This window comes from Edaphobacter sp. FHG110511_03 (genome assembly GCF_059115365.1).
Genome location: NZ_JBZYWL010000001.1, coordinates 519,043 through 576,468, shown reverse-complemented (window position 1 = coordinate 576,468; position 57,426 = coordinate 519,043). Strand labels below are relative to the sequence as shown.

At 59.3% G+C, this 57,426-nt stretch carries 50 protein-coding genes (2 of these 50 cut by a window edge); 22 read left to right on the top strand and 28 right to left on the bottom strand.

Translation table 11 applies throughout. The features are described 5' to 3' along the window. The 5 genes from AC5S26_RS02240 to AC5S26_RS02220 form a co-directional block, all read left to right on the top strand. On the top strand, positions 1-620 hold the 3' portion of the coding sequence (locus AC5S26_RS02240) for an RNA polymerase sigma factor (RefSeq protein ID WP_494183221.1). Its footprint begins 172 nt before the window's first position; the window shows 620 of its 792 coding nt (coding positions 173-792); its start codon lies beyond the left edge, outside the window; the stop codon is at positions 618-620. A gap of 107 nt (positions 621-727) precedes the next feature. Then, entirely contained in the window at positions 728-1,675 is a 948-nt protein-coding gene (locus tag AC5S26_RS02235) for a HEAT repeat domain-containing protein (protein ID WP_494183220.1), read from the top strand. Between the two features lie 55 nt (positions 1,676-1,730). Further along, entirely contained in the window at positions 1,731-2,957 is a 1,227-nt protein-coding gene (locus AC5S26_RS02230; RefSeq protein WP_494183219.1) for a PDZ domain-containing protein, read from the top strand. A gap of 129 nt (positions 2,958-3,086) precedes the next feature. Further along, positions 3,087-4,142 (top strand): radical SAM protein, encoded by a 1,056-nt coding sequence (locus AC5S26_RS02225; RefSeq protein ID WP_494183218.1) that lies wholly within the window; start codon positions 3,087-3,089, stop codon positions 4,140-4,142. A gap of 31 nt (positions 4,143-4,173) precedes the next feature. Continuing rightward, positions 4,174-4,848, top strand: a complete 675-nt coding sequence (locus AC5S26_RS02220; RefSeq protein WP_494183217.1) for a class I SAM-dependent methyltransferase — start codon at positions 4,174-4,176, stop codon at positions 4,846-4,848. 90 nt (positions 4,849-4,938) lie between these two features. On the opposite strand, the gene AC5S26_RS02215 is transcribed toward AC5S26_RS02220, so the two are convergent. Beyond that, a complete protein-coding gene (locus tag AC5S26_RS02215) occupies positions 4,939-5,829 on the bottom strand; it encodes an SDR family oxidoreductase (RefSeq protein ID WP_494183216.1) in 891 nt (296 codons plus the stop codon). A gap of 98 nt (positions 5,830-5,927) precedes the next feature. Between AC5S26_RS02215 and AC5S26_RS02210 the strand changes: the two genes are divergently transcribed. Continuing rightward, a complete protein-coding gene (locus AC5S26_RS02210) occupies positions 5,928-6,989 on the top strand; it encodes an AraC family transcriptional regulator (RefSeq protein WP_494183215.1) in 1,062 nt (353 codons plus the stop codon). A gap of 120 nt (positions 6,990-7,109) precedes the next feature. On the opposite strand, the gene AC5S26_RS02205 is transcribed toward AC5S26_RS02210, so the two are convergent. Then, entirely contained in the window at positions 7,110-7,799 is a 690-nt protein-coding gene (locus AC5S26_RS02205; protein ID WP_494183214.1) for a DsbA family protein, read from the bottom strand. Positions 7,800-7,979: 180 nt separating this feature from the next. Between AC5S26_RS02205 and AC5S26_RS02200 the strand changes: the two genes are divergently transcribed. The 5 genes from AC5S26_RS02200 to AC5S26_RS02180 all read left to right on the top strand — a co-directional run bounded on the left by AC5S26_RS02200 (position 7,980) and on the right by AC5S26_RS02180 (position 12,154). Continuing rightward, complete coding sequence (locus AC5S26_RS02200) at positions 7,980-9,434, top strand: TolC family protein (RefSeq protein ID WP_494183213.1); 1,455 nt, start codon at positions 7,980-7,982, stop codon at positions 9,432-9,434. A gap of 53 nt (positions 9,435-9,487) precedes the next feature. Then, positions 9,488-10,402 carry a formate/nitrite transporter family protein gene (locus AC5S26_RS02195; protein WP_494183212.1) on the top strand — a complete coding sequence of 305 codons (915 nt, stop codon included), beginning with the start codon at positions 9,488-9,490 and terminating at the stop codon, positions 10,400-10,402. 294 nt (positions 10,403-10,696) lie between these two features. Then, positions 10,697-11,017, top strand: a complete 321-nt coding sequence (gene rplU, locus AC5S26_RS02190; RefSeq protein ID WP_494183211.1) for a 50S ribosomal protein L21 — start codon at positions 10,697-10,699, stop codon at positions 11,015-11,017. Positions 11,018-11,120: 103 nt separating this feature from the next. Beyond that, on the top strand, positions 11,121-11,384 hold the full coding sequence (gene rpmA, locus AC5S26_RS02185) for a 50S ribosomal protein L27 (RefSeq protein WP_494183210.1): 264 nt from the start codon (positions 11,121-11,123) through the stop codon (positions 11,382-11,384). A gap of 440 nt (positions 11,385-11,824) precedes the next feature. Next, positions 11,825-12,154, top strand: coding sequence for a DUF1330 domain-containing protein (locus AC5S26_RS02180; protein ID WP_494183209.1), 330 nt, complete (start codon positions 11,825-11,827; stop codon positions 12,152-12,154). 136 nt (positions 12,155-12,290) lie between these two features. Here AC5S26_RS02180 and AC5S26_RS02175 read toward each other — a convergent pair whose 3' ends face one another. The 5 genes from AC5S26_RS02175 to rpsU form a co-directional block, all read right to left on the bottom strand. Beyond that, the gene (locus AC5S26_RS02175) at positions 12,291-12,836 is read right to left on the bottom strand and encodes a glutathione peroxidase (protein WP_494183208.1); all 546 of its coding nucleotides are present in this window, start codon (positions 12,834-12,836) and stop codon (positions 12,291-12,293) included. Between the two features lie 114 nt (positions 12,837-12,950). Further along, positions 12,951-13,550, bottom strand: coding sequence for a transcription elongation factor GreB (gene greB, locus AC5S26_RS02170; RefSeq protein ID WP_494183207.1), 600 nt, complete (start codon positions 13,548-13,550; stop codon positions 12,951-12,953). 170 nt (positions 13,551-13,720) lie between these two features. Continuing rightward, the gene (locus tag AC5S26_RS02165; RefSeq protein WP_494183206.1) at positions 13,721-14,629 is read right to left on the bottom strand and encodes an MBL fold metallo-hydrolase; all 909 of its coding nucleotides are present in this window, start codon (positions 14,627-14,629) and stop codon (positions 13,721-13,723) included. 49 nt (positions 14,630-14,678) lie between these two features. Next, on the bottom strand, positions 14,679-15,068 hold the full coding sequence (locus tag AC5S26_RS02160; protein WP_494183205.1) for a zinc-ribbon domain containing protein: 390 nt from the start codon (positions 15,066-15,068) through the stop codon (positions 14,679-14,681). A gap of 258 nt (positions 15,069-15,326) precedes the next feature. Beyond that, positions 15,327-15,524 (bottom strand): 30S ribosomal protein S21, encoded by a 198-nt coding sequence (gene rpsU / locus AC5S26_RS02155; RefSeq protein ID WP_014267628.1) that lies wholly within the window; start codon positions 15,522-15,524, stop codon positions 15,327-15,329. A gap of 382 nt (positions 15,525-15,906) precedes the next feature. On the opposite strand from rpsU, the gene AC5S26_RS02150 reads away from it, so the two are divergent. Both AC5S26_RS02150 and AC5S26_RS02145 read left to right on the top strand, forming a co-directional pair. Further along, positions 15,907-16,425, top strand: a complete 519-nt coding sequence (locus AC5S26_RS02150) for a gamma carbonic anhydrase family protein (RefSeq protein ID WP_494183204.1) — start codon at positions 15,907-15,909, stop codon at positions 16,423-16,425. 84 nt (positions 16,426-16,509) lie between these two features. Beyond that, complete coding sequence (locus AC5S26_RS02145) at positions 16,510-17,706, top strand: pyridoxal phosphate-dependent aminotransferase (RefSeq protein WP_494183203.1); 1,197 nt, start codon at positions 16,510-16,512, stop codon at positions 17,704-17,706. Between the two features lie 55 nt (positions 17,707-17,761). On the opposite strand, the gene AC5S26_RS02140 is transcribed toward AC5S26_RS02145, so the two are convergent. Continuing rightward, a complete protein-coding gene (locus AC5S26_RS02140; protein WP_494183202.1) occupies positions 17,762-18,955 on the bottom strand; it encodes a glycosyltransferase in 1,194 nt (397 codons plus the stop codon). A 176-nt stretch (positions 18,956-19,131) separates the two neighbouring features. Between AC5S26_RS02140 and AC5S26_RS02135 the strand changes: the two genes are divergently transcribed. Then, the gene (locus tag AC5S26_RS02135) at positions 19,132-21,594 is read left to right on the top strand and encodes an ABC transporter permease (protein ID WP_494183201.1); all 2,463 of its coding nucleotides are present in this window, start codon (positions 19,132-19,134) and stop codon (positions 21,592-21,594) included. A gap of 350 nt (positions 21,595-21,944) precedes the next feature. Beyond that, complete coding sequence (locus tag AC5S26_RS02130) at positions 21,945-25,142, top strand: TonB-dependent receptor (protein WP_494183200.1); 3,198 nt, start codon at positions 21,945-21,947, stop codon at positions 25,140-25,142. Between the two features lie 76 nt (positions 25,143-25,218). Here the strand turns inward: AC5S26_RS02130 and AC5S26_RS02125 are convergent, their stop codons facing one another. From AC5S26_RS02125 to AC5S26_RS02095, 7 genes are all read right to left on the bottom strand, one after another. After that, positions 25,219-26,397, bottom strand: coding sequence for a hypothetical protein (locus AC5S26_RS02125; protein WP_494183199.1), 1,179 nt, complete (start codon positions 26,395-26,397; stop codon positions 25,219-25,221). A gap of 204 nt (positions 26,398-26,601) precedes the next feature. Beyond that, complete coding sequence (locus tag AC5S26_RS02120; RefSeq protein WP_494183198.1) at positions 26,602-27,849, bottom strand: cation:proton antiporter domain-containing protein; 1,248 nt, start codon at positions 27,847-27,849, stop codon at positions 26,602-26,604. Then, positions 27,846-28,349, bottom strand: a complete 504-nt coding sequence (locus AC5S26_RS02115) for a hypothetical protein (protein WP_494183197.1) — start codon at positions 28,347-28,349, stop codon at positions 27,846-27,848. Before AC5S26_RS02115 ends, AC5S26_RS02120 begins: the two co-directional genes overlap by 4 nt. A 35-nt stretch (positions 28,350-28,384) precedes the next feature. After that, positions 28,385-29,422, bottom strand: coding sequence for an LOG family protein (locus AC5S26_RS02110; protein WP_494183196.1), 1,038 nt, complete (start codon positions 29,420-29,422; stop codon positions 28,385-28,387). A 26-nt stretch (positions 29,423-29,448) separates the two neighbouring features. Then, a complete protein-coding gene (locus AC5S26_RS02105; RefSeq protein ID WP_494183195.1) occupies positions 29,449-29,787 on the bottom strand; it encodes a hypothetical protein in 339 nt (112 codons plus the stop codon). Positions 29,788-30,207: 420 nt separating this feature from the next. Continuing rightward, entirely contained in the window at positions 30,208-31,440 is a 1,233-nt protein-coding gene (locus AC5S26_RS02100; protein WP_494183194.1) for a TIGR03118 family protein, read from the bottom strand. 370 nt (positions 31,441-31,810) lie between these two features. Then, positions 31,811-33,049 carry a TIGR03118 family protein gene (locus tag AC5S26_RS02095; protein ID WP_494183193.1) on the bottom strand — a complete coding sequence of 413 codons (1,239 nt, stop codon included), beginning with the start codon at positions 33,047-33,049 and terminating at the stop codon, positions 31,811-31,813. A gap of 213 nt (positions 33,050-33,262) precedes the next feature. Here AC5S26_RS02095 and AC5S26_RS02090 point away from each other — a divergent pair, with 213 nt between their 5' ends. Next, positions 33,263-35,227: an ABC-F family ATP-binding cassette domain-containing protein gene (locus tag AC5S26_RS02090; protein WP_494183192.1), complete on the top strand. Its 1,965-nt coding sequence runs from the start codon at positions 33,263-33,265 to the stop codon at positions 35,225-35,227. Between the two features lie 115 nt (positions 35,228-35,342). Here the strand turns inward: AC5S26_RS02090 and AC5S26_RS02085 are convergent, their stop codons facing one another. Then, the gene (locus AC5S26_RS02085; protein ID WP_494183191.1) at positions 35,343-37,907 is read right to left on the bottom strand and encodes an ABC transporter permease; all 2,565 of its coding nucleotides are present in this window, start codon (positions 37,905-37,907) and stop codon (positions 35,343-35,345) included. A gap of 398 nt (positions 37,908-38,305) precedes the next feature. Between AC5S26_RS02085 and AC5S26_RS02080 the strand changes: the two genes are divergently transcribed. Then, positions 38,306-39,904 carry a B12-binding domain-containing radical SAM protein gene (locus AC5S26_RS02080; protein ID WP_494183190.1) on the top strand — a complete coding sequence of 533 codons (1,599 nt, stop codon included), beginning with the start codon at positions 38,306-38,308 and terminating at the stop codon, positions 39,902-39,904. A gap of 52 nt (positions 39,905-39,956) precedes the next feature. On the opposite strand, the gene AC5S26_RS02075 is transcribed toward AC5S26_RS02080, so the two are convergent. Then, positions 39,957-40,712: a metallophosphoesterase family protein gene (locus tag AC5S26_RS02075; RefSeq protein WP_494183189.1), complete on the bottom strand. Its 756-nt coding sequence runs from the start codon at positions 40,710-40,712 to the stop codon at positions 39,957-39,959. A gap of 53 nt (positions 40,713-40,765) precedes the next feature. Beyond that, on the bottom strand, positions 40,766-41,590 hold the full coding sequence (locus AC5S26_RS02070) for an ATP-binding cassette domain-containing protein (RefSeq protein WP_494183188.1): 825 nt from the start codon (positions 41,588-41,590) through the stop codon (positions 40,766-40,768). Between the two features lie 108 nt (positions 41,591-41,698). Here AC5S26_RS02070 and AC5S26_RS02065 point away from each other — a divergent pair, with 108 nt between their 5' ends. Together AC5S26_RS02065 and AC5S26_RS02060 are read left to right on the top strand one after the other, a co-directional pair. Continuing rightward, a complete protein-coding gene (locus AC5S26_RS02065) occupies positions 41,699-43,453 on the top strand; it encodes a hypothetical protein (RefSeq protein ID WP_494183187.1) in 1,755 nt (584 codons plus the stop codon). A 46-nt stretch (positions 43,454-43,499) separates the two neighbouring features. After that, a complete protein-coding gene (locus AC5S26_RS02060; RefSeq protein ID WP_494183186.1) occupies positions 43,500-44,465 on the top strand; it encodes an NAD-dependent epimerase/dehydratase family protein in 966 nt (321 codons plus the stop codon). Positions 44,466-44,596: 131 nt separating this feature from the next. On the opposite strand, the gene AC5S26_RS02055 is transcribed toward AC5S26_RS02060, so the two are convergent. From AC5S26_RS02055 to AC5S26_RS02045, 3 genes are all read right to left on the bottom strand, one after another. Beyond that, positions 44,597-45,478, bottom strand: a complete 882-nt coding sequence (locus tag AC5S26_RS02055) for a pirin family protein (RefSeq protein ID WP_494183185.1) — start codon at positions 45,476-45,478, stop codon at positions 44,597-44,599. Between the two features lie 6 nt (positions 45,479-45,484). Next, a complete protein-coding gene (locus AC5S26_RS02050; RefSeq protein WP_494183184.1) occupies positions 45,485-45,985 on the bottom strand; it encodes a MarR family winged helix-turn-helix transcriptional regulator in 501 nt (166 codons plus the stop codon). Between the two features lie 204 nt (positions 45,986-46,189). Next, positions 46,190-46,816 carry a TetR/AcrR family transcriptional regulator gene (locus AC5S26_RS02045; protein WP_494183183.1) on the bottom strand — a complete coding sequence of 209 codons (627 nt, stop codon included), beginning with the start codon at positions 46,814-46,816 and terminating at the stop codon, positions 46,190-46,192. 127 nt (positions 46,817-46,943) lie between these two features. Here AC5S26_RS02045 and AC5S26_RS02040 point away from each other — a divergent pair, with 127 nt between their 5' ends. The 3 genes from AC5S26_RS02040 (at position 46,944) to AC5S26_RS02030 (ending at position 51,266) form a co-directional block, all read left to right on the top strand. Then, on the top strand, positions 46,944-47,564 hold the full coding sequence (locus AC5S26_RS02040) for an FMN-dependent NADH-azoreductase (RefSeq protein ID WP_494183182.1): 621 nt from the start codon (positions 46,944-46,946) through the stop codon (positions 47,562-47,564). A 21-nt stretch (positions 47,565-47,585) separates the two neighbouring features. Next, positions 47,586-47,969, top strand: a complete 384-nt coding sequence (locus AC5S26_RS02035; RefSeq protein WP_494183181.1) for a hypothetical protein — start codon at positions 47,586-47,588, stop codon at positions 47,967-47,969. Positions 47,970-48,272: 303 nt separating this feature from the next. After that, positions 48,273-51,266: an LssY C-terminal domain-containing protein gene (locus AC5S26_RS02030; protein WP_494183180.1), complete on the top strand. Its 2,994-nt coding sequence runs from the start codon at positions 48,273-48,275 to the stop codon at positions 51,264-51,266. A 68-nt stretch (positions 51,267-51,334) separates the two neighbouring features. Here the strand turns inward: AC5S26_RS02030 and AC5S26_RS02025 are convergent, their stop codons facing one another. From AC5S26_RS02025 to mfd, 7 genes are all read right to left on the bottom strand, one after another. Then, a complete protein-coding gene (locus AC5S26_RS02025; protein ID WP_494183179.1) occupies positions 51,335-51,808 on the bottom strand; it encodes a ferritin-like domain-containing protein in 474 nt (157 codons plus the stop codon). Positions 51,809-52,011: 203 nt separating this feature from the next. After that, positions 52,012-52,413: a hypothetical protein gene (locus AC5S26_RS02020; protein ID WP_494183178.1), complete on the bottom strand. Its 402-nt coding sequence runs from the start codon at positions 52,411-52,413 to the stop codon at positions 52,012-52,014. Between the two features lie 105 nt (positions 52,414-52,518). After that, positions 52,519-53,397, bottom strand: a complete 879-nt coding sequence (galU, locus tag AC5S26_RS02015; protein ID WP_494183177.1) for a UTP--glucose-1-phosphate uridylyltransferase GalU — start codon at positions 53,395-53,397, stop codon at positions 52,519-52,521. Positions 53,398-53,605: 208 nt separating this feature from the next. After that, the gene (locus tag AC5S26_RS02010) at positions 53,606-55,393 is read right to left on the bottom strand and encodes a DUF885 domain-containing protein (protein ID WP_494183176.1); all 1,788 of its coding nucleotides are present in this window, start codon (positions 55,391-55,393) and stop codon (positions 53,606-53,608) included. Positions 55,394-55,436: 43 nt separating this feature from the next. Further along, positions 55,437-55,832: a DUF3224 domain-containing protein gene (locus tag AC5S26_RS02005; protein WP_494183175.1), complete on the bottom strand. Its 396-nt coding sequence runs from the start codon at positions 55,830-55,832 to the stop codon at positions 55,437-55,439. Positions 55,833-55,971: 139 nt separating this feature from the next. Then, positions 55,972-56,433, bottom strand: a complete 462-nt coding sequence (locus AC5S26_RS02000) for a cupin domain-containing protein (protein WP_494183174.1) — start codon at positions 56,431-56,433, stop codon at positions 55,972-55,974. A gap of 135 nt (positions 56,434-56,568) precedes the next feature. Beyond that, a protein-coding gene (mfd, locus tag AC5S26_RS01995) for a transcription-repair coupling factor (protein ID WP_494183173.1) crosses the window boundary here: on the bottom strand, positions 56,569-57,426 show its 3' portion. 2,814 nt of this gene lie beyond the right edge of the window; the window shows 858 of its 3,672 coding nt (coding positions 2,815-3,672); the start codon falls outside the window, past its right edge; it ends in the stop codon at positions 56,569-56,571.

Below are 57,426 nucleotides of genomic sequence, written 5' to 3'. Positions count from 1 at the left end.
AGCTGACGCCTGCGCAGCTGGAGGCTCGCGCGCAGCAGCGCATCGAGGACGATGAGCTGATTCGCGAGGCCCAGAAGGGGCAGCGCGCGGCGTTCGACACCCTGGTCCGGCGTTACGACCAGAGCGTGATCCGGCTTGCGCTGCATATGCTGGGAAATGAGCAGGACGCCCAGGACGTGCACCAGGAGGCGTTCATCAAGGCGTACCGCCACCTGGGGAACTTCCGGTTCGAGTGCAGCTTCTATACGTGGCTTTACCGGATTGTTACGAATTTGTGTCTGGATCAGCTTCGTCGGCGCAAGAGCCGACGAGAGGATCCGGCGACCGTTCTCGACTCGAGCGGCGACGAGATGGACCTGATGGCCAACATCTCCGACGACCGGGCGATGTCGAACCCGGCCCGGGAGCTGGAGCGCAAGCAAATGGGCGAGCGCATCCTGGCCGCGCTCGACAAGCTGACGCCGCGGGAGCGGATGGTCTTTGAATTGAAGCACTACCAGGGATTGAAGTTGCGAACCATCGGCGAGATGTTGAATACGACCGAGGAGACAGCCAAGAACACCCTCTTCCGGGCAACCAGGAAACTCAGGGCGAATCTGGCGGAGTTGCGAGGAGCATAAGGCGATTTACAGCAGGACCAAAAACGGGCAGGCGGTACAGACCCAGAACGATGATGCGGAACGGCAATTTTTGAGGCTGGTAGAGGTATACGGAAATGAAGTGCGAGATGGCGAGAGACAGCGTAATCCTGGCGTACTACGGCGAACTGCCGGATGAGCTTTCAGGTGCGTTGGAACAGCATCTGATGACCTGCGAAGAGTGTCGCGAAGAGCTTAGCCTGCTGCAGGGCATGGAAACTCAAATGGCATCGCTCCCTGTAACGGAGCCGACTCCCAATCTGTTGGCGCAGTCGCGAATGCGTCTGGACGAAGCTCTGGATGCGATTCCGCCCCATGGTTTCCTCACACGGCTTCGAACCAACTTCTTCCTGTGGACGGGTCATGTTCGCAGCGCTCCGGCGCTGGCGACCCTGCTGGTCGGAGTGGGCTTTCTGGGCGGCAACTTTCTGAATCGCTACCAGGTGGCTCATCTGCCTGTGACGCCCCTGGGCCCGACGTACAGTAACCCCGCCCAGAGCGTGATCGCCAACATTACCGGAATTGAGCGCACCCCCGATTCGGAGCGGGTGCAGGTCCACTACAACCGCGTGGTCCCGGAGACCATGGAAGGGTCGCTGGACTCGAAGGACATTCGCGATCTGCTGATGAAAGGCACTACGGCCACGGCCGAAGGCGTTCGTGCGAACTCGGTCCAGTTGCTGGCCAGCGAGTGCAAGGCCGGCCACGAATGCCCTGCCCGTGAGGATGGCAAAGGCGTTCGCGCCGCGCTGCTGGTCTCCCTTCGCTATGACAAGGACGCGGGCGTTCGCCTGAAGGCTCTCGAAGGCCTGGAGAGCTTTATCGGTCAGGACCAGAGGGTTCGGGATGCCGTGCTCGAATCGCTGGCGCACGATCCCGATGCAGGGGTCCGGATGGCGGCGGTTGGCCTGCTTACCCCGGTCCAGCATGACTCCAGCGTCCGCCAGGTGCTCCGCACCGTCTCTACACAAGATGAGAATCCTTATATCCGCACCGTGAGCAACAACACGCTGCAAGGATCGGACTCCATTCAGTAGCCGTGTTACCGCGGAGATCGCTTCGACCTACGTTGAGATTTGCAAGGAAGACAAGATGAGGCACGCAAAATCGTTCGGCATTCTGGTTCTCGCAACGGGCGTTGGCCTAGTGAACGGAGCCGCGTCCGAGGCGCAGTCGAACCTGCTGCACGGCGATGCCATGTTCCGGATGGTGGGCCTTTCGAGCAAAACGCCCCAGGGCTATCTGGGGGTCGATTTGCGCGACCTCAGCGAGGACCAGATCTCAACTCTGAAGCTCAAGGACGCACAACACGGCGCCGAGATTGTGGGAGTGGATCACGACGGGCCTGCTTGCAAGGCCGGATTGCAGCTTCACGACATCATCCTGCAGATGAATGGACAGACTATCGAAGGAGAGGTGCAGCTTCGCCGCATGCTGCGCGACACGCCGGCGGGCCGCCAGGTCACCTTCGTGATCAGCCGCGACGGTCAGCAGCGCACCGTACAGACGCAGCTGGCGAATCGGGAAGAGGTCGAGCGGCAGGCGTGGGAGAAGCACTACACCGTTCCGGATCCTTCCGGCAACTCTTCCGCCTATACCCCACGCGCGGGAAACTCCTTCCTTCCGCCTTCCAAGTCCGCCTCGGTTAAAGGAACGCATACCTTCCTTGGCACGACCATGCTGGTCAGCTCCTCCTATACCGGGGCGAAGCTGGAGGTGATGGGGCCGCAGCTGGCGGAGTTCTTCGGAGCCCAGGGAAGTGCCGGCCTGCTGGTGCGGAGCGTCGAGCCCAACAGCCCCGCAGCCGATGCCGGCATCAAGGCCGGTGACGTAGTCGTCAAGGTGAACTCTGTCGAGGTGGCTAACGGCAACGACTGGTCGAAGACGATTCACGACAACCGTGGCAAATCCGTAAGCGTCCAGGTCCTTCGCGATAAGAAGGAGCAGACCGTGACCCTGATTCCCGACTCCAAGAAGCGCTCCTCCGTCGAGCCGTGGGCCAATCTGGAGGGCTTCTTCGGCAACACTCCGGGCGCCGAGCAGACTCGAGCCACGCTGGCCGAGCTGGAGCCGATGCTGGACGCCATCTCCGCGCAGATGCGCAACAGCCTCGAAGAAGTTCGCGATACTCCCGAGATGAACCAGATGATGGCGAGGCTCAATGCCTGGTCGGACAACCCACAGTTCCGGCGCCAGATGGTGCTCGCTCGGCAGCAGGTCGCGGCTGCGGCGGCGCGGATGCGAATGGACTCTCCCGAGGTCCGCGACAGGATCAACGCTCTGCACCAGCAGATGCGGAACGTGATGCAGCTGGACTGACGCGAAGCTCTTCGACCCGTTCTACCAATAAAACGCCCCGTTCCATCCTTAAGAGGAAGTGCCTGTCCTGGCCCGGATCTCCCGTAGTTACTCCCTAAATCGGCCAATCCGATATACTTAACCCTGACTATGGCCCCTGCCCAGACCACATCCCTCAAGCCACCGAGCAGCGCAAGGCGGCGTTGGAAGGCTGCGACCCGCAAGATTCGCGAGCTGACCTCCATCGGCTCGGCGCTGGTTTCGACCGGCCATCCGTACATGGCGCAGATCGTACCGATGCGGCGTTGCAATCTGGCCTGTACCTATTGCAATGAATACGACGATTTCTCCGAAGCGGTGCCGCTGGACGAGATGCTGCGTCGCATCGATCACCTGGGCAGGCTAGGGACCAGCGTGATTACCATCTCGGGCGGAGAGCCGCTGCTGAACCCGCATCTCGACGAGATCATCGCTCGCATCCGCAAGAACGGCGCGATCGCCGGCATGATCACCAACGGCTATCTGTTGATGCCTGACCGCATCCAGAGGCTGAACCGCGCCGGGCTCGATCACATGCAGATCTCGATCGATAACGTGATGCCGGATGCGGTCTCCAAGAAGAGTCTCAAGGTTCTGGACAAGAAGCTGCAAATGCTGGCTGAACACGCCGAGTTCCACGTGAACATCAATTCGGTGGTGGGCGGCGGAATCGCGAATCCCGACGACGCACGTGTGGTCTCCGAGCGAGCCCTGGGGCTCGGGTTCAGCTCCACTATCGGAATCATCCACGACGGCACCGGCCAGTTGAAGCCTCTCGGCGATGCTGAACGCAAGGTGTGGGACAAGGTGCGCTCGATGACGCGGCGCAGCTACTCGCGCTTCAACCACTTCCAGGAGGCGATCGCCAACGGCAAGACCAATGACTGGCGTTGCCGTGCCGGAGGTCGATACCTGTACATCTGCGAGAACGGCCTGGTGCACTACTGCAGCCAGCAGCGCGGCTTTCCTGGCGTTCCTTTGGCCGAGTACACCACCGCCGACGTCAAGCGAGAGTTCCTGACCGAGAAGGGCTGTTCCCCGGGTTGCACCATCAGCTGCGTTCACCAGGTCAGCTACATCGATCACTGGCGCGCCCCGCAGAAGGACATGGTGACTCCGGGATCGTCGCATGACGCAGGGTCTCAGGAGCTGGTGCAGATTCAGTAGCGAGTAGAAGCATCGTTGTACTGGAGGCAGGATGCGCGCATCTCGTTTTGTCGCACTGCTGTTTTCCGTCGCGCTCCTCGCGCCCTGCGCGCAACCGCAGGCGGCTCCTTCACTGACTCCCCAGACAGGCGACCAGCGTCCTACGAGCACACCTTATTCCGGCGATCTCTCCATCTTTGAATACCCGGATCGCGCCAAAAAGCTCCAGATCGATCGCGTGATGGATCTGCTCGGCATCAAGGCGGGAAAGAACGTCGCGGACATCGGCGCCGGTTCGGGATGGTTCACGGTTCGGGCTTCGAAACGCGTTGGTCCCACCGGTGCGGTGCTTGCGGAGGACATCAATCCCCTTGCCATCGAATTCATCGGCAAGAGGGTCAAGAAGGAAGATCTCGACAATGTACGGACTGTTCTCGGAAGGCCCGATGATCCGATGCTTCCTTCCGGAAGCGTGGATGCCGTGCTTCTGCTGAAGGTCTATCACGAGATCGCGCATCCGGTGGATTTCATGAAGAAGCTGCGGCCTGCGCTGCGAGAGGACGGCAGAGTCGGGATCATCGACAAGAATGGTAATGGCGCCAATCACGGCCTCGACCACGACGTGGTCGAAAAGGAGATGGGCGAGGCAGGATTCCGCCTGAGCGCGACCTACGACTTCACCAAGGCCGATGGCCAGGACTACTTCATGATCTTCGTCGCGAAGTAAGCGACCGAGCTCCCGCAATAGAGGGCCCTGGTCGCTGATGGATGAAAAGCGCACCGGCAAATCAGGCAATCACCGGTGCGCCGGTTCTACTTAGGCCTGTGTATAGTCCATACCGTTCAGATCGGCGATCAGGCCCGGCCCGGTTGGCTTCCAGTTCAGCTTCTGTTGCGTGATCGCGCCTGAGGCTGGCATATCATGTCCGGCGAAGCGGCCAAGCCAGCCGAAGTGTGCCTCAGCCTCCTCGGGTTTGAGGCTGACGACCGGCACTTTCAGCCCGCGGCCGTGTGCCTCGACGATTGACTTCATCGTGACGCCCTCCTCGTCCACCGCATGATAGATCGCGCCCCGCTCCCCTTTTTCAAAGGCCAGTTGATAGAGCCGCGCGACGTCGGAGACGTGTGCCGCCGGCCAGCGATTGCTGCCGTCGCCGATGTACCCTGAGACGCCTCTCTCTCGCGCCGCGGCGAGAAGGTAAGGTACCAACCCTTGCTTCCGTGTGTCGTGAACCTGCGGCAGCCGGACCACGGAGGTATTCACGCCGCGCGCCGTTACCTGCTTCACCGCCGCTTCCGAAGCCGAACGCGGGTTCCACGAAGCCATCGGGCTGTCTTCCGTCGATGGCTGGCCATCCACATTGGCCGCGATGGCCGTACCCGAGGTGATCACGAACGGCCGGTCCGAACCCATCAGCACCTCGCCGATCGCCTCGATTGCCTTGTGGTCGTCGTCACAGTTCTTCTGAAACTGGGAAAAGTCATGGTTGAAGGCCAGATGAATGACGCCGTCCGTCCCGGCGGCTCCTCTTCGCAAGCTGTCGAGGTCCTCAATGTTGCCATGCAGTACCTCGGCCCCTGCCTTTCGCAACACTTCAGCGCCAGCGTCCGATCGCGTCAGCCCCAACACATGATGCCCTGCCTGGATCAGGTTCGGAACAAGCACCGAACCAATGAATCCCGGTGCCCCGGTCACAAAGATACGCATGATGATGTCTCCTTAAAATTTCACGATTATGCGGCCTATCTGCGCCGTCGATCAGTAGATGGCCTCGAAAAGACGGACGATCTATACTGAAAGTCCGTATGGTTGGTCCAATCGTCCTGCCGGAAAATCCCGAGGCTCAGAGATCGAAGACGGCGCTTTTGCAACTGGGTCTGGCATCCAGTCAGCCTATGGATCCGCTCTCCGAGGTTCTCGCCCTGCTGAAGCCGCAAAGCCTGGCCTCCGGCGGCTTCCTGGTGCCGGGAGATATGGCGATTTCTTTCCCGAAGCATCAAGGCATCAAGTGCTATGCCGTGCTTGCTGGACAGTGCTGGGTGGTCGTCGAAGGCGTCCCGGACCCAATCCTGCTCGACGTCGGCGACTGTTTCATTTTGCCGCGCGGACTTCCGTTCCGGCTTGCTACCGACCTCTCGCTGGAACCGATTCATTACATGCTCGCGCGAGAGCGGATGAGCAAGACCCATGACGTCGCGGAGATCACCGAGGGCGCGCGATACATTGCCGGAGGCTTCTTCGGCTTTACGGGAAGCCACGCCGAGATGCTCCTGCAATCGCTGCCGCCGATCGTCCATATTCGCCGGGAGTCAGACAAGGCCGCGATGCGCTGGTCGCTCGAGCGGCTGCGCGAGGAACTCCGCAACCCGCAGCCCGGCGGTTCGCTGATTGCGCAGCAGCTCGCCTACATGATGCTCATCCAGGCCCTGCGCCTGCACCTGGCGGATGCCGCCAGCGCTGGCCCCGGCTGGCTTTCCGCGCTTTCTGACAAGCACATGGGCCTCGCCATCACCAGCATGCACCACGACCCGGGACATCCGTGGACATTGCAGTTGCTGGCCGAACGCGTCGGCATGTCGCGCTCGGTCTTCGCCCTGCGCTTCCGCGAGATCGTCGGCACCACGCCCATGGAGTATCTCGCCCGCTGGCGCATGCTTCTGGCCGCTGACCGCCTGAAGAACTCCTCGGAGGGTCTTTCCGCCATCGCGCAGTCACTGGGTTACGACTCCGAGAGCGCCTTCGGTAAGGCCTTCCGTCGCGTTATGGGTTGTTCTCCACGGCGGTACGCCCGGTCTGCCACGCAGTACGCCGTTGCTGCGAAGCACGTCGCTGACGATCATGAGCATGAACTTGTCGGAACCGGGTAGAACGCTCTATGCGATGCGGAGTCTTCCCGACGATGCCGGGTCTCGTCAAACAAACTCAGGCCCTGACCGCATCGATTCCTGCGACGGTCAGGGCCTGAGTTGTATGGATTCCTTCGCAGACTACTTCTGAGTTCCTGTAGCGTGGCGAAGCTTGGAGTTTGCGGCTGTGCTCGCTGTTTTGCCCGGGGTGCTGGCGGCGACCTGCGACTCCATGGTGTCGATGGTGGCGTAGAGCTGGTTGATATCGGTTACCTGAACCCAGTTCTTCTGGCTTACCACCCAGATGGTGGGGGTCTGGGTGATGCCGATGCGCTCGCCGAGGGTGTAGTCGGCGTTGATCTCGGCGGCGAAGCGTCCCGCCGGATCGATCACGAACGGCTCATTCAGCTTGTGCGACTGGAAGAAGCGATGCGTGAAGGTGACCAGATCGTCCTTGGAGGCGATGGAGGTCTGGGCGGCGAAGACCGCGCCGCGAAACTCTTCGGCCACTTCGGGCGAGACCTTGTCCTGCAGGTATCGGGACGTGATGGCGGCATCGCGGCTCCAGATGTGCATCTTGAGCGGGAAGTCATGACGGACGATGGGAATCTTGTACCGCTCGGCCGCGGAGTGCACGATCGGATACGCATGCGCGCAGGCCGGGCACTCCAGATCCTCAAACTTGTAGATGGCGACCTTGACTCCGGCCGGCGGCTTCAGCATCGAGGTGTCTTTGAAGGCGTTGCCCGAGTTGGGAGGCGCGGAGAACTGGGCCGCTGCAGGAAGGCAGAGGGCGGCGAGCATGGTGGCGGCGAGAACGATGCGGTTCATGGAGGTTGGACGCATAAAGCCTTTGTTTGTATTTTAGACGAGCCGGGAGCCCGCACCCGATTTTGCCGTAGATTTTCGCAACCCCCACGGCGGGCGGGTAATCTAATCCTACTGATAACAAAAGATTCCACGTTTTGCGGTTCAAACATTCTTTAGATGAAAGTGAAGCCCCGCCCCTCCATGACAAGGAAGTTTCTGCCGGTTGCGGCCCTATGGCTGAGTTTCGCCGCTGTTTCGCCGGCTCAGCAGCCGAAGCCTGAAGAGCTTCCGTCAGCCCCTGAACCGAATGTAGCGTCGACCGCTCCGGTCACGCAGCTGGGGAGCGGAGTCGTGATGGAGAGGGCAACTCCCGGAGCCCTGCCTTTGAGCATCGACGAGGCGATCGAACGGGGCCTCCAGCACAACATCGGGATCGTGTTGAATCTCCAGAATCAGCGGTCGGTTCACGGCCAGGTTCTGCAGGTAAAGAACAACCTGCTTCCCACCATGACCGCGGAGGCGAAGACTTCGGCGCAGCAGATTAACCTTGCGGCGCTGGGATTTACACCGGGCGAAGTTAGCCTTCCGGGATTTGATACCTCCAACTTCCCAACTATCGTGAAGGTCAACGTTACTTCGGCGCAGCTGAATCTCAGCCAGCAGCTCTTCAACGTCCCGGCCTACTATCTCTATCGCGCGGCGCAGAGGGCCGACGAGGTGGCCTCGTGGACGACGCTGAACCAGCGCGGAGTGGTGGCTTTGAACATCGCCACGCAATATCTGCGCGCCGTCGCCGATGCCTCGGAGATCGAAAATGCCCGGGCGCTGCTGAAGGCCGACGAGGTGGCGCTGAGCCAGGCTACTGCCTCGCATGACGCCGGAGTGGGAACGAACCTCGATGTCCTGCGGGCGCGGGTGCAGCTCCAGACCCAGCAGCAGACGCTGATCAATAACGAGAATCTCTTCGCCAAGGACAAGATTGCCCTGAACCGGCTGATGGGAATGCCTGCCGAACAGGAGCTGACCCTGACCGATACGACTCCCTATGCCGAGTTTGCCGCGCTTCCTTTGGAGCAGGCGATGACCCTCGCCATGGAGCGGCGAAAAGACCTGCGCAGCCTCGAGTCCCAGGCGGAGCTTGCGGACCGGACTTTGAAGGCGGTGAAGTACGAGCGGCTTCCCTCGGTCTCCGTCAACGGGTACTACGGCGTGCTGGGCGAGACCCAAGGCCTCTATCACGGCGTATTTTCCGCCATGGGCAAGTTGTCGTTCCCGATCTTCCAGGAAGGCCAGCTTCGCGGCGAGCGCGAGGTGGCCCAATCGCAGCTCTCTGGGCTGCAGCAGCAGGTCCAGAGTCTGAAGGTCACGATTGAACAGCAGATTCGCTCGGCCATGCTGGATGTAGAGGCCACCAACGAGCAGGTCAAGGTCGCGCAGAGCAACGTCGGCCTGGCCACGCAGACCCTGCAGGATACGACCGACCGGTTCGCCGCTGGCATCGACGACAATCTCCCGGTTGTGCAGGCGCAGGCCACACTCGCAGCAGCGCAATCGAGGCTGGTCGAGACGCTCTACCAGTACAACCAGGCGAAGCTTTTGCTGGCCCGGAATACCGGCGTCGTCGAGACCCAGTACAAGACCTATCTTGGCCGTTGAATAGCTGAATCCAATCGGCTTACGTCGTAGCTGGTTTTGGCATCTCAGTCACGATGGCCTTTCGACTCCGACGACGCCAAACTGCGCCGCCTCCTCCTGCCCCGGCCCAGATGCACCTGGAGCGCCCCAGCGCACAGGACATCTATGAACAGGTGGCCAACAACGCCCGCCAGGAGCTTGGCCGGTCCGGCATCTCTTTGTTCATCTCGGGCGTCGCCGGAGGAATCTTCATGGGCCTCTCCGGCATGGGCAATGCCATCGCCATCGCCCTGCTTACTCCTGCAGGCCAGGCTCCTTCCAATATCACGCTGTTTATCGCGAAGATGTTTTATCCGCTCGGCTTCATCGCGGTCATTCTTGGGCGGTCGCAGCTCTTCACGGAAAATACGCTCTACCCGGTGGCGCTGGTGCTCGCGGAGAAGCGGCACGTCTGGAAGACGCTCAAGCTGTGGGGAATTGTTCTTGCGGCAAATGTTCTCGGCGCTGCGGCCTTTGCCCTGCTGGCGTCCTATACCGGAGCCCTGCGGCACGACGTGGTCGATGCTCTCTCCTGGTTGGGGACGGAGGCGGTCCATCGTCCTGCCGCAACGGTCTTCTGGAGCGGTGTTGTGGGCGGCTGGATCATCGCCACAGTGGCGTGGCTGGTCTCGGGCTCGCACTCGATCACCGGCTCGGTGATGATCATTTGGATGCTGGCCTTCGTGGTGGGGCTAGGCAGTTTTTCCCACTGCATCGCCGCCAGCGGTGAGATCCTTACGGCGGTCTTCCTTGGGCACGCTCCGGCGATGGACTACCCGCGATGGCTCATCCCCGCGGTCGCGGGAAATATCTGCGGTGGTGTCGGCATGGTCACGCTGCTGGAATACGGGCAGGTAGTCTACGGAGGGGATCGGGAGGCCGAGGCTCTCGCACCTGCACCGCAGACTCCCGCGCCAGCTGCTTCCGATAGTGAAGGTACGGAGGTTTAGGGTTATTTAGCCCCGTATTCCGTGGGTTATCCTGGTAACCAGGAAGCATTTTCCGCTGAAATGCAGGTGTTTCCCGCTGAATGAGTTGACCCACGAAGGCCGACACGGTAAACTCATTAAGTTTGGCGCTGTGGCAAGTGTGTCTCAACGTCAGGTACGGCAGGATTTGAACCGGAGAGATTGGGTTCGGCTCCAGTTGACTTGATGCACCACTCCCGCAAAGCCCCGTGCAGCACAATTCATCAAGGAAGCAGTCAGCGCTCCTTCGGAGTGCCCCGCTTAGAGGTTTCAACCATGTACGCAGTCATCCGCACCGGCGGCAAGCAGTATCGGGTCGCTCCCGGCGACACCCTGAAGATCGAGACCACCGCTCACAACGACGGAGCCGTCGAGTTCTCCGACGTTCTCGCCGTCTCCGGCGAGGCAGGCAAGTTCGAGGGAGACCTGAACGGCGCCAAGGTGACCGCATCGGTCGTGGGCGAAGGCCGTGGCGACAAGATTCTGGTCTTCAAGCTGAAGCGCAAGAAGCAGTACAAGAAGATGCAGGGTCACCGCCAGAACTACGTCGAGGTCAAGATCAACGAGATCCTCGTCAACGGCAAGTCGCTGAAGTAGGTAACCGCTGTTCGCAGTTTTGCCGGTTATCCCAAAATTTAGATTTTCAAGCGTCCCGCTTCCCTGAATTCTTCGTGGAGCAGCGCAAAAAGAGGCAATCGAAATGGCACATAAAAAAGGTCTAGGTTCTTCCAAAAACGGTCGCGACTCCAACGCGCAGCGCCTCGGCGTAAAGCGCTTCGGCGGCCAGACGGTCACCGGCGGTTCCATCCTGGTTCGCCAGCGCGGCACCCCGCTGAAGCCCGGCCTGAATGTCGGCCGCGGTAAGGACGATACCCTGTTCGCCAAGATCGACGGCGTGGTGAAGTTCCAGGACCGTGGCCAGCATGGCCGCTTCGTGTCCATCGAGCCGGTCGCAACCGCGTAAATTCAGTCAGCTTTGCAAAAGCCCTGCTTCGGCAGGGCTTTTGCTGTCTACGCGCTGTGCCACGCGTTGTGGGGTTCTACGAGACTGTTACGAAACGCTATGCTCGAACCGGATCATTGCCGGTCCAACTTCCGAGAGGTCGACAGATCGGGAGTTGGCGCCTGGTAAGTTCCCACAACGGCGTTTATCAGGGCTAATGTTCAATGCCGCCCCAAGCCTTTGCTCGATGAGTGCTTCTCGCTGTGTCCTTCCAGAGTCTGTTAAGCACGGCTCAAGCGCTGCTCCCCGGAGAGTCTTTTTTCAAAACGGTCAGTTGACAAAATCGATCCCAAGTCTTTGCTGAAAGCGCATCCAATCCGAAAGTACGCAACACACCAGCTCCGCGATATCGTCAAGGGAATGAGGGCTTCGCCGAGCCGGGCAAGCTGAAAAGGAGAACCATGCCCGCGTATCTTATTTCATTGTGCAGACACGTTACTGACCGGAAGCACCTTGAAGATTACTGGGCCAATGTTGGGCCAGCGTTTAAGGGATTTGACGCCAAGCCGCTTGTAGCCTACAAGCCGTTCGAGGTTCTTGAAGGCGATGGTGGTGTGCTGGGAGTGGTCCTGTTTGAATTTCCTTCGATGGAAGCGGCACGGCACTGGTACACCAGCGCAGCCTACCAGGAAGTGAAGAAACGCCGCGAAGGAGCGGCCAATTTCGATCTTATTCTCGTGGAGGGTGGATTTGTGCCGGCGGCAGAGCGAATGCCGGAATCGAAATCCTGACTTGACACAGAAGGACTCAGGCCGCGCGCAACGACTCAGGATTGCTTCCCCTAGAGTCGAACTACTCTTCCTACACAAGATGCAGCTTCAAAAGAAAAGCCCGCTCTTAAGAGCGGGCTTTCATACACCGCAGCGACTAGGGCTTCAGCGCAGTCTCGATCGCCGAGATCACCTGTGGGGAATCCGGCGTCACGGCTGGCTCAAAGCGAGCGATTGGCTGTCCGTTGCGTGCGATGAGGAACTTGGTGAAGTTCCACTTAATCTCGCCGCTAACGTTGGGCGCCGCAGTGAGGTACTGGTAGAGCGGAGTCTTATCTTCGCCCTTTACCGAGACCTTTGCCATCATCGGAAACTTCACGTGGAACTTGGCGCTGCAGAACTCTTTGATCGTTGCATTGGTGCCGGACTCCTGGTTGCCGAAGTTGTTCGCCGGCACGCCCACAATCACCAGGCCCTTGTCCTTGTACTTCTCGTAGACGGCCTCGAGCGCGGTGTACTGCGGAGTAAATCCGCAGGCGCTGGCGACATTGACCACCAGTAGTACCTTGCCCTTGTAGGCGCCGAGCGTGGTCGGGTCACCGTCGATGGTGCTCAGTTTGAACTTGTAGACGGGCGCACCGGCATCGGCCACGGCCACGCCGCCCAGTACCAGCAAAATCAGCATCAGGAAGATCTTTCGCACAGGTATCTCCAGAAAATCGTTATGTCGCCAGTGTACCTGTGCGGCTGATTTAGGCGACAGAGCCGGTGCCGATCGGTTGTTCCGCCCAGGAGCGATAGCCTTGCTCATTGAGTGTCAGCGATCAAGTCCCTTTGTTGAGACTTCGGACCCAGGTGGTGCGTGGAAGGGTTCTACGGAGATGCGCTCGTACCGCACTTCCAGCACCGTCAGGGTTTCAGTGCCGCCCGGCGCATGAACAACCACTTCGTCGTCCTCTGCCGCTCTCATAAAGGCGCGCCCCAAGGGGGAGGCCCAACTGATGTGGTTGCGGTCGAGATTGACTTCATCTGTGCCGACGATGCTCACCACTCGCTCTGCCCCCGCGGCATTCGCATAACGCACGGTGGCTCCAAAGAACGCCCTTGTCGCCCGCTGCCCCGTTCTCGGAGCTTCCGGATCTATCACCTCCGCGGCTTCGATTCGTTTTGTCAGGAAACGAACCCGTCCATCGATCTGCCGCAGTCTTCGCTTGCTGTACTGGTAGTCGGCGTTTTCACTGCGATCGCCATTGCCCGCAGCCCACGCCACTACCTCCACCACGGCCGGGCGATCCTTGGTGAGCAAAAAATGGCGCTCATCTTTCAGACGTTCGATCCCGCCTGGAGTGATGTAGTTTTTATCGTGGTTCGCCGCGGGCTCCTCTACTTTCGGTCTTCTCGTAAACCCTTTTCGCATCCTGCGGCCCTCTCTCAACGCGATTTGAACTATCGGCTTTTATCGATACTAGTCCGGGCATGACTTCCACTTAGTGCCGGGAAGTTGGCTTATCGTCAGTTGGAAGATTAAGAGTCGCCGAGCGGACGAGATTCTTAACAGCCTCCCACATCCACGCATTTCCCTGCCATTTACTGCGAATCTCCAGGCAGCACGACCGGCCTTCCCTTCTCGTTCCATCCGATTCGAGCCATCGGCGTGTGATGGTCGTGGGTGAAGAGGACAAGCCAGTTCTCCGGAATGGCCCTTTTGTAGAAACGCTTCCTCTGCACGATCGACTCCAGCGGATCGAGGTCATAGCCCATGACCCAGGTGGGATCGAGATGCGCGGTTGTAGGAATCAGATCGGAGATGTAGCAGGCGCGCTGGTCTTCCGACTCGATGTGCACGGCCATCAGCTGGCGCGTGTGGCCGGGGAAGAGCTCGACCCAGATGCCGGGGATAATCTCCGGATCTTCCTGAATTCCCTTGGTGGTGAGCAGGGTCATCTGTCCCTCCTCGATCAGTGGATCGTAGTTGGGAGAGAGATAGCTAACGCGGTCGCGGTCAAGCTGCAGATGGCCGTGCTCGACTTCGCCGAGATGGGCAAAGTAGCGGGCGTTCGGGAAGGTGGGCGTAACCGAGCCGTCGGGATGAAGCGTGGTGTTCCAGCCGCAGTGATCGAAGTGCAGGTGCGAGTTGATGACGATATCGACCTCTTCCGGGCGCACGCCTGCAGCGGCAAGAGACTGAGGCAGGAGCTCCTGGTTCTGGTGGATCTCGCGCATCTTTTCGTTTTGCTTGTTGCCGATCCCGGTCTCAATCACGACCGTATGGGCGCCAGTGCGAACGACGACTGTGTTCAGGCCCAGCAGGATGCGGTTCTGCTCGTCCGCAGGGGAGCGCTTCTGCCACAGGGGCTTCGGTACCACGCCAAACATAGCTCCTCCGTCGAGGAGATACGTGCCGTCGGTACAGACGGTAAGGTCGAATTTTCCGACCTGAGCGCGTGCGCGCACCAAGTCGAAGGTGCCATGAAGGAGTTGCGCTTCATCTGTCATCCCGACCATGGTACCGGTCGGAATGGACAGATGTTAAGGGCTACGGCCTTCAGACCAGCGGAGCGTGCACGGCGGAAGCCATCATCTCTGTTGTAAGAGGCACCGTTTCGATGGTCGCCTCGACTGCAGGCGCGATGTCCCGCTTGTTCTGGAAGCACTGACGGCACAAAACCGGCCTGCCCTGTGTGGGCTTAAAGGGAACGGTGGTCTCGATGCCACAGTCCGAACAGACCGTGCGGGTCTCGGTACGCGAGATTCCGGCGGCTGCGGGACCAGATCCAGGACGAGCCGAGGCTCCTGCACGCCGTGATTTGCAAGGCTTGCATCGCTTGGGGTCGTTCTTGAACTGTTTGTCGAAGAAGAAGAGTTGTTCGCCTGCCGTGAAGATGAACTCTCCACCGCAATCTGCGCACGTTAATAACCGATCTACGAATTCCATAGCCGCGTCTCCCGATCTGCGGGACAGGCTGAAGACTCAATGGAATTCTCTGCGGGCGTCCGTGAGTAATCGTCCTGCCTTAGTGATGGTACGTAGGCCTGGGGGGCCCGCCATAGGCGGAAGCATTGCAGTAAAACAGCAGCTGAAGCACGAATGCCGGCTGCTTTTGCCAGGTCGAAAGCGGGAGTCAATCGCTGGCGTCTTTTACAGATGGCCCCTTCTCTTTGGAAAGGGCCATCCTTAGTGGAGCATTTATTTTTAGTCCTGCTCCTTGCGGACCTTCTTACGATTTCGTTTGCGAGCGAGCGCTTCTTTGACACGCTTCTTTTCGCCGGGCTTCAGATAGAAGGAATGACGCTTGACTTCTTTAATAATGTCTTCTGTCTGCACCTTGCGCTTAAACCGACGCAGGGCATTTTCAAGCGGTTCGCCTTCTTGAACTCGAACCTCTGCCAAGAAAAACACCTCCAAACATTCCCAGAGAGGGACAGGCAATAGGATACGCTATTTTCAGGTGTTTTTGCAACGAAATGAAGAAAATCTTCCCGATTCGGAAGCTCACTTGCTAGGCGAAAGCACGCCAAATCTTCTCAGAAGTAGAGATGGACGTGAACGGCAGGTCCTTCGACTTTCGCGCTTCGGGCTTCGCTCAGGATGACATCGTTGGGCAGGATGGCAATGATGAAGTGGAGAGGATGAGACATCGTCCCCTCACCCCTCTTTGTCCCCGTACCTCTTCTTACTCAAAAAACCCCGTTCAACGGGCTTCTTTTCCTTCAGCTTACTCGTTTGCCCTCACCCAGACGCCTAGAATCTCTAAGGCGGAGGGAGATCGAAGATGATCAGGAGCTACCAGGGCAAGACACCGGTTGTGCCGGAGAGCTGTTATGTGGACCCATCGGCGCAGGTGATCGGAGACGTGGAACTGGGGGAACACGCCAGCGTGTGGATGAACGCCGTAGTGCGGGGCGACGTGAATTCGATCCGCATCGGGGCGAAGAGCAATGTGCAGGACTGCGCGGTGCTGCATGGAATGCGGTACCTGTACCCGGTGACGGTGGGAGAGATGGTCACGATCGGGCATAACGCGACGGTGCATGGCTGCACGCTTGAGGACAACGTACTGGTGGGGATCGGCGCGGTGATCCTGAATCATGCTCACGTGGGAGAGGGATCGATTATCGCGGCGGGTGCCGTGATCCCGGAGCATGCAGTGATTCCGCCGCGATCGCTGGTTGTGGGGATTCCGGGAAAGGTGAAGCGGACGCTGGGGGAAGAGGATCAGAAGATGATCCTGAAGTATGCCCAGAACTACCTTGACTACACGGCGATCTACCTGGCGGAGATGAAGAAGTAGGCATTCGTGGTTGCGGAAGGAAGAGGACGGGCAGACGTAAGATAGACGAATCCGTTAAGAAGCTTCGGATGGAGGGCGACTGCGATGGTGCATGCTGAGGTCTCAAAGGGACGTGGGCTGGGGTTGAGCGAGCTGGCTCCGCGGGTGGTGCAGTCGGAGATTCGTGCCATGACCGTGGAGAGCGATCGCGTGGGCGCGGTGAATCTGGCGCAGGGGGTATGCGACACCGAGGTTCCCCAGGTCGTGGCCGAGAGCGCGATTGCGGCGATCCACGATGGGCATAACATCTACACGCGACTCGATGGCATCCCGAGGCTGCGGCGGGCGATTGCCGAGAAGACTGAACGCATGCAGAATCTGGTGGTCGATCCGGAGCGCGAGGTCCTGGTGACCAGCGGGGCCACGGGCGCGTTTCATGCGGTGGCGATGGCGCTGTTCGATCCGGGCGACGAGGTTTTGCTGTTCGAACCGTTCTACGGATACCACGTGGGAACGCTGCGTTCGCTGCGCGTCGTCCCTGTAGCGGTAGAGCTCGATGGATCTGCATGGAGCGTGGACCTGGAGAGGGTACGGGCGGCAATCACGCCGAAGACGCGCGCCGTGGTGGTGAACACGCCTTCCAATCCGGCGGGCAAGGTGTTCACACGCCAGGAGCTGGAAGGGCTGGCGGAGATTGCCCGCGAGCATGACCTGTTCGTGCTGACGGATGAGATCTACGAGCACTTCCTGTACGGGGATGCGAAGCACGTCTCTCCCGCCGCGATCGATGGGATGCGCGAGAGAACGATTGTGATGTCGGGGTATTCGAAGACCTTCTCGGTGACGGGATGGAGGATCGGATATGTGATTGCGGACTCGAAGTGGATTGGGGCGATCGGATACTTTCACGACCTGTTGTACGTCTGCGCGCCCTCGCCGTTCCAGCATGGAGTGGCGGCAGGAATCGAGAGGCTGGGAAAGACGTTCTATGCGGGGCTGGCGCTGGAGCATGAAGCCAAGCGCGAGATGCTGGTGAGCGCTCTGCGCGATGCAGGGATGACCCCGCATGTGCCGGATGGAGCGTACTACATCCTGGCTTCGACGGCAGGGCTGGAAGATGTTTTGGCCGGGGACACGGCGGCAAAGAGAGCGCGTTCTCTGCTGGCAAAGACGGGCGTGGCCGCGGTGGCGGGCTCAGCGTTCTTTCGGGCAGGCAAGGGTGAAGATCTGTTGCGATTCTGCTTTGCGAAGAAGGATGAAGATCTGGCGGAGGCCTGCAAGAGGCTGCGGGGTCTGCGGTAGGAATCTCTCGCCCTGCGCCGCTCGCTTGAAATAACCGCGGATGGACGGTGGTGAGTTAGATTGGTAGCGCCACTTCAGGCTGTTGCGCCAGGGCATCGCGATAGCCTTCATAGACGCGATCGAAGACCGCATCCCAACTGCAAGTCAGCGCGTAGGCTCGTGCCGCGAGTCTCATCTGCGTGAGGCGAGACCGGTCCTCGGCGAGCGCGGCGATTGCCGGGACAAAGCCGGTATCGGGAACGACGAAGCCCGTCTGCTGATCGCGAACGATGTACTTGGGACCACCGCCGGGGGTGACGATGGCGGGGACACCGCTGGAGAGCGCTTCAAGGACGACATTGCCGAAGGTGTCGGTGTGCGACGGGAAGATGAAGAGGTCCATGTTGGCGTAGGCGCGCGAAAGATCCACTCCGCGAAGGACTCCGGGAAAGTCGGCCTGTTTGAGCGAGGCGCGCAGGTGGGCCTCTTCGTTGCCGTGGCCGATGATGAGGAAGCGAAAGTTCGAGATGCCGAGGTCGAGCAGGCCACGCTCCAGCGAGGCAAGCAGCGCGACGTTCTTTTCGATGGAGAGACGTCCTACGTAGCCGAGCACAAGGGTGGAGTCGTCGATGGGACGGGTGCGGTGGTCCGGGGAAAACAGCCCCGTCTCGACACCGCGCTGCATAAGATGGCAGGGGCGATGGGTCGATTGCTCGAGCATGCGGCACAGCTCTTCATTGGGGGCGAAGAGGACGCGGGCGAGTGAATAGAAGCGAGTGGTGGCCCAAAGGGAACCGTTCTCGACGTTCCTCTCGAGGCTGGCGCCCGTACTCTGCGAGAAGCGGCGGGAGAGCCAATCGAGACGACGGGCAGCGTATTCGTGCACGTTGGTGTGCCAGGAAGCGGCGAGCGGAATCCCCTGCTCCCAGGCGAAGTAAGCTCCGAAGATGCCGAGTTCGCTGGGGCCGGTGATGTGGATGAGGTCGGGCTGAAAGCGAAGAAGCTCGCGGCGGATGCTGTGGGTATAGCGGAAGAACAAGGGATCGAACTGGAGATCCTTTTCGATGCGAAAGGCGGCGCGGGAGCGCTGGAGCTCCAGGGTACGGAGTTCAGCTGCCTGCTCGAAGGCCTGCGAGCGAGTGCCGGCGCGGATGCAGAGAAAGGGAAGGGCGTGGCGCTCCGCGTAGGCGACGTAGTTGCGGCTAGTATGTGCGACGCCGTTGACCTCGTGAAAGGAGTCGGGAAGGTAGGCGACCCGGGGCACACGCATGGCACTACTTTACTCGAGGGCGGTTGACGGTAGCTTGTTCTCTTTTGAAGAAACGACAAGATTTTCATGCAGGGCTTCCCGAATCGTGTGGCAAACTCCAAAATTGCAATACGCCCCGGTCCGGTCTCTAATGTTTGCCAGATCACTGTTGATTTTCGGAAGCCAACGAGGAGTGCATGGAAACACTTTCGCAGAATCTCCGCTTCGCTTTTCGCCAGCTTCGAAAGACCCCTGGCTTCACCGTGACCGTCATTCTTACCCTGGCGGTTGGCATCGGCGCGACTACGGCCATCTTTTCACTGATTGAAGGCATTCTTCTCCGGCCGCTTCCCTACAGCGAACCGGAGCGACTGGTGCTGCCGGGCGATCTTCTGAGCGCGGGCATGAATACGGGAGTGACGGCTCGCGAGATCTCCACGTATACGAGTGCCACGAGCGCCTTCTCTTCGCTTGGCGGCTTCATTCCGGCGCACTATGAGCTCTCCGGCGGCGAGCGCTCCGAGGAGATCAGCGCGGCCCGGCTTACGTCCGGCGTCTTCCCTACCTTGGGGGTTCAGCCTCTTCTTGGCCGCGTGTTTACCCGGGAAGAGGAGGATGCGGGAAGTCCGCTCGCCGTTCTCAGCTATGGCGCATGGGTGAACCGCTACCACAGCGATCCTGGAATCGTCGGGCGCTTCATGGACCTCGACCGCAGATCGTACACCATCGTTGGAGTCATGCCGCGCAGCTTCGAGTTCCCGGTGCAGGGCGGGCCTGCCCAGACTGAACTGTGGGTTCCGATGAGCGTTACGCCAGACGAGCTCTCCGAGCAGAGGGCGGGCTTCTGGGGATATCACATGGTGGCGCGGCTCAAGGACGGCGTCACTGTTCAGCAGGCGGCGCAGGATGCAGACCGCGTGGCCCAGCAGGTGATGCGAACCTTTCCCTCGTCGCTGTCCGCAATTCACATTCGCGGCGATGCGACTCCGCTGCGGGAGGACACGGTCGCCAAGGTGCGGCCTCTGCTGCGTACCCTGTTTGCCGCGGTCTCGATCGTCTTGCTCATCGCGTGCGTGAACGTGGCCGGTTTGATGCTGGTGCGAGCCATTCGCCGGCGTCGCGAATACGCGATTCGCCTGGCGATCGGGGCACGTCGCGGAGCGATTCTGCGTCAATCTTTTCTGGAAGGACTTCTGCTCAGCGTGGCGGGCGGACTGCTCGGACTGGCGGTTGCCGCAACCGCGATCCGTACGGCGCTCCATCTGCTGCCTGCATCGATTCCGAGGCTCGACTCAATCTCGATCGACGCAAGGGTGGCGGCGTTCGCGCTCCTGCTTGCGCTGGTGACGGGAGTTCTCTGCAGCCTGGTACCGGCCTTCACGGCCGTGCGGATCGACCTGATCGAGAACCTGAAGGAAAGCCCGCAAGGCGGCTCCAGCCATAACCGTCTGCGCTCTGTGCTGGTGATCTCGGAGATCGGAATCGCTCTGGTGTTGCTCACCGCTTCGGGAGCCTTCCTGCGAAGCTTTCAGAAGATGCGAGCCGTCGACCCCGGCTTTCAGCCGGACCATATTCTTGTTGCGGGTTATCAACTGCCTCTGCGACGGTATCCGGACCAGGTCTCTACCGGCGTCTTCAACCAGGCTGTGGTCGAGGGCCTCGCCAACAAACCGGGAGTCGTGGCGGTAGGCCTTACCAATATCCTGCCTTCGAGCGGCTTCGCCGGAATGGCGGCCTACACCATCGAGGGTGAGCCTCTGAAGAAGTGGAAGCAGACCTTCGGTGTCTTCGGAACCGTTTATGGAGACTTCTTTCGAGTGATGGGAATTTCGCTGCTGGACGGCCGCTACTTTACCCCGAACGATGGTCCTGACTCTCCCCCCGTGGTGATTGTGAACCAATCGATGGCGCGACACGCGTGGCCGGGCCAGAGGGCGATCGGTAAGCGAATGCACGTGGGAAATCCGCAGAACCACCTGCCCTGGGCGACGGTGGTTGGAGTGGTCTCCGATACCAAGCTCGGTTCTCGCGACGAGCCGAATCGCAATCAATGGTATTCGCCTGTGCAACAGCCCGCTACTCTCTACGGCACAAGCTTCACCGGCCACCTCAGCGATCCCGCCGGAGGATACATCACGCTCCGCTCCGCCCTGCCGCCGGAACAGATGATTGCGACGTTGCGGGCGACCGTCTCCGGAATCGACCCGCTCATCGCCCTGCAGCATGTGCAATCCATGAACGATGTGATGTCGAAGGTAGAGGCTCCGCGCCGGTTCAATACCAGCCTCATCGGTGCCTTCGCCTTGGGAGCGCTTCTGCTGGCCATCACGGGAATCTATGGGATCATGGCCTTCTCCGTCTCGCAACGCACGCAGGAGATTGCGATCCGCGTGGCAGTCGGAGCGCAGCGAAGCGCCATCGCGCGGCTCGTCCTTCTATCAGGCGTGAAGCTGGCCGTGGTGGGATGCGTCCTCGGTGTCCTTGGCTCTCTTGCAGTAGCGCAACTGGTCCGCTCGTTCCTCTTCGACGTCAGCGCGACCGATCCCCTGATCTATATCGTGAGCGTTTCGTTCATGATGCTGATGGGGCTTGCGGCTTCGGCGTTCCCCGCGGCTCGCGCCGCCTCCGAGGATCCGGTCAAGGCCCTGCGCTCCAACTAGAAAAGATGTGTGACATTGCTGAACGGCGTGCTCAGAAAACCAGAAGAGGTTTCCGCCGTACCGTGTTGTTCTGAATCGCGATGCCGTCGATGCGATAAATCAAGATCGGCAATTACTTACCTGCAAAATTCAATTTTTATCTATTGATCCGCCAAATTGATTGGCGGCAATTTCCCTTGAAAAAATCGCATTTTGCTTACTTGCGAGTAGGTCATTTGCCTCTATCGGCTGCTTGCCATGGCGTGTCTATAATCGCCCATCACCGTTACAAATAAAAAAATAGTCCTCATCGCATAGCGCTTACAGTTCTCCCCGTTTTGAAAAAACCGTAATGCTCAGGAGGTCCTCCCATGCGTAGTCGTTTCATTTCTGCGATCTTTACTCTCTATCTCGTCCTACCCTGTGTGCTTCTGCGGGGTCAGTCTCTCGACACCACCATTCTGGGTACAGCTACGGATAGCTCAGGTGCTGTAATCCCCGGAGCCACAGTCACAGTCGCTTCTCCGGCTACAGGCATCAACAAAGTTGCTGTTACCGGCACCGAGGGCCAATACGCGATTCGCTATCTTGCTCCCGGCACTTACGACGTTACGATCGAGGCAAAGGGGTTCGCAAAACAGAAGAGAACCGGCATCGTCCTTGCGCTCAACCAGCAGGACAAGATCGACTTCACGCTGAACATTGGCGGCTCGGAACAGACAGTGCAAGTGGAAGGCGGGCAGCCCTTGCTGCAGAGCGAAAACGCCGCTCTGGGCGCGGTGATCGACGCCGAGCGCACACAGAATCTTCCCTTGAATGGGAGAAAGTTCAACGACCTCGCGGTGTTGACGCCAGGTGTAAGCGTCTACAATCCTGACCTGCACTCGTCGAGCACCGACGGCTCGGCGATCTCCTCGAATGGCGGCCGCTCCACCTGGGGTCAGGTGAACGTCGATGGCGTCACCATGGTTAACAATCGCCATGCCTATGTAAACCTGTTTCCTTCGATCGACGCCATTGAGGAGTTCACCGTACAGACCGGCAACTACTCCGCGGAGTACGGCGGCAGCGCCGGATCGAACGTGAACATCCAGCTGAAGTCAGGAACCAATCGAATTCACGGAAGCGCGTTTGAGTTCATCCGCAACGATGCGGTGGACGCGCGCAACTACTTCCGTCCTGCTCCGCTTTCGAAGAACGTGCTGAAGCAGAACCAGTTTGGAGCCACGGTCGGAGGCCCGATCATCAAGGACAGCACCTTCTTCTTTCTCAGCTACGAGGGTCTTCGCTCGATCGAGGAGTTTCCCTCGACAGCGAACGTGTTGACGGCGGCGCAGCGCAAGGGCGATTTTTCCGCCTCCTCTACACCGATCATCAATCCGTTTACCGGCAATCCTTATCCGAACAACCAGATTCCCGTAAACCCCGTCTCCGCGAACATCATCAACGCGTATATGCCGCTGCCCAACAGCAGTGGCAGCACGAATTATGCCGGTGTGAATTCTGGCCGTCTCGGCGTGAACCAGGGGATTGCTCGAATCGACCACAAGTTCAGCGAGAGCGATCAGATCTTCCTGCACTACATTTACGCTCTTCGAGATTTTCCGGTGACGGATGTGAATCCTAATTTTCATTTCACCGGCACGTATCCCATCCACAATGTTGCGCTGCAGTATCTCCATATTTTTTCGCCGCAGCTGCTCAACGAACTCCGGGCTGGAGTTAATCTCGAGCACGTGAAACAGGTGAGCACGCGGACAGGCACGGACTTTACTGTCGAGTCGCTTGGGATCAACGGCTTCAAGGTCGGTGGCCCGAACGGCCGGCCACTGAATCCGAACGAGGAGGGATTCCCGCTTCTGAACATCGCCGGATATCTCGGAATGGGAGACGACCTGGCGGCATCGAACCTCGATTACAGCCGGACGTATCAGCTCGCCGATAACCTCACGTGGACTCGCGGCAAGCACACGCTGATCTTCGGCACCGACATTCGCTATGTACTCGACGATGCGACGACGAACAATACACCCTTCGGAGAGATGGACTTTACCGGAGACATCACGGGTACCAGCGACAGCACGGGCGATCCTGCTGCCGACTTCATGCTCGGCTTTCCGCGCACCAGCATTACGCCAGAGGGTGTTCCGATCACGAAGTCGAGGCAGTGGCGCTCGGCCTTCTACGTGCAGGACAACTGGCGGTTCAACTCCAAACTGACGATCAACATTGGTATGCGCTATGACCTGTTCGCTCCGCCCGTGGATGTGAACAATGTCTCGCGCACGCTGGATTTCAGCGGAACTGCACCGTACGGCAGTGTTGCCCCGGTGTTCACTCCTGCGCCGGGTCAGCGGCTGAATAATATCTGGTCGATTACGCATAAGGATTTCGGACCCAGGATCGGCTTTGCCTACAGTGCGACATCTACGGTGGTGGTTCGCGCCGGGTACGGGATCTTCTACTATGGTGGTCAATTCGACAACATCAACATCCTGCAGTTGAATCCGCCTACGGCAGGCAGCCTCACCATTACCAATCCCAGCAGCAATCCGGTGGCGACGATCCAGAATCCCGTGCCGGCCTCGCTGTATCCCAAGGACCCGTTCTTCAACGCCGTCACGCTGCCTGCCGATCGTAAACATCCGGATCTCTACCTGCAAACGTACAACCTGACTGTCTCCAAGCAGTTCGGTTCGAATGTGCTGGATGTCAGCTATGTCGGCGTCAATGGCAGCCATATCGATAGCAGCATCAAGAACTTCAACTCGGCTGCTCCGGGAGATTTGGTCAATGATGTTCAGGGCAGACGGCCGTACAACACCTTTGCTCGCATTCGCTATCAGGACTTCGATGGCGCGTCGAGCTACAACGGCCTGCAGGTGCACTTCGAGCACCGGCTCACCAAGGGCGTCAGCTTCACAGCGGCTTACACGCTATCGCACGAGCTGGACAATCAAGCGTTTGATACGAACGGCGGAGGTTGCGGGTGCCAGGATCCGAGGAACCCACATGAGTGGGCAAACGGAACGACCGACCAGCGACACAATCTGTCCGTGGGATATGTGTGGAAGCTACCTACCTTCATCAAGAGCGGCACGACGGCGACGAAGCTCCTTGCGGATGGCTGGGCATTGAATGGACTTGTGCAGCTCGCCAGTGGAAATCCGTATGACATCCTGCAAAGCAGCGACGGACAGAATACGGATAATCAGTGGGAGCGCCCCAACCGCGTCACGGGCTCAAAGCTGAGCGTGGCGAACCGGACGATCGACAACTGGTTCAACACGGATGCGTTCACCCTCAGCACTGTGAACTTCGGGACCTCGACGCGTAATCCCCTGGTCTCTCCTGCAATCGACGTGGTGAACCTGGCGGTGATGAAGAACTTCGCAATGCCGTACAACGAGACGCATCAGCTCCAGGTTCGCTTCGAGGCCTTCAATGCCTTCAATACGCCACAGTGGTCGACGCCGGATGCCAACCTGGGAGACAGCACCTTCGGCCAAGTCACCTCAACCCGTTTGAACAACCGTGAGCTGCAACTCGCAGTGAAGTACCTCTTCTGAGGAGCGGCATGCAGCGCAAAAAGAGAAGGCGTCCTGGAATCTCAGGACGCCTTTTTCTGCATGATTCTGAGTAAGTTCAGGCCTCCTGCTTGGCCAGTGCGGCACGCATCTTTGCGGAGTCGTCCCAGGCGAAGCGAAGGGTTCCGGAGAGAGGTGCGGCTCCCATGAGGCGGACGCTTGCGAGGACGGCGCGAATCCACATAGGAGGCATGTGATTCTCCGAGGTCCAGAGTTCGGAGAGCGGGCGCATGCCGCCCTTGCCGTCGGGATGGTAGACGCGCTGGTCCCAGCGGCGCGAGCCTTCCGGGAAGTGCGGATAGTCGCGGATCGCATCGAGCGTGGATTGCAGGATGCGGTGTTTCCAGGGCTCGGCGTACTGCGGCATGTAGAGCACGTGGCTCTGGCGATCGCGGCGGATCTCGTGGACGAACTCGGTAAAGGAGGTCGCGCGAGTGAGATTGACGTTGGCATTGGGCTCGGCGCCGTGACGGTCGCCGCCGGAGATGACCAGCTGGTTCCACTTGCCCGCGAGCGTGGAGGCCTCGCGGTTTTCCTTCCAGTCGCGCAGGCCATTCAGCTCAAGCGCGTGGACGTGCTGTCCATGGACGGCGAGGAACTCGTTGACGAGAACATCGTGGCGCTGGCGGCCGACGCGGTAGAGATCCCAGATGGGGTGGTTGAAGACGATGAGCACCTGCGGGATCTCGGCCAGCTCGGCGAGGAGGTCGCGGAGAAGGTTCGGCTTGCGCTCGGCCACGGGGATGGCGGTGAAGGCGCGGAGCCGATCCATCCACTGCTGGCCGGTAGCGGAGGGCAGGTTATGGACGCCGATGTGAAAGGCGCTCTCGTAGAACGGGACGGTCCATTCGACCGAGACGGGAATGTGGCGCGCCGAGGAGACGGAGCGAAGAAGCAGAGGCGCGTTGATGTCGTCGTGGTCGGTGAGCGAGACCAGCGCCGGAAGCTGGAGGCGGTTCTCGATCTGCGAGCTCTCGAGGTCGAAGGCGATCCGCGGGGTCAGCGGCGGAGTCCAGTAGCCGTGGGCATAGTCGGGCCGGATGCCCGACAAACGGCCGCAGCGGTCTTCGGCCCAGCGCATGGCCTTGTTAAGAAAGCTCCAGTCGCGCGAGAGTTCGGCGATGAAGTCCAGCGTCTCCTGGGATTGATTGGTATGGCTGTGCAGCGAAACGCCGGTGGTAAAACCACGGGCGGCCTGGGGTTCACGCCATAGATATGAGATGGACGACTGGCTCATAGGGCCCTCCGAGCGTTCTATCTCGCTCGGAGGCAGTATGAAAGCGCATTGTGACAATGCGATAACTGCACCGAGAAAGGGGCTTCAATATTCATAAAAGGCCGTTAATCAGTTGGTTACCCGCGAAACTCTCGCCTGTCTCTGACTCTGAGAACGATGTATGAAGATGGGAATCGCAGAAGTCGATCGTATACGCGACTCGTTTCAGGCTGCTTTTGGGAGTGTGAGGTCGTGCACTCCTGCTCGCTTGCCCACTTTCAGCCAATTTAGAACCGGAACGGTGGTCATCGTCGTCACGAGTGCCATGATGACCAGCATCGTGAATAGGGTTGGAGAGAATACGTGCGCGTTATAAGCGATGTTGAGCACAATCAGCTCCACCAGGCCGCGCGTGTTAAGGAGTGCCCCGAGAGCAATCGAATTTCTCCAGTCGTATCCCGTCCAGCGCGCTGCAGCGACAGCTCCGCCGACTTTGCCAAGAACGGCAAGAACAAGAACGACTCCGGTCCAGAGCCAGACATGGAGTCCCGATAAAAGGTCCAGCCGTGTCCTCAATCCGGTCAGAGCAAAGAAAAGAGGCAGGAGGACGAGCGAGACTATCACGTCGAGCCGGGAACGGAGTGTCTGCTGCCAACGCCGGACCCGTGGAAAGCAAAGACCCGCCAGGAAGGCCCCAAACAGAGGATGAACCCCGATAGCATCGGTTGCCGCGGCTGACAAGAAGACGACTACAAGAATGAGCCCCAGCAGTTCATAAGAGAGTCTGATTTCGTTATTCCGCCGTGCGAGCCAGCTCCCGAGGGGGCGTACGACAAACAGCATGACGCAGAGATATACACCCAGCCAAAGAGCTCGATGCGAGATTGCCATGGAATTGCTTTGCGAAGGCAACAACGTCATGGCAATTGCAAGAAGCGACCACGCTGAGACGTCGTCGACAGCAGCGCACATCATGGCCATAGCCCCAAGCGGAGTTGAGTGCATCTGGCGCTCTTCCAGGATTCTTGCCAAAACCGGAAAGGCGGTAATGCTCATCGATATTCCCAGGAACAGGACAAAAGGGAGCTTGTCGACTCCAGTGGGAGCGAAGCGAGGATACAGCATGGGGGAAGCAAGAGCTCCCAACCCGAACGGAAGAACCATGCTCATCAGGCTTGCGAGCGTTGCGGTGAACTTCTGTTCCCGAAGATGCTCATAGTCGAGCTCGCTTCCGATCAGGAAGAGAAAGAGAATGAGCCCAAGGGTGCTGATCATCTCGAACAGACTGAGAGAGCTTGCAGGAAACAGATGCGAGAAAGCATGAGGCGCATACCGGCCCAGTACCGAGGGACCGATCAGAATTCCGCCAACGATCTCTCCAATTACCCTTGCCTGGCCGAGCTTGCGCGCAACCGCTCCACAGAGAAGACTTACGAGCAGGATGACGGCAATTTGAAAGATCAGAAGTGTCATGCTGTTCCCTTTTCTTCCGATCTTCCATGGCTCCGTCGTTTGTGAAGAAGGATCATCGCTTCGACAAACAGTAGCGCAAAGCCGGGAATCAACATGCGCGTGCCCAGCGCAGAGGGCCACAGGAACCGAAAATCTTTCGTCCAGTCAACGATCGTCAAAATGGACCCGCCAAAGAAAAGGATGGAGCCGACCCATCTTCGAAACCGCGTGGAGATCTCGTTCTCTTTGAAGTCGCGTCCTCGAACCTCCCGAACTGGAGGCCTGACCAAGCCCTCGTGGTCGTATATGGCGCAGCGCAGATCGGTACGCGTTTTTATCTGTTCCTGCGCGTAGTCGACAGCTTCCTGCAGAGTGTCGAACACTGTGCAATAAGGAGCTTCGGGAGCTCCGCCCTCAAAGCTGGAGTAATGAACGGCATATTCTCCAGGAACCATACGCTCATTCCACGTCTCAGGCTTGTGGCCGGCGTCGTAGAGCGGCAGTTGGCGTGGAGAGACCATGCCTCATTATCAGGCAGTGAGCTCAGGGGTTGTGATCATTGTGTGGAGGCGATATCCGGGCCGAGAATCTCCTGAGCGCTGGGGGCGGGATCTTTGGGAACGTCATGTGCCCCGGCCGCGCGGCGAGCCCGCTCTTGCAGGGCTCGTTCGTAGTCGGAGTTGAGATGGTTTTTCGTGAGGTCTTCTTTCAGAATCTCGAATGCCTCTTCCGGAGTGTCGACGAAGCGGAAGAGGTTCATGTCGGTGTGGGCGATGGCTCCCTTTTCCGCGAGGACGTCGAGGTTGATCACGGACTTCCAATAAGGCGTGCCGTAGATGATGGTGGTGATCTTCTTGGCGAGCTTATTGGTCTGCGCAAGGGTGAGCACCTCGAACATCTCGTCCAGGGTCCCGAAGCCGCCGGGAAAGATAACCAGCGCCTTGGCGAGGTAGGCGAACCAGTACTTGCGCATGAAGAAGTAGTGGAAGTCGAAGTTGAGCGACGGCGTGATGTACGGGTTCGGCTGCTGCTCGAAGGGAAGCTTGATGTTGAGCCCGATGGTCTTCGCCCCGGCCTCGTAAGCTCCGCGATTGGCGGCCTCCATAATGCCGGGACCGCCGCCCGAGGTGACGACGAAGCGATGGCGCGGGCCGGGAAGCGACTTGGACCAGGTAGCAAGCATGTTGGCGAGAGCGCGTGCGTCCTCATAGTAGGCGGCCATCTCGATGGCAGCCCCGGCGAGCCGCAGTCGCGCGCCCGTGGCCTTTCCGTGCTCGACCTCTTCGAGAGTGGCAGGCTGTTCGGGAGCCGGTTCCTTGGAGCCGGTATTGGCCAGCAGCTCAAAGTTTGCCGCCGCAACATCAAGCGCACGAAAGCGTGCCGAGCCGAAGAAGACGACGGTGTCCTGAATGCGCTCGCGGCGAAAGCGGGAGAGCGGCTCCTGGTATTCGGCCATGATGCGGAGGATGCGCGCATCGGGCGAGTTGAGGAAGTCGGAATTTTCGTAGGCGAGCGGAGCTTCTTCGAGGGGTTCGGGGATGCCAGGGGTGGCCGGATCTGTTGCAGGTGAGAGGTTCTTGTTGTCAGTTGCCATTATTTTGTAAATCCTCGCTGGCGGGGTCAGCCGCGATAGTCGCGATAGTGAACGGCTTCGGAGATGCCGATCCATATATCCAGCAGCCCCAGCCCGGAGATGATACCGCGCACGGCTCCGTTGTGCAGAAAGGCGGCGAGCGGGGGATGCGACTGGATGAAGAGGTTGTGGTCCCACACCCGCGTCCACCAGGGAAGCAGCATCACCAGGACGCCGAGATAAACGCAGAAGAGCACGAGCACAAAGAGAGAGAGGCGTTGCAGCCAGACCGGTGCCGCGGCGCGTCTGGTTTCGGCGGAACCGCTCGGAGGCGGCGGCAACACGTTGGGTTCGTGATCCGGGAATAGTTGGGACTGACCTGGCATCAAGCTCTCATCTTTGACCTTAGCAGAGGGGCTCCGCTGTTGTCTCTCTTCGAAGGCGCCCTCACATGGGTGAATTGCGGCTGAAGTAGAGTCGACGCGAATGAAAGAACTCGTCAGAAACGCCTTTTGGGGACGGGCTACCGCGTGGGGCGGCATACGAAACTCGACGATCTGCGTGGGGCTGATCCGCAGCCTGTCGGCCGGAAGATTGTGGCAGAGACCCGATCCGCATCGGTGGCGAGGCGGACGGTGGCTACTTTTTGCCGGACGATCTTGAGGGCATCGAATATTGCCTTTCGCCCGGGGTGAGCAGCGTTGCCGAATTCGAAAACCAGATTGCCGATCGGGGGTACTTCTGAGCGGAAGAGCAAAGGAGCTGCGAACCATGTCGGTCGCAGCTCCTTTGATTGATGGAAGAATTTACTGATCGTTGCCCTGAATCAGGTCTGTAGCAACGGGCTTGAGATATCCGAAGAGGCCGCCTGTTCCGTGATCGGGACCTGCGGTGAAGTAGAGCTCCGAGGCTGGCGCTCCGGTGGTGTCGTAGCTGTTTGCCGTGGCGCTGTTGGCCGGGGTGATGGACCAGATGCTGTTGATGGAGATCGGCTTGCCAGTCGCGTCTTCAAGCAGACCGTCGAAAGCGCCGGTTGCCAGGTTGTACGCGACGATGTATCCGCTGGACTCTGTCGTAGTGCCGCCAGCGAACTGGCCTACGAGCAGATCGTGGCTGAAGCGTCCGAACTCGAGCGGAGCCAGAGCAACTCCCCAGGGTGCGTTGAGCCAGTCGCCATGCTCGAGGCGGCTGAGCAGTTTGCCCTTGGAGGAGTAGATGTCGACGTAGCCGAGGCCCGGTCCGTCGGTCTCGACCTGCTGCCCCGGAAGATGCAGCGCGTAGGTGACCACAATATCGTTGCCGATGGTCTGCACGTTGAAAGGAGCGTAGAAACGCGGGAGGCGATCATCCGTGAAGGGGTTATTGTTGCCTCCGAAGAAACGATCGTTGTCGCCATAGGACTGATCTGAGTGGCCATGGTGGTCGTCGTTATCTTTCAAACTGACTGGCTTGAAGGTGGTGTCGAATACGTCGACACGGCCCTTGCCGAAGTTCGCAGCGTAAAGATAGTGCTGATTATCAACGGTCGCAGCGGTAAGGCCGGTATAGCTGGATTTGTCCTTGGCACGGAAGACGGTAACGGCGTTGGTGGAAGGTGGGGCTCCACCGGGAGCAACCGCAACGGTTGGATTCCATCCGACGATGGAACCATCGATGGTCGCAAAGAGGAAGGCGGAAGGCTTGCCAGGGGCGAGAAGAAAATCGGTCGGGCTGGAATTGGCGATCGTCCCGGTTGGAGTTCCAGCGGGGAAGGTCTTGTCGTTGGGATCGGCCTTCGGAATGGTTACGATCAGCGACTGCTTGGCCCCTGCACCGTTGTACAGCGTGCTGAAACCCGAGCCGGCATCGGAGATCCACCAGGGCGAAGCAGAGCTGCGGGAGAGTCCCCACGGATTAATGAGCTGCGGATCCGTGACAGGGGCTACTCCTGAAACGTTCGAGACGAGGTTGACCTGCGTGTAGTGTTGCGCGTGAACGACGGACGGCGTCAATGAAAAACCTGCTGCTGTGAAAAGAAGCAGCTTGGGAAAACCCTTCATATGGAACTCCTTGGAAGGTAAGGCCCGCAGAATTTGACCGATACCCTCCTGCCTGAGCGAAGCAGACAGGGATGGGCTCAACGACAGGCGGGAAGAAACTGTGTTGATCCTCGGTAAGCGTAGGGTCACTGCGGAGATTCGGTGTCACGGTCTTGTCATCCCTTCGTAAAACAATGACAGCCGAAGCTACGAAAGACCGCAGAGACAGGCATGCCGAGTTAACAGGTCAGCCGCCTCTTTTATTCCTGAAATTGCGACAATGTTTCTAAACAACGTCCGCAGATACTTCTCTGCTGTCTATGAAGAAATATGGGAATAAAAAAAGGAGCCGCGAGTATTAATGCGGCTCCCTTGCTTGAGGGATCAATCTTTATTGATCGTTGCCTTGTACCTGCTCAGCCGGGAGCGGAGTCAGGTATCCGAACAGGCCCGCGGTGCCCTGGTTGGGTCCAGCAGCGAAGTACAGTTGTGCGGCCGGTGCCTCGTCAGAGTCATAGCTGGCCGAGACAGGATTGGTGGGACTTGCACCAGCCGGGTTCGCAAAACTGATTCCCCATATTCCATTGATGGCGAGAGGCTTTCCGCTCGTGTCCTCCAACAGTCCCTCGAACTTGCCCGTTGCGAGGTCGTAGGCGGAGATGAACCCGGCTGACTGGGTCGTTCCTCCTGCTGCGAAGTTCGAGATCAGAAGACGGTGGCTGAACTTCCCGAAGTCGAGCGGCGCAAGCGCAATGCCCCAGGGGGCGTTGAGCCAGTCACCGTGCTCGAGCCGTCGCAGCAGCCTTCCATCCGACGAGTAAATATCGACGTACCCCAGACCCGGGCCAGGAGTCTCGAAGGGATTCCCGGCAAAGTGCAGCGCATAGGTAACGACGAGGTCGTTTCCTATCGTCAGCACGTTGAAAGGAACATAATTCCGTGGAAGTCGATCATCGGTGAAGGGCTTGTTGTTGTCGAAGATGCCCTGGTCGTCGAAGAAGGAGTCGTGATGCCCGCGCCCTTTCGTCGGCAACTTTACTGCTTTGAAGTTGTTGTCGTACACATCGATGCGACCCTTGAGGAAGTTGGCCGCATAGAGGTAGCGATCTCCGTCAATGGTGGCAGCCGTAAGTCCGGTGTAACCCGAACCAGCGTCGCCACGAGCAACTGTGACCGCATTGGTAGAAGGTGGATTCGCTCCCTGAGCTAATCCAACCGTGGGATTCCAGGCCGCAATGCTCCCATCGAGCGTAGCGAAAAGAAAGACGGCCTGTTTCTGCGGAGCGATCAGAAAATCTGTCGTACTCCCGTTGAAGATAGTTCCCGTAGGCGTGCCATGGGGAAACGTCTTGTCGTTGGGATCCGACTTGGGAATCGTGACGACCAAAGACTGTTTCACTCCAGGCCCGTTATAGAGTGTTGCAACTCCCGTGCCCTGATCGGAAACCCACCACACACTGCCTGGGCCACGCGAGATGCCCCAGCCGTTGACGAGTTGGGGGTCGGTGGCTTCGGCGGCGCCTGAGGTATTGGCGTCAAGGTTAGTCTGTGTGTAGTGCTGTGCAAAGACAGAAGGAGATAACGAAAGTACAAGTGTTATCCCTGCTGTCAGGCTCGGAATATATTTCATGATGATGTGCTCCTTTTACTGTTGTCCCGCGGGGCCCGTAAAAAGATGCTCCATGCCGGCAATAGAGCTGGAGCCAACGACAGGCGGGGAAAGAAGCTGTCCTTGGAATCCACGGTCAGCGTATGGGGCAGGATTGAGACCTGGTGTCATCGACTTGTCATCCCTTCGTCAAAAGAAGGAGACAGACGCGGCGAGATGCGAAAATAGAAGGAAATGCTGCAATTGATCACGGCCGGAAAACGGTTCGGCCAAAAACTGCTATTTGATGACGTGAACTGGCTGATTACGCCGGACGAACGCACAGGCCTGGTGGGCGGCAACGGCACCGGCAAGTCGACCCTTCTAAAGGTGTTGGCAGGCGTGGAGCATCTGGACTACGGCCAGCTGACGCGGGTGAAGGGCACGACCATCGGCTACCTCCCGCAGGACGGCCTCGCCATGCGCGGAAAGACCGTGTTTGAGGAATGCCTGTCGGTCTTCGATCATCTGCACGCGCTTGAGGCCGAGTCCATCGAGCTGATGACGACCATGTCCGAGAAGGACCCCAAATCGAAGGAGTATCAGGCTGCCGCCGATCGCTACTCCGAGATCGCCGACCAGCTCCACGTCCACGACATCTATACCCTCGACTCGCAGGTAGGCGCTGTTCTCGGTGGACTCGGCTTCACGAAAGAAGACTGGGATCGCAAGACCGAAGAGTTCTCCGGCGGATGGCAGATGCGCATCGCGCTCGCCAAGCTTCTGCTGCAGAAGCCGTCGCTGCTTCTGCTGGACGAGCCCACCAACCATCTAGATCTCGAAAGCCGCAACTGGCTCGAGAACTATCTGCACGACTATCCGAACGCGTTCATCCTTATCTCGCACGACCGCTACTTCCTCGACGTGACCGTCAACAAGACCATCGAGATCTGGAACAAGCGGATGCACACGTACCACGGCAACTATGAGAAGTACGTCACCCAGAAGGAAGAACGGCGCACGCAGTTGATGAATGCGTATAAGAATCAGCGCGACCGTATCGATGCGCTTGAGGCCTTCATCAATCGCTTCCGTTACCAGGCCACGAAGGCCAAGCAGGTGCAGTCGCGCATCAAAGAACTCGAAAAAATCGAGCGCATCGAAGTCCCCGAAGAGGAAGCGACGATCCACTTCACCATCCCGCAGCCTCCGGCCTCGGGCCGCACTGTCATCGAGGTGCAGAACCTCACCAAGGTCTACCCAACCCCCGACGGTAATGAAAAGACCATCCTCGACAACCTCAACTTCACCATCGAGCGCGGCGATCGCATTGCGTTGGTCGGAGCCAACGGCGCGGGCAAGTCGACACTCATCCGTCTGCTCAGCGAGCAGGAGGCTCCCACCTCAGGCACGGTGCGTTACGGACACAACGCGCTGGTCGACTTCTTTGCCCAGGATCAGTACAAGGTGCTCGATCCCAACGCCGAGATGCTGGAAGATATCGCTGGAGCGTCGCCGAAGGTGCCAGTGGTGGAGCTGCGCTCTCTCCTCGGCTGCTTCATGTTCTCCGGCGACGACGTCTTCAAGAAGCTCGGGGTGCTCTCCGGTGGCGAACGCAACCGCTACGCCATGGCGAAGATGCTGGTCTCTCCCAGCAATATGCTTCTGCTCGACGAGCCGACGAACCATCTCGACCTGCGCGCCAAGGATGTGCTGCTCGAAGCGATCCGCAACTTTACCGGCACGGTGCTCTTCGTCTCGCACGACCGCTACTTCATCGACGGCCTCGCCACGCGCGTCTTCGAGGTGGAAGACAAGCGCGTCCACATCTACCCCGGCAACTACGAGGACTACCTGTGGCGCAAGCAGGGCGGACCGGAGAAGGTGAAGGAGTCGCTGAGCGCCGACCTGAAGACACCCGCGCCTGCTCCCATCGTCTCCATACCGACGCCAGTAGTCGAAACCGCAGCGGCGGCTCCAATCAAACGTCTCAATCCCATCAAGCTTAAGCAGATGGAAGATCGCTTGAAGTTCGCAGAGGACCGTATCCCGCAGCTTGAGGCGGAGATCGAAGCCGCTGAGGAACGCCTGGGCAACTTCACCTCGGCGGAGCAGTCGCAGAAGGACGCCGCCGATCTGGAACGCCTGCGCAACGAGCGTACGGTTCTGACGGCGGAGTGGGAAGAACTGGCAATGGCGTTGGAAGAGCAGCAGGCTTAGTCCCAGTCTGCGAACTGAGAAAAAAATCCGGATTACGAGTACTGAAATTTCAACACTCGTAATCCGGAAGCTGGAGAGAACACGTTCGCGAACCTGGACGCGGCGCGTACAGATTTCACTCGCTCCTGAGCGCCACCATGGGTTCCACTCCGGCTGCGCGGTACGCTGGAATCAGCGATGCCAGCAGCGCTGCTATGGCGAGCAGAAGGACAGCCGTGCTGACCATGAGCGGGTCCCATGGCTTCACCCCGAATAGCTGATCCGTCATGAGCTTGCCTGCTCCAACCGCTGCCGGAACACCGAGCGCCAACCCGATCCCTACCTGCGAGAATGCGTTGCCGAGGACCATTCGCAGAACATGGCCGCGGTCCGCACCCAGTGCCATTCGCACGCCGATCTCTCCAGTCCGCTGTTCGACCATATAGGCCATCACGCCATACAGGCCTACTGCCGCCAACGTAAGTCCGAGCGCGCCGAAGAGCATGGTCAGGGTTGCGATCATGTTCTCCTGCCGGAAGTCTGCACTGACGACTTGTTTATAGGAGTCGACACTGTAGAGCACAAGGTCCGGATCGACACTCACCAGCGCCTTCCGCACGCGTTCTTCCATGCCGGGAGGATTTCCCGGAGCCCAGATCACGATGTTGTAGAGATAGTGCGACCAGATCTCACCGCTCTTCATCGCCGGATCGTCGTAATCCACGGTCTGCGTCTCCGGCACCCAGAACATCGGCTGCACGGGATCCTTGTAGTCGTAGGTCATGTAGCGCATGTCCTTGACGACGCCGACGATCTCGTAGGTTCCTGCGTACTTGATCTTGTCCGGTCCGAAGTGCTCGCCGATGGGGTTCTGGTTTTTGAAGAATCGTTTGGCGAAGGCTTCGTTGACCACGGCCACCTTGCGCGTCGTTGCGGTGTCCTCTTCCGTGATGGGGCGGCCAAGAGCCATCTGCGCGCCGAGTGTTTCAAAGAATCCGGGCATCCCGCGCGCCCATCCCGCGCCTGTGTGTTCCTTGGCCCCTGGCTCAGGCCTGCCTTGAATGCGAACGCCTTCGTTCCAACTGTCGCCGGTCATCGGGGCGTAAAGCGCGGGAGCCACCATGCGCACGCCTGGAATCTGCATCAGGCGTTCGTCGATCTTTCGGAACAACGGTTCCATCTGCTCCGGCTTGTAGTTGCCCAGCATCGGGTTGATCGAGGCGATGTACCGGCCCTCTGTCTCGAAGCCGAAGCTCTGATGCTCCAGGTTCCGCAGGCTCCGCGCCATCAGGGCCGCGGTTGCGAGCAGGACCACGGACATCGCTGCCTGGCCGATGATCAGCGACTTCTGCGTCCACGAGCGCCTCGAGCCTACAGCACGGTTTGCTCCACGCAGAGCATCCACCGGATCTGCATGCGAGGTCATCCATGCAGGCGCAATCCCGAAGAGGATCCCGGTGAACACAGAGATCCCGAGCGTAAACAGCAACGCCAGCATCGAGGGAGTCGCATGGATGGGCACATAGTTGGTGGAACTGGCGTTATGGAAGGCCAGATACAGGATCAACCGAGTGCCGCCATAGGCCACTGCGATGCCCGAGATCCCACCAATCACCGCCAAGGTAACCGCTTCGACCAAAGCCTTACGCACCAGCCGCCGCCGCGAGGCACCCAGAGCCATGCGGATAGAGATCTGCGCTCGATCCTTTAATCCGCGCGCCAGCATCAGGTTCGCAAGGTTGCAACAGGCAACCAGCAGGACGCATCCTGCCGCAATCAACAGTAGCTTTAATCCATCTTTGTATTGGTCCCTCATCTCTGCTACACCCGCTCCGCCTGGGATAAGGTGCAGCGTCTGTTGCTGCCAGAGCTGTTTCTCTCCCGGATCCATATCGGGCACGTGGCTTGCCAGCCAATCGTGAAACTCGACCTTCAGCTTCGCTTCGAGAGACTTCGGATCAACTCCTGGCTTGACCCTGCCGATCAGGTCGAGAAAACTGCCGCTTGGCCGCTTCAACCGCGAAGTTGCGCCGTCGATCAGCAATTCGGTTGTCAGGGGAAGCCAGAAGTCCGGCATGCCTCCACCCGCCAGCTTCGCTCCATAAAAACCGGGCGGAGCAACGCCGATCACCGTGAAGGAATGACCATTGATCTGATAGTTAGCGCCTACCACGGAGGGATCGGAACCGTACTTCTCCTGCCAGACGCGATAGGTCATGACTGCCACTGGCGGTGCAGCCTCCTGATCGTCCGCATCCGTCATCAGCCTGCCGGTCCACGGCTGCACGCCCAGAGTCCTGAAGAAATTTCCAGAGACATACTGCCCATTCCGTGTCTCCGCCTGTCCTTGGGAGCCTGCTCGACGGACGCCGAGCGGCGCATTTCCGGCTTGTAACGCTGCGAGGTCGCTGAACTCCGGGGTGTGCTCGCGAAAGTGCTTGTACGCCTCCCAGGAGAAGATCGAAAAGTCACCATCGTCGCTCTGGGTATATCCGCCCCAGTTGCAGCAGCGAATCTTGTCTCCGATTCTCCAAAGTTCGTCCGGCTTCGCAACGGGCAGCGATTTCAGCATGACCTGATGCACGAGGGTGAAGATCGCTGTCGTCGCCCCGATTCCCAGGGCCAGGGTGATCACCGCTGTTGCAGCAAACACGGGGGCTTTCCTTAGCTGCCGCAGTGCATCACGCAGGTCAGTCAGCATTCATTCCTCCACACGGACTTGGAATCGCAACGGGCGTTCTTTGCTCTATACGAGAGGAGTTGCGTCCCGGTTCCTTCGAAAGGAATCAAGTCTTTTTGCCGTTGGGACTGAGCTTTTGAAAAGCACTCTGGCATGCAGGGAACCGAAGCCGGTTCCCTTCGATAACTATCGAAAAATACGCCTGTTACTGCCCAAAACCGTTCGAACAGCCGGCTCAATGCCCTCGCTCGTCGAAGAGGCGCAGCTGTCTTGTCGTAAAGCTCCCTATGTATGATGGACGACATTAGCCGGGCGGGAATTTTCCTGGGCCGGCACTCAATGTCCAGCCGCAGCTGGTACTTGATTTTCGATCTTATCCTCCTGCGAACCTACTCTTCGCACGATGGAAGGATTGATTCTTGAGTGTTCATCTCGTAAATCCCAGCGACAACTCTTTTGGGACTGCAGTCATTACGCCGCGTTGGCTGTTCGTCCTCGCTGCCGCCACACCCTCCATCGCTGGCGACCCCATTCTCGTCGACGAATCCCTCGAGCAGATCATTCCCGAATCCATCCAGGCCGGCGATATCGTCGGCATCAGCGTGCACACTGGGAACGCCCTTCGCGGCTACGAAGTCGGCCGCATCGCTCGCGAGCGCGGCGCCTGGGTCGTCTACGGCGGCATCCACGCCACGCTCTTCCCTGAAGAGGCCTTTGAACGCGGTCAGGCTCACGCCGTAGTTACAGGCGACGGCGACATCGCCTGGGGCAAAGCCGTCGCCGATTGTCTTGCCGGAACTCCGGCAAAGATCTACGACGGCGGACGCATCGGTGGCACCGAGTTCCTCGCCGCCCGCTGGGACCTCATGCCTCGCGACAAGTACATGTGGGCCTCTGTCCAGACCATTCGCGGCTGCCCGAAACACTGCTCCTTCTGCAGCGTCTGGCGCACCGATGGGCAGAAGCCGCGCCAGCGCGCCTTCCAGTCCGTCATCGACGAGATCGTCAACCTCCGACGCATCGGCTTCCGCTTCATCGCTCTTGCCGACGACAACTTCTATCCCGTCACCCTCACCGATCTACGCCTCGCGCGCGAGCAGAACAACGTTGCCAAACTCGAAGAGCTGACCGCCATCCGTGCCGAACGCTTTCTCCTCATGGCAGAGCTCGCGAAGCTGCCCCAGGACATGGTCTTCTTCACGCAGATCACCATGGAGGCCGGTGAAGACGGTGAGTATCTCGACGCCATGCGCAAGGCCAACATCAAAGGCGCACTGGTAGGCGTCGAAGCGGTGACCCCCGAAGGCCTCAAGGCCGTTTTTAAAGACTTCAACTACTCTGGCGAGGCCCTTGCCCGTCAGCTTCAGACCTTCAGAAAACATGGCGTGCACGTGCTGGGTTCCTTTATCTTTGGCCTGCCGACAGACGAGCCCGCCACCTTCGAGGCCACGGTCAACATGGCCCTCAAGGCTGGCGTCACCTTTGCTCAGTTCGTAATGATGACTCCGTTTCCCGGCACAGTGGACTTTGGCCGATGGGAGAAGGAACAGGCTCAAGACCCGCAGATGGTCGGCGACATTCCCATCACGCGATACTGGCTCATCCCCACCGCGATTCGGCCCAAGATGTTTACGCCGCATCCCTCCATGAGTTCCGGTGAGATCAGCGAGCGCACCCAGAAGGTCTGGGACCGGTTCTATGACTGGCCGTCGATCTGGCAGCGCTCCGCTTGCACCCCAACCCTTAAGGCTCGCGTAGCATTCATGTTCCTCTCCAAGCTCTATCGCCAGATGTACGCCGGAACAGGAATCTCCACCGACAGCGCCCGCCGGAAAAAATCAAAGGCCTGGGCTCGCTGGACGGCGAAGCAGTGCCGCAAGCTCTTTCAGGCGAAACCGATGCCGCAGCTTCAGTCACCTGCCTGGGAACTGGCCTTCTCACCCGGCTCCACGCGTTCTCCGGCCTTTCTCGGACCTCGAATCGAACCCTCCCCGCTCGTCGTAATTTCCAGGCAATAAGCTCTGGGGAGGTGTGGGCCTGTTCGTCGAGTCGAGATCTGAGTGGCTGCTTTTAACGCCCCTCGCGCAGCCGTAGCGCCAGTTTTTCTGGCAGTTGCGCCATCAGGATGCGTCCCTGCGCGGTCGTGAGGTCATAGGGGACACGGTGAAAGGTGATCTCGCCTGCTTCGGTGTCGTAGATCGCGAAGGCGGCGCGCCAGTCGTTGTCGCGGGGCTGGCCTACGGAGCCGGGATTGATGAGATGGCGCGTGCCCTCGGTCAGCGTGAGCGTCCAGCTGTCGGCATCGTTGCGGGTGCTGTAGCTGGGCCGTAACTCGTGCCACTCCTCATTGTGCTGGCAGAACCCGCCCTGCAGATGAGTGTGGCCGATGAAGCTGATTTCGGTGCCGCTCTGCTGCAGAGGTCCCCAGGCGTCGCGCATGGTCAGGATGTACTGATCTTCGTTGAGCGGTGAGCCGTGCGCGAGGACGATTCCAGGAAGTCCCTCAGGATGAACCGGGCCCTTGGGAACCGAAGCAAGCCACTCGCGGTTGGAGGCCGTCATCTCCTGCTGCGTCCAGACGGCGGCAGCACGTGCGACGGGATTAAACCCCAGCGCAGACGCCAGGCCGCAACATACCCGGTCGTGATTTCCCCGCACATTCAACTGCGCCAATGGGCGGAGGGTCTCGATGACTTCATTCGGGCTGGCGCCATAGCCGACGACATCGCCAAGATTCCACAGCGCGTCATAGGGGCCGGCAGCGTCAAGAACTGCGTTCAGGGCTTCGAGGTTCGCGTGGATGTCCGAGAGAATCAGGGCTCGCATGAGGTCCGGTATGGCCTGGCGGGCCTCGAAACAGTGTACCTGCCATCTCTATTTCAGGCGAGAGTTGCAAGAGGCTGAGTCCGGTCTGTCCGCATGGTGGGCGCTGAGGCTAACAGGCGACGCGTGTATGGGTGCTGCGGCGAGTGAAAGAGTTGAGCCGTCGGGGCTTGCTCAACAATATGCCCATGCTGCATCACCGCCACCCGATCCGCGACCTGGCTGACGACGGCGAGATCGTGCGAGATAAAGAGCATGGACAGGTTGTGGGAGCGCCGAAGCCGATTGAGCAGCGCCAGGATCTGGGCCTGCACGGTGACGTCGAGCGCGGTCGTGGGCTCGTCGGCGATCAGCAGGCGCGGCCGGTTGACGATGGCCATGGCGATCAGGATGCGCTGCCGCTGCCCTCCCGAAAACTGGTGGGGGTAGTCGTGCAGGCGCCGCTCCGGCTCGGGCAGTGCCACCTCATGCATCGATTCGAGCACCCTCTCCCGAACCTTGCGACGGGACAGGCTTGGATGATGGGCCTGGACCGCCTCGGCAATCTGCTGCCCGATCGGCATCACCGGGTTGAGCGCGGTCATCGGCTCCTGGAAGATCATGGCGATGCTTCTTCCGCGATGGCGGCGCATGGCCGGTTCAGGCAGGGCGAGCAGGTCGGAACCATCAAAACCGAGATAGCCGGTTACCCCAGCCGAGGGCGGAAGCAGCCGCAAAATTGCCAGCGAGGTCGCGGATTTTCCCGAACCGGACTCCCCCACCAGCCCCAGGGTTTCGCCCTCGTTGATCTGGAAGGAGATGCCATCGACGGCAGGCGGTCCGCCAAAGGAGATCGAAAGACCTTCGACTGCGAGTAGAGGGTGGTTGGAAACAATAGACATTCCTCGCAATAGTAGCGAAGCGAAGGGTGCGGAGGAAGCGTAGAGGCTGTAGGAGGGTCTGGTGCGTCTAAACTCGTGACGCGTATGAAAAAGGGGATTTTATCTTTCGTGACGGGGCTCAGTCTGGGGTTAACCCAGATCGGCGCCGCCTGGGGCCAGACCCACAAGGTCGAGGCAAAGCCAGAAACTGTGGTTCGGGCCATAGGTGTCTACGAGTGGACGGGCGATCTGGCCAAGCCGGCCGGAAGCCGGTTTATGCCGGTGACCGTCTTCATCGATGGCGACCTGGAGGATGCCGGACTCTACAAGCCACAGCCGGTGCCGTTCGCTCTTCTCTCCGGCAATGTGTATGAGCTGGAGGACGCCGGGCAGGCTAAGGGAACGCTGGTGCTGGAGTCGGCCCTGCATGCGAAGCTTCCCGACGGCGCGCCGGGGCCGGCCTTTGATGAAGGCTGGATGGCCTATGGATCGTTCAAGCCGCTGGAGGCTCCGAGGCCAAAGAAGAGCGCGACGCTGAAGCCTTCGAAGAATCTGCCCGTGATCCAGGTATCCGGAGGCGATTCAAGCAAGCCGCATCTCGGCGACAAGACCGGTGATGCCGCTGGCAAGGGCGCGGACCCAGCGCAGCCGAAGCAGGGCTCCGGGTCGCCGCAAAGCTCGCAGGGCTCAAAGCCTGCTTCCGACGCCAAGGATGATCCCGCGCCAACGACACCCGACCCCGACCGGCCGACGATGCACCGCAGGAGCACGGACGACGATACGGCCTCGAGTGGAGCCGGTAATGATAGCGGGAAGACCACCTCGTCGAACGACGACGCTGAGCGCCCCACATTGAAGCGCCGCTCGCCGGAAGAGGCAAAACAGGAGAAGAAAAAAGGCGAAATCGCGACCGTAACCGGCGGAGGTTCATTGAACGACGATCCCGACCGGCCGAGGCTGCATCACGGCAGCAATGAGGGCAAAGGGGACAACGAGCCTCCGAAGCTGATGGGGGTCCCGAAAGACATGCACCAGATGGTCGCGGTCTCCGATGCGAAGAACCGCGATCCCCATGTATTTGCACGGCCGTGGGAAGACCCCAACGAGCGCGCCGGTGTTTTGGCCAAGCTGCAGGGATTCGCGCGGACGAAGCTGGCCGAGTACGGCGTGGTACCCGGAGTGACTCCGCCCACAGCAATCGCAGGGGCAACGCCTGCAGCGTCCGGGGCTTCGGCTGGTGCTGCTGCGAGCACGGCGCCGGACAGCGGACCGCCGACCCTGAAGCGCGGCATTCCGTCCAAGGCGTCGGTAACGACGGAGACGACTCCTGCCGCCTCCGGTGCTTCGACTGGCACCTCTGCGAGCACGTCGTCGGACACCGGACCGCCGACTCTGAAGCGCGGCATCCCGCCCAAGGCATCGGTAACGACGGAGACGACGCCTTCAGCGGCAAAGGCCTCTTCTGCCAAAAAGCCGGGAGCAGCAAAGACAGTGGCGAAGAGCAGACACGGTGGTGTGGCTGCTTCCGCGCAGATCACCCTGGCCGATGAAGACCTGACGGGCTATACGTTGAGCTATGGTGGCGCGGCGACCTATGTGTATCAGGCTCACACGGTCGAGACTGGCTCCGTGATGCGCTACGTCACCGTCGTGGCCCAAGACAATGGCATGGGTGAGTTGAAGGTAGCCCTGGTCAGCGCAACCGATGCGGCCCATCTCGACCGCACGCCATGGATGCGGCTGATTGGCCCGGTCGATGTGGAGGCGAGCAACCGCGCGAGTCTTCTGTTCGAGCTGCGAGGACAAAGCGCGAGACAGTTTGGGTTGTACCGCGTGATTGCCGCAAAGCCGGAGCAGATCTTTCTGACCGGAAGCGGTCTGTAGCTTTTACACGGGCGTCCATCCGACCGCGCTATCGTAGGAGTGCGCCGTGAACGATGGTGCAGAGGATGGAATGGCGAAGATTGCCCTGTTTGGAGCGGCCGGCGCGATCGGACGCAGCCTCACCGATGCTTTGAAGCAGCGCGGCGAAGGCTACCGTGTGGTGGGGCGCGACCGTGCGCGACTGGAAGAGGCGTTTGGCGACGACCCGAAGGCCGAGATCGTTACCTGGAACCCGGATGAACCGGAGTCTGTGCGCGCCGCGGCTCGAGGAGTGGATACGCTGATCTACCTGGTGGGCGTGCCGTATGACCACTTCGAGCTGCACCCGACGACGATGCGGAAGACACTCGATGGCGCTATCGCCGAAGGAGTACGGCGCATCCTGCTGATCGGAACCGTGTATCCCTATGGAACACCGATAACGCTAAAGGTAACGGAGGAGCATCCGCGCAATCCTGTGACGTTCAAAGGAAAGATGCGGAAGCAGCAGGAAGATCTCCTGCTGGAGGCGGATGCTGCTGGAAAGATCGAAGGCGTTATTCTTCGGCTGCCGGATTTCTACGGGCCCGGAGTGGAGGCAAGCTTTCTCGATGGAGTCTTCAAGGCCGCGGTGAAGGGTGGCACCGCGGACATGGTTGGACCCATCGATACACCCCATGAGTTTGTCTTTGTGCCCGATGTGGGACCGGTGGCGCTCGATCTGGCGGCAAAACCGGAGGCCCGTGGGCGTTGGTGGAACCTGGCCGGAGCCGGCGTAACCTCCCAGCGGGAGATGGCGAAGATCGCATTCGCGGCGACAGGCAAAGGGATGAAGGTTCGTGTGGCGGGCAAGACGATGCTGCGCGTGATCGGGCTCTTCAATCCGTTCATGCGTGAGCTGGTAGAGATGCACTACCTGCAGACGACGCCGGTGCTGATGGACGACTCTGCGTTAGTGAAGTTGCTGGGAGATGTGAGGAAGACTCCCTACGCGGAGGGCGGGAAGGAATGCATCCGCTATCTACAGCGATAGAGACCAAGCGCTAACACCTCGCGGGCCTCACGTATCCGAAGTGGCGTACACGAAAGAGCTGAGAAGAGAGCGCACTTAAAAAGAGAGGCCGACCCTAAAAGGATCGGCCTTCGTTCGTGAATGCATTTGGCTTACAGCTGGCCGAACTTACCAGCCTTGAGATCTGCAACTGCCTGCATGATCTCTTCGCGAGTGTTCATCACGAAGGGACCGTAGCTGGCGACGGGCTCGTGGATCGGCTCTCCGCTCAGCAACAACAGGTGCGAATCGGCTGCAGCTTCAAAGGTGACGGTGTCGCCCTCACGGCCCAGTGTCGCAATGCGGGCCTCCCCGGTGAGCTTTGCGGTTCCGTTGACGGTAGCGTCTCCCTTGCGGAGCACGACGGCCGTGTTGTGGCCTTCGGGAACCGGAAGCTCGACATGCTCGCCTGCCTTCAACTCGAGATCCCACACGTTCAGTGGAGTGAAGGTCTTCGCCGCTCCCTTGCTGCCGTTGAGCGAGCCCGCGATGATGCGGGCGTGGCCGCCGGTTTCGAACTCGACCGTCGGGATCTGCTCCTTGCTGATGGCCTGGTAGCCGGGCTTCGACATCTTGTGCGCGGCGGGCAGATTCACCCAGAGCTGGATCATCTCGAAGGTTCCACCGTTTTTGGTGAACTCGGACTCGTGCATCTCCTCATGCAGGACGCCGGAGGCAGCGGTCATCCACTGGACGTCCCCGGGATAAATAACTCCGGAGTTTCCAGCAGAGTCGCGATGGCCGACCGAGCCCTGGTAGGCGATGGTGACGGTCTCGAAGCCGCGGTGCGGGTGCTCGCCGACGCCGCGAGGCTCGGGAGCAGGCTTGAAGTACTGCGGGCCTGCATAATCGAGCATCAGAAACGGACTGACCTCAAGCTGAATCCCGTTCGAGGGGAAGAGATTCCGTACGGGAAAGCCATCGCCTACCCAGTGGCTGGATCCCGGACCATAGGTTCCGAGGACCTTCTTCTGTGTTGTGGTTGTGGTTGACATTGGTGATTACTCCTTTCGGCGCAGGTCAGCGCCTGTCTGCTGTGGTGTCGCGTGAAATGTTGTTTCGGCGGTACGGCCCAGCCTGCGCAGAAGCGGCAGGAGGTTCGCGCGGTCTTCCTTGCTGAAGCCTGCCAGGGCAGACTCCAGCTCGTCGCGATGCTGGGCAAAAGCGCACTCGATCAGCTTGCGGCCCTCCGGCGTCAGGCGGATGATGCGAGCGCGACGGTCGTTTGCATCGTCGTGGCGCGCGACCAGCCCCCGGGCTTCGAGGCGGTCCACCGCCGTAGTCATGGAGCCGCTGGTCAGCAGAACCTTCTCCCGAAGCTGCGTTACGGTCAGGGAGCCCTTGTGCAGCAGGGCTTCGAGGACACCGAAGTCGGTCGTTCCCATCTCGAATTGAGCGACGCTGCGCATGGAATGGGCTTCCACGGCTCGGGATGCCTTCCAGAGCAGAAGCCAGAGATGAATTCCGCTGAGGTCAGGATCGTTTTGAGTTGAGTTCTTCATAGCTTGATATAAAGATGCTTGATATCAAGATAAAGATTCAGGGCTGCCGTTTTCCAGGATAGAAGGCGTGATTTTCCCAGGATTGGGTGCAAAGGCGGGAAATGCAGGAGTAACTCCCTTTCCGTCGGGACGGCAAAGGAATTCAAAGACCGCTAAGGAATAGAGTTTCCGAAGACCCGGTGGGTTTTCGGAGCAGGTGAGAGTCTACTGGGTCGTGAAATGAGCTTCGACCTGGTCGTGGGGACCGATGGGGCCCGCTGTTGCCAGGATGGGAAAGACGAGCCGCAGGATGGGCTGAACGATCTCAGACGCTGGAGGATGCTTCGGCGTATAAGACCATTGCTTCACCGCGCCGTAGATAGCCCAGGCAGCGGTGGTCGCGATCATCTCTGGCGTAAGCAGCTCGGGAACGTTCTTGTTCTGGAGGCCGGAAAAGAGCACGCGGCGGATGGCCGCGACGATACCGGCTTCCATAAGAGGCTCGAAGGCGTTATTGCGATTGCAATCCCCACAGGCATGGGTGGAGGTGAGGTAATCGCAGGTGGCCAGAATGATCGCACTGGCCGCGGACGGGCACGTGCCGTCGAACATGACCTTGCGTTCGGCGAGCAGCTTGTGAAAGCCGCCGGCGACCATCGCGTCCAAAAGAGCGAACTTATCGTTGTAGTGATCGTAGAAGGTCGCCCGATTGACATCGGCGAGGTCGGTGATGTCCTGGACGGAGATCTCTTCGAAGCTTTTCTGCTGCATCAGGTCACGCAAGGCTCCCTGAAGGGCCTGTCGGGTCCTTCGGATGCGGGGGTCGCGAACTTCGCAGTCTGATATCGGCATAGTTTCTACCTGATTAGAGGCTATCAGAGAGAAAAAGAATCGCCTTCACGACACATGTCGTCTACTATTCCATATGACGACTTATGTCGGTTAAACACCTATTGTCGTCAACAGGAGATTCGAAGCTATGCCAACGCTCTTACATATCGATTCAAGCCCCCTGGAAAGCTCGATCAGCCGCGAGCTAACTCGTGAATTTACTAAGACCTGGAAGGAGAAGAACCCGGGTGGAGATGTGATTGACCGCAATCTCTCAGCCTCTCCTCCAAAGCCGATTGACCAGACATGGGTGGGTGCGTCCTTCACTCCGGAAGGTGGCCGCACGCCGCAACAGACGGCCGTGCTTGCGGACTCCGACACTTTGATTGCAGAACTCGAGCGGGCGGATGAGATCGTGATCGGTGTTGCGATGCACAACTTCAGCATTCCTTCCGTTCTGAAGCTGTGGATCGATCAGGTCGTTCGCAGCGGCAAGACCTTCTCGTATGGAGCGAATGGAGCTGAGGGCCTGCTGAAGGGAAAGAAGGCAACGGTCGCGGTTGCGAGCGGGGGAGTCTACGAGGCGGGAACGCCTGCCGCTTCGATGAATTTTATTGAACCGTATCTTCGCGCGATCCTGGGCTTCGTCGGGATCACCGACATCAAGGTCGTTACGGCAGCCGGCGCGGCCCAGATCATGATGGGTGCGATCGATCGCGAGGCGTTTCTGAAACCGACCCTGGAGCAGGTCCGGGCGTTAACGGCGTAACAGCTGATCAGGAGAACGACGATGAAGATTGCCTTTACGATTGCCCGCGTCCTGCTTGGACTTTTATTCACGGTCTTCGGCTTGAACGGGTTCCTGCACTTTATTCCAATGCAATCGCCCACGGGACTTGCCGGACAGTACATGGGAGCATTGTTCCTGTCGCACTATCTGGTGGTGGTTTTCCTCCTTCAGCTGATCGGCGGCGTACTCCTGCTGGCCAATCGCTACGTTCCTTTTGGCTTGTTGCTGCTGGGACCGGTGCTGGTGAACATCCTTCTGTTTCACTCGACGATGGCGCCCGCTGGGCTGCCGATGGCGCTGGTGGCAACGGCGCTTTGGCTGGTGATCTTCTCCGGAGTGCGCAAAGCGTTTGCAGGTGTGTTTGCTCAGAAAGTCGCAGCTTAGTTCCGCACAGCAATATTCCACGCCCGCATCCGGATCTCCGGTGCGGGCGTTTCCTTTTTAAGCAAACGCAGAAAGATGGTCTGCGAAAAGCGGTCACGCGTAAGGCACGGTGTTGCTGAATTAAAGGATTTCGATGTTTACGCCTGGGGTATGATCGCTTCCAGCGAAAGGGGCTGTACTTCGCTACTTCTAAAACATTGATACCGCGAGGCCGCCCATATGGGGTTGTTGTCGCAAGAAGCTTTCCATTTTCCGAGAGTCAAGCCTTGCCATCTTTGGTCTTGGCTTTTGCTGGGATTGCTGATGACGCCGGCGACGCGGGCGCAGCAGAAGTCGGCGACGGACAGCCCGTCTCCGATCACGATTACCCGCAAGCCCGGCCACGAGGATGGCCAGGCTCAGATGATGGAGAACGGGAAGGTCCGCAAGATTACCCAGCATGCAATGGCTGCGTGGCGGGTGCGGGGTGATGCAGGTGCCCTGATCGTGGTGCTGCAGCCCGCGAAGGGCAAGGTAGCGAAACAATATCTTCTGCGTTACTACGACCTGGATAGCGGACGCCGGCGTGTTCTGGGAGCCGTGCCCATGAGCTCGGGCTCCGTGGTAGAGACGAAGGCCAGCGATGATCGCTGGGCGTTCGCGTTGAGCGGTGTCGATCCTGTCGCTGGAGCCCCGGCCGTGATCGTAGGCGATGAACAGGCTATTCCAGGAGTGCTGCAGAATGCGAGCTCGCCTGAGTTTCATGACGACACGACATTAGAGTATGCGCAGAATGGTGAGTCGAAGACGGCGAAGCTTGGGGTGCTGCTGGGAAGGGATCTGCGCGCGATCTACGCTCCGCCCCAGACTGCCCAGGCCGCCCCGAAGTACCTGCAGGTCTTCCGGGACGGCACAGCGATGGTGGAGTTGAACAACAGCTCTATCCACAAGGCTCGCTGGCGTACGAATGGGGAAACGCTCGACCTCTCAGGGCCGACCGCTTCTTACTCGGTCCCGATTGGCGATCTGACGCCGGTCAAAGGTGTGCCCGCAGGAGCGCGGTTTTCCGTGAGGCTGACCCAGGAGCTCTCGTCCCTCAAAACTCATGAGGGCGATACGGTGAAGGTAGTCTCGATTACGCCGATCGTCGTGAATGGCGAGATCCTGATTCCTTCAGGAACAAACTTCGAAGGCACGGTGATCCAGGGCAACAATGTGGGGTGGGGATTCAAGCACGAGACGGCTTCCCTGACCATTGACTGGAAAAAGGCGACACTCGCTGATGGACGCGCGCTGGAGATCGATGCACGAGTCTTCGAGGTAGAGAACGCGCAGGAGAAGGTGACCGACAAGGGCAAGATCCAGGGGATTCGCTCCACCGGAACGATCGGGAATTCGGTGCAGAATGGCGTCCTGTCCTTTGCCGGAATCGATCCCATCGCATACATCTTCGCTAGTGCCTCGGGTTCAGCCGTGCTGGGGTTCGCGGAACCGGAGATTTTGTACCCCTCCGGTACGGAGCTGATTCTGGAGAATGTAAGGCCGCTGATTACATCGACCGTCTATCCTCCGTCGGTGTTGCCGGCGGCAAATGACGCCGCGGAGCGTGAGAAGCTGCAGGCCTTCGTGAAGGGACTTCCCTTCCGAACGCGGACGAAGGGTTCCAACAAAGTCTCCGATCTGACGAACCTGGTCTTTGTCGGTCCACCGGCAGCCTTGCAACGGGCCTTTGCAGCAGCGGGGTGGCTGCCAACGGATGACCTGAATGCAGGATCGACCTTCCGCACGGTGAAGACGCTGACCGGAAATCAGACCTATACGCAGGCGCCGATGTCGATTCTTTTGCTGGACGAGCGGCCCCCACTCTTTTCCTTGAGCAAAACCACCAACACATTCATGTCTCGTCATCACCTCCGGGTTTTTCCCACGGATGAGCGTTACGACGGACAGACGGTGCTGAGCTCGTCTTCCACCCAGGACATCGGAATCGCGTTCTCGAAGAAGCAGAAGACGTTCATCCACGTGATCGACCAACACATCGACAATGAACGGTCGAAGGTGGTGAACGACCTGATCTTTACCGGATGCGTCGATAATCTGGACATGGTGGGGCGCCCCTGGGTTCCTCACGATGCGTACAACTCCACGGGAGACCGGCTGCTGACGGATGGAGAGGCAGCGGTGCTGCATATCAACAATTGCGAGCATCCGCGCTCTACTCCGGAGATGCTGGCGTTGCCGCCGAAGCGGGTTGAGCGAGCGACGAGGGACACTTCGCTAACGATTCGCGGCAACCTCTATCGCGGCAACCTGATCTATCAGGGCATCGCCGGAGGGCTGAAGGCTCGCGATTATTTCCGCAGCTCGAGCGAGCTGCCGCCGGATTCGGGATCGTGGCGTAAGACGGATGCCTCGGGCGCGGATTACGAGGGCTACGGCAGTAATCCTGAGTTGCATCGCAGGCGGCCGGGTGAGCCGATTGCAGTTCCGGATGCGGCCGACCAGGCCGCCATCGAGAAGGCGAAGGAGAGCCACAAGTGGGATCCGCCGCGTTACGAGTTTGCCTTGCAGGGCGGCTACATGCACATGCGGGAAGACTATCTTTCTGCGGTAGGTCTCCTAGATATATCTTCCGACCCAAACAAGGACGCCTATTTTGTCTTCCTTGCGGATGACGTGGGTGACGGTTGGGCTGCGGGAGGCTCCGTGACCGTCAACAGTTGGAAGCACTTTTCCAATGAGTTCTCTTACTTTCGTCAACAGGTGAAGTATCAACTTGCCTCGGCCAACGTTACCATTCCACCGAATACGGATGTCATCATCACGGATAAAGATCTCGACGTGGAACCGGTTGGCCTGGTAACCCGGCAGTTTGAATACAATCTGCTGATTCACCCCACCAGGCCAACGTCGCGCTGGCGGCCATATGCTGCTGTGGGTCCGGTGTTTCAGCTCATCGCGCTGAACGGAGCGCCGCTGAAGAAACCTGCAGGCCCATTCAATCTCGGCCTGAAGAACATTGGCCTGATCCAGGCGGCGTTCGACTTCGGCAGTACACCGCCCCTGGACGGCGGCGGCATCTTTCAGTTCGGGTTTCAATATGGGGCAGGCGTGAAGTACAGACTTACTCCGCGGGTAATGCTGCGCGCCGACTTTCGAGAGACATGGAGTAAGAATCCTGACATCATCGCGACCAGCTACGAAGATTTCGATTCCAACGTTCTCGATGACACCTATACGACGGAGACTATTCGACAGGGACCGGTGAAGAGGTTCCTGCAGGACCGATACACGATGGGAGTGGCGTTCACGTTTTAAGGGTGAGCTGCAGGTTGCCGGTTACGATGTTCTTTACTCTTCCGACAACCTGTAACGAACAACCTTACTCAGTCGGCTATGCCTGGATTGGGTGGGTCGATGCCGAGCGCGGTCGCCAGCGATACGAGGTGATCCTGCTCCTGCATGAGGATCTCGCGGATGGACTCGCTGAGGGCGAACTCGTTGAGCTCGTCGCATTGCTTTACGCGTCGGCGATACTGCGCGATAGTCTCTTTTTCGTTTTCGAGATCGAAGCGAAGCATATCCTCGGCCTTCTCGGAGGTCTTAACCGGCTTCGGCTTTGCCGAGGGCATGCCGCCCAGGTAATCGATATGGTTGGCGATGGCGAGCGCATGAGTCAGCTCCTCATTCGCGTGGATGGCGAGTTCGGCGGCGATGTTCATGTAGGCCGCACCTTTCAGTACGGCCGAGTAGTTCACGTAGGCGATGACGGCCTGAAATTCGCGTTCGAGGTCTTCATTGAGCAGCTCGATCAGTTTTCCGCGAGTGATGGAAGTGCTTGGGGCTGCGATCTCTGGCATCTCTCCTCTTTCCAGTACCCGATAGGAATCGGATTCTCCCATTGAGATGCAAAAAGGATCAGATGCGTTCTCCGCATAATCTCAGGCGGCCGTTGCCATCCTTCCGCTAATGCGGGGTAATCGGTGTATCCGGAAGCTTTCTACAGATGGCTCGATGATCAACGAAGTATATACGCAGCGCGATCCTGACGAATCACTTCGTTCTACTCGACGCTGCGTAATGCCTGAATGACCCTGCCGTGTTCGTGAAGGATGTTCGGACTCTCCTGCAGGAGCGTAAGGTAGCGCTGCCGAAAGTCGTTGCCGGGTGCTTCCGAATCGAAGAGCGCGGCAACGGCCTGTGCTCCCGCAATCCGGTCCTCCGCAGTTGCTTTCTCATCCTCGAGGAGTTCATCGATGCTTGCGATGGCCGTCGACAGCGGCGCGATCCAGCGAAAGTCTGCTCCACTGATCAACTGCTGCAGAAACGCTGCCGGCGTGACCGGACCAACAGCCTTTTCATATGCTGCGCGTTCGTGATCGAGAATCGACTTGTGTAACGTCAGTAAAGGCTTGCGAACGTTCTTAAGAAATTGAATGGCGCTTTGTTCGTTGAAGGCTTCCATTTACGCTCCATATGCCGGGAAGAAGGGCAGATTTCTCCGAAGGTACTCACGAGCAAGCCGTGAGCACCTTCGGTCAAAAGGATAGCTCCTGGAGGCGAGAGAGCCTTAAAGCGGGAACTGCTTCAGCCAGGCGCGGAAGTCGGGGCCAAGCTTGTCGTTCTTGAGGGCGAACTCGACTGTGGCCTTCAGGAAGCCGAGCTTGTCTCCCGCATCATGGCGCTTGCCTTCGTAAGTGAAGCCATAGACCTTCTCGTACTGGAGCAGTGCCTTGATGCCGTCGGTGAGCTGAAGTTCGCCGCCAGCGCCAGGGGTGATCTTTTCCAGCATCTCGAAGATGCGCGGCGTGAGGATGTAGCGGCCGATGATCGCGTTTTGCGAAGGTGCTTCTTCCGGCTTGGGTTTCTCAACCATGTCGCTCACTGCGAGCAGACGAGGGTTCTTCGCGTCAGGCGTGACCGCGAGGCAGCCATAGTTCTGAATAGCTGCGCCCTCGACGACCTCGGAGCCCAGAATGGACGATCCCGTGGCCTCGAACGCCTCGACCATCTGCTTCATGCACGGCACCTTGGCATCGACGATATCGTCGGGCAGCAGAACGGCGAAGGGCTCGTTGCCGACGATCTCCTTGGCCTGAAGGACAGCGTGGCCAAGACCCAGCGGCTCCGACTGGCGCGTGTAGGTGATCTTCGCGAGCTTTGACACGGAGCGCGCAATCTCAAGCAGCGCGGTCTTGTTCTTGGCAGCGAGCGTCGCCTCCAGCTCGAAGGATTTATCGAAGTGATCTTCCATCGTCGTCTTGCCACGGCCGGTGACGATGATGATCTCGGTGCAGCCGGCAGCAACCGCCTCTTCGACGCCGTACTGGATCAGAGGCTTATCAACGAGGCAAAGCATCTCCTTTGGAGTGGCTTTGGTTGCGGGAAGAAAACGGGTGCCGAGGCCTGCTGCGGGAAAGACTGCTTTACGAATCTTCTGTTGCGTCATGAGGAGAGAACGATTCCTGTCGTTGTTAAAATTAATTATTCATACCAGAGTACGAGACAGATGAGCGTGTTTGGATGAATCACAAACAACACCTATGACGCTTTGGTGTTAGAAATCTTTCGATGGTTGCCTGTTAACCTGTGGAAGACCGCGAGTTTCTCCCACAAGGTTAGACGCGGAATTTCCTCACCTCCACAGACGCTATACCCTAAAGCACCGGCGAGTCGTCATGCAGCATGGCCTTGCGGATTACCTTGATGGGAGCGAATCCCTGGCGCATGAAGTTATCGTGAAAAGTTTCAAGGCTGAAGGCCGATCCCTGTTTCTTTTTGAGGTCTTCGCGCAGCTTCATAATCTCCAGCTTGCCCAGCGTGTAATAGAGGTAGGTTGCGTCAGCCGTTCCGCGCTTGGTCTCGACCAGGCCGACGGAGCGGGACTGATAGCCCTCCTTCACGAAGAAGTCGACAGACTGGTCGATCGTCCACTGGCCACTGGGTTCGCTCAGGGCGGTGTGCAGCTTGATGGAGTTGACGAAGCGGGCATCGCGCAGGAGCGCATCCTGCAGCTGACCCAGGCGAATCAGCCTGGCCTCACGCGCCTGCTCTGGAGTACAGTTCGCCGGCGCTGCCGCGTAGCCCTCATCCAGCATCATCTGCTCGGTGTAATGGGCCCAGCCCTCGATGTTTGAATTCGCGCCGATGAGCTTGCGGATCTTCGACGGAAACTGGTTCTGCCAGAGAAACTGAACATAGTGGCCGGGATAGGCCTCGTGCACGCTGGTCGAGATGATCGTGCCGGTGTTGAAGCTGGCCATGTGCTCCGCAACGTGCGCGGTGGTCCAGTCCTTTTCCGGCAGGGTGACATTGAAGTAAGCCTTGGTGGAGCGCGTCTCGAAGGGGCCGGGAGGGTCCATCGAGGCGAAGGTTGTAGCACGCATAAAGGGCGGCGTCTCTTCAAGCGTAGGCTGCACATCGCTGGGGATGGTGATGATGTGATGCGTGCGGATAAAGGCAATCAGCGTATCGAAGGTGCTGTGAAAAGAATCGAGCAGCTTGTCGGGTGCGGGATGAATCGTCGCCAGCTCGGCCAAGACCTGCTGGGGTGTCTTCGTCGGATCCACTTCCTTCGCGACGCGTGCGAACTCAGCCTGGTTGCGGTGCAGATCGTCGAAGGCGACCTGAAGCAGGCGATCGAGCGGGACATCCACCATCTCGTCGTAGGCGAGCTTCTTCGCAAAGATGTCGGCGCCCAGCCGGTAGTCGCCGTTGGACCGCGGCAGCAGGTCGGTCTTCATCCACGTGCCATAGTCTTTCAGCGCCTGAATGACGGCAGCATTGGTGCGGGCAAAGTCCGCCTTCGCCTTGGGGTCGTCGGCCTCGGCAAAGGCCTTGGGCACATCGCTCTCAAAGAAGCTGACGAGGCCGCCGATCTGTTCCAGCGCGATTTCGGTGAAGATGCGCGGGGGATTCTTCAGGTTCTTCCGCGCCTCCATGAAGACCTGTGGGATCTGCTTCTCTCGTTCCACGGTGGCGCGCAGCCGGGTGTTCGGCGGAGCAAAGGGTCTCTCAATCAGGACGAAGATCGCGTTGGTTATCCCGCTGGAGTAGTTGTCAGGATTCTTCTCCCAGTTGCGGATGACCTCGAGCGAGAGCAGCTGTGAGCGAATGCTGTTGAGAAGAATCTCGCGATCGGCAGCCACGGAGGCATCCAGCGCCGCCGGAGGAATATCTTCAATTTTCTTTTCGTAGACATGAAGCGCGGCGATCTGCTTTTGAATCGTCTCTGCTGAGTAGTTCTCCAGCTGGGTATCGTATTCGTGCAATCCCGCCTGAGTCCCATTGGTGGGAGAGAAGTGGAAGAGAACGTCGGAGAAATACTGCTCCGAGACGAAGCCGAAGGTCTGGGCTGCGCCGTCGGCAGCGAGCCTCTGGGCGGAAGCAATGGGTGACAGCATAGCGAGTCCAAGAAGGGCGGTAAGGATCTGGCGGTTCGGCATTTGGGTTCTGCAAGCAGTGTAAGCCAACTGCCTTCTCGTTCCCCTACTTTGTCTCTGGCAACGCGTATTCGAAATCGTAGGTGTGTTTGCCGTCAGGCGCGATGTTGATATTCATCTTTCCCGTAAGCCCAGTGAGTTGACCCGTCCCCGAATCCGGCACGACAAGGATGGAGAGCGAAGGCACGCCGCGGTTCATCGTGGCACTGTGCTGCAGGGCGAAGGTTCCAGCGCGGCCGGCCAGCGTCCCGCTGACGATCTCGATGGCGACGTATCCGGCAGAGCCCTTCACTGCCGTCGAAGTCGAGAGCATCTGGCCGCGGCTCACTGCCTCCAGATCACCATGGAACTGCTTGTCGATCGTCATACGGCCGAGCGCAGCATCGGTCTTGTCGTCCTGGGGAGACAGCTTCACATCGAAAGGGCCGGTTGCGCGAGACATGGAGAACTCATTTCTGGCCAGCGATGACGCCGACGCGGCTTGGGAGTGCAGTGGAAAGGACAGCGAGACGCAGAGACAGGTGGCCATAGCGGGAACAGGATGGAAGACCATGCGGACTCCAGCACCGGGACAGGATTTTTTATCTTCGGTTCAGCGAATGCATTCCGCCAGCCTGACCGAAGGGTATCAGAGGTTCGACGCCATATCGACTCATTACGGAGCTAATGGCGGCAACATCAGGTTCGCTGTCGCGATAGTACTCCGCAATCTCGCGATAGTACTCCGGGCCCATAACGCCCGGCGTCTGTACGCACAGGACTCTCCCCATTTCGCCGTGCACATTGGCAAAGAAATGGGGCGTTCCACGAGGGATGAAGAGACTCTCTCCGGGATGCAGCAGAATAATCTCGCCGTTGAGTGTCCAGGTTGTGATGCCATTCATCCCCAGCACCCATTCATCGTAGTTGCGGTGCGTATGCGGAACGACAACGCTTTCCGCCGAAGGAATCGTGAGCTCGAACGCGTCCAGTGCATCGGCCGTCTCGTGTCGAGTGATGTAAAACGTGACGTTCATTCCGCCCACGCGGATGGATTCATGCATGCAGGGGACCTCCCCCGGGTTTCGGGCGATCATACTGCGGCTGACATGGAATTTGGAGCATGAAATTCACATCTTTACTTTTTTCGTCACGGAATTTTCCACAGCGTACCGACTGGTGTTGTGGAATCAACGATTTCAAACGACAGCGGTCCGAGTGGTATCCAGCGATTCGAGCAGGGTCATGGTCTCTATGAGCACATCTTCCGCCTTCGCGCTGGTCAGAGGCCACCGAAGAATGCCCTGCGGGGTGAACTGCGCGCCACGCTTCGTGTTGCGGCTGACCAGCTTCATCAGCACGCCGGGATCGATCGCCTTGCTCGATTCATTGCTCTCGCGCTCGGCAAATTTCACATGCAGCATCTCCACGAAGGTCTTCACCTTGTTCAGCTCAAGCTGAGTTCGCTTGCGGTCGATCTGCGCGATGCCGAGCAGTTGCGCGTGTAGTCGAATCTCGCCCGCTGACAGGAGATTTTCAACCGACTCCGGCAGTGGCCCGTAACGATCCACCAGCTCGGCGCGAACATCTGTGAGCGCTGCATAATCCTCCGCCCCGGCGATGCGCTTATACATGCGCAGCCTCTGATTTTCCTCGGGGATGTAGTCCGCGTCGATGCGTACGGAGATGCCAAGATTGACGGCGGTCGTGTCGTGGGCGGGCCTGTCATCCTCACCTTTGATCTTGCGCACCGCCTCTTCGAGCATCGAGGTATACATCTCGAACCCGATCGCTTCGATGTGTCCGCTCTGCTCGCCGCCGAGCATGTTTCCCGCGCCACGCAGCTCAAGGTCGAGCGCGGCGATCTTGAAGCCGGCACCAAGGTCCGAAAACTCCTTGAGCGCGGCGAGGCGGCGGCGCGCGATCTCGGTGAGCTCCGTCTCAGGCGGGATCAGAAGATAAGCGTAGGCGCGGCGATTGGAGCGGCCAACGCGGCCGCGAAGCTGATAGAGCTCGCTCAGGCCGTGGCGATCGGCGCGATTGATGATGATGGTGTT

Coding starts and splice junctions, on each gene's coding strand:
- AC5S26_RS02145 (WP_494183203.1), top strand. CDS start 16,510: ATGGTGCATGCTGAGGTCTCAAAGGGACGTGGGCTGGGGTTGAGCGAG.
- AC5S26_RS02085 (WP_494183191.1), bottom strand. CDS start 37,907: ATGCTGACTGACCTGCGTGATGCACTGCGGCAGCTAAGGAAAGCCCCC.
- AC5S26_RS02125 (WP_494183199.1), bottom strand. CDS start 26,397: ATGAGCCAGTCGTCCATCTCATATCTATGGCGTGAACCCCAGGCCGCC.
- AC5S26_RS02070 (WP_494183188.1), bottom strand. CDS start 41,590: ATGTCTATTGTTTCCAACCACCCTCTACTCGCAGTCGAAGGTCTTTCG.
- AC5S26_RS02040 (WP_494183182.1), top strand. CDS start 46,944: ATGCCAACGCTCTTACATATCGATTCAAGCCCCCTGGAAAGCTCGATC.
- AC5S26_RS02055 (WP_494183185.1), bottom strand. CDS start 45,478: ATGTCAACCACAACCACAACACAGAAGAAGGTCCTCGGAACCTATGGT.
- AC5S26_RS02160 (WP_494183205.1), bottom strand. CDS start 15,068: ATGGAATTCGTAGATCGGTTATTAACGTGCGCAGATTGCGGTGGAGAG.
- AC5S26_RS02110 (WP_494183196.1), bottom strand. CDS start 29,422: ATGGCAACTGACAACAAGAACCTCTCACCTGCAACAGATCCGGCCACC.
- AC5S26_RS02195 (WP_494183212.1), top strand. CDS start 9,488: ATGGCCTTTCGACTCCGACGACGCCAAACTGCGCCGCCTCCTCCTGCC.
- rplU (WP_494183211.1), top strand. CDS start 10,697: ATGTACGCAGTCATCCGCACCGGCGGCAAGCAGTATCGGGTCGCTCCC.
- AC5S26_RS02120 (WP_494183198.1), bottom strand. CDS start 27,849: ATGACACTTCTGATCTTTCAAATTGCCGTCATCCTGCTCGTAAGTCTT.
- AC5S26_RS02075 (WP_494183189.1), bottom strand. CDS start 40,712: ATGCGAGCCCTGATTCTCTCGGACATCCACGCGAACCTCGAAGCCCTG.
- AC5S26_RS02235 (WP_494183220.1), top strand. CDS start 728: ATGGCGAGAGACAGCGTAATCCTGGCGTACTACGGCGAACTGCCGGAT.
- AC5S26_RS02095 (WP_494183193.1), bottom strand. CDS start 33,049: ATGAAATATATTCCGAGCCTGACAGCAGGGATAACACTTGTACTTTCG.
- AC5S26_RS02020 (WP_494183178.1), bottom strand. CDS start 52,413: ATGGAAGCCTTCAACGAACAAAGCGCCATTCAATTTCTTAAGAACGTT.
- AC5S26_RS02100 (WP_494183194.1), bottom strand. CDS start 31,440: ATGAAGGGTTTTCCCAAGCTGCTTCTTTTCACAGCAGCAGGTTTTTCA.
- greB (WP_494183207.1), bottom strand. CDS start 13,550: ATGCGAAAAGGGTTTACGAGAAGACCGAAAGTAGAGGAGCCCGCGGCG.
- AC5S26_RS02210 (WP_494183215.1), top strand. CDS start 5,928: ATGGTTGGTCCAATCGTCCTGCCGGAAAATCCCGAGGCTCAGAGATCG.
- AC5S26_RS02050 (WP_494183184.1), bottom strand. CDS start 45,985: ATGAAGAACTCAACTCAAAACGATCCTGACCTCAGCGGAATTCATCTC.
- AC5S26_RS02035 (WP_494183181.1), top strand. CDS start 47,586: ATGAAGATTGCCTTTACGATTGCCCGCGTCCTGCTTGGACTTTTATTC.
- AC5S26_RS02025 (WP_494183179.1), bottom strand. CDS start 51,808: ATGCCAGAGATCGCAGCCCCAAGCACTTCCATCACTCGCGGAAAACTG.
- AC5S26_RS02215 (WP_494183216.1), bottom strand. CDS start 5,829: ATGCGTATCTTTGTGACCGGGGCACCGGGATTCATTGGTTCGGTGCTT.
- AC5S26_RS02030 (WP_494183180.1), top strand. CDS start 48,273: ATGACGCCGGCGACGCGGGCGCAGCAGAAGTCGGCGACGGACAGCCCG.
- AC5S26_RS02220 (WP_494183217.1), top strand. CDS start 4,174: ATGCGCGCATCTCGTTTTGTCGCACTGCTGTTTTCCGTCGCGCTCCTC.
- AC5S26_RS02225 (WP_494183218.1), top strand. CDS start 3,087: ATGGCCCCTGCCCAGACCACATCCCTCAAGCCACCGAGCAGCGCAAGG.
- AC5S26_RS02000 (WP_494183174.1), bottom strand. CDS start 56,433: ATGCATGAATCCATCCGCGTGGGCGGAATGAACGTCACGTTTTACATC.
- rpmA (WP_494183210.1), top strand. CDS start 11,121: ATGGCACATAAAAAAGGTCTAGGTTCTTCCAAAAACGGTCGCGACTCC.
- AC5S26_RS02165 (WP_494183206.1), bottom strand. CDS start 14,629: ATGACAGATGAAGCGCAACTCCTTCATGGCACCTTCGACTTGGTGCGC.
- AC5S26_RS02115 (WP_494183197.1), bottom strand. CDS start 28,349: ATGGTCTCTCCACGCCAACTGCCGCTCTACGACGCCGGCCACAAGCCT.
- AC5S26_RS02140 (WP_494183202.1), bottom strand. CDS start 18,955: ATGCGTGTGCCCCGGGTCGCCTACCTTCCCGACTCCTTTCACGAGGTC.
- AC5S26_RS02090 (WP_494183192.1), top strand. CDS start 33,263: ATGCTGCAATTGATCACGGCCGGAAAACGGTTCGGCCAAAAACTGCTA.
- AC5S26_RS02200 (WP_494183213.1), top strand. CDS start 7,980: ATGACAAGGAAGTTTCTGCCGGTTGCGGCCCTATGGCTGAGTTTCGCC.
- AC5S26_RS02230 (WP_494183219.1), top strand. CDS start 1,731: ATGAGGCACGCAAAATCGTTCGGCATTCTGGTTCTCGCAACGGGCGTT.
- AC5S26_RS02045 (WP_494183183.1), bottom strand. CDS start 46,816: ATGCCGATATCAGACTGCGAAGTTCGCGACCCCCGCATCCGAAGGACC.
- AC5S26_RS02180 (WP_494183209.1), top strand. CDS start 11,825: ATGCCCGCGTATCTTATTTCATTGTGCAGACACGTTACTGACCGGAAG.
- AC5S26_RS02005 (WP_494183175.1), bottom strand. CDS start 55,832: ATGTCTCGCGCAACCGGCCCTTTCGATGTGAAGCTGTCTCCCCAGGAC.
- AC5S26_RS02205 (WP_494183214.1), bottom strand. CDS start 7,799: ATGAACCGCATCGTTCTCGCCGCCACCATGCTCGCCGCCCTCTGCCTT.
- AC5S26_RS02150 (WP_494183204.1), top strand. CDS start 15,907: ATGATCAGGAGCTACCAGGGCAAGACACCGGTTGTGCCGGAGAGCTGT.
- AC5S26_RS02130 (WP_494183200.1), top strand. CDS start 21,945: ATGCGTAGTCGTTTCATTTCTGCGATCTTTACTCTCTATCTCGTCCTA.
- AC5S26_RS02135 (WP_494183201.1), top strand. CDS start 19,132: ATGGAAACACTTTCGCAGAATCTCCGCTTCGCTTTTCGCCAGCTTCGA.
- AC5S26_RS02105 (WP_494183195.1), bottom strand. CDS start 29,787: ATGCCAGGTCAGTCCCAACTATTCCCGGATCACGAACCCAACGTGTTG.
- AC5S26_RS02010 (WP_494183176.1), bottom strand. CDS start 55,393: ATGCCGAACCGCCAGATCCTTACCGCCCTTCTTGGACTCGCTATGCTG.
- galU (WP_494183177.1), bottom strand. CDS start 53,397: ATGACGCAACAGAAGATTCGTAAAGCAGTCTTTCCCGCAGCAGGCCTC.